Consider the following 56,806-nt stretch of genomic DNA (forward strand, 5'->3'; position numbering starts at 1 on the left):
AACCCGTTTGGAGGAACTCAGCACCCAGGATGAGGGCGCGGGCGTCCTCTTCAAGATCCGCGGCGACCCCCGTGTTACCAGGTGCGGCCGGTGGATGCGTAAGTACTCCCTCGATGAATTGCCCCAGTTCTGGAATGTCCTTGTAGGCAACATGAGCCTGGTAGGGCCGCGGCCGCCGTTGGCGCGGGAAGTCAGCGGATACGAACGCCATACGCATCGTCGGCTGCTCATCAAGCCCGGCATTACGGGCCTATGGCAAATCAACGGGCGATCGGACCTGCCATGGGACGAGGCAGTACGGCTGGACCTCTACTACGTGGAGAACTGGTCCATAGCCGGAGACCTGATGATCATGTGGCGGACGTTCAGGGCAATGATTCAACCTTCCGGGGCCTATTAGCCATCAACTGCAACAAACCAAGCGAATCGCGCTGTCAACACAGAAGCAGAGTGGGAAATGAGTATACGAACCATTCCATCAGGACAACTAAACGGCCACGGCCCACAGCCCAAGCTCCGCATTGCCGTAATCGGGGCAGGATACTGGGGCCCCAATCTTGCCCGGAACCTCAAAGCCAGCCCTGACTGGGATCTCGTTGCCATCTGCGACCTCGACGTAGAACGAGGGCTAAGGCTCGCGGAGACGGTGGGCGGAGTGGCCGTCGTCGAATCCTTGGACGAGCTGCTCGACACGTACAACCTGGACGCCGTTGCAGTTGCTACCCCGGCACATACCCACCACGGAGTGGTGATGACGGCCCTTCGCGCAGGTAAACATGTTTTGGTGGAGAAGCCGTTGGCTGACAGCCGCGCCAAGGGCCTGGAGATGGTGGAAGAAGCGAAGGCCAGGGGATTGGTCCTCATGGCAGACCACACCTACTGCTTCACACCAGCTGTCCTCAAGATTCAGGAACTGGTAGCCAGCGGCGCCCTGGGCGATATTTTGTATGTAGATTCCGTCCGCATCAATCTCGGACTCGTCCAACCTGACGTTAATGTCTTCTGGGACCTGGCGCCGCATGACCTTTCCATCTTGGACTTCGTCCTGCCCGGTGGCCTGCATCCCACGGAAATTTCCGCTCATGGTGCTGACCCCCTGGGAACCGGCAGGGACTGCGTCGGGCACCTCACCTTCGGCCTGCCCAACGACGCCATGGTCCATATCCACGTGAATTGGCTCAGCCCCACCAAGATCCGGCAAATGATCATCGGGGGGTCAAAGAGGACCTTGGTGTGGGACGACCTCAATCCCCAGCAGCGCCTCAGCGTGTACGACCGCGGGGTCAGCCTGGAACATCAGCCCAGATCTGCAGCTGACAAACGGGCCTCCGCCATCTCCTACCGTCTGGGCGACACGTGGTCCCCGGCACTGCAGGAACGCGAACCCCTGGGCCAAGTGGTGGGCGAACTTGCCTCTTCCATCCGCAACCGGACTATGCCACGGACCAGCGGCGAATCCGGGCTGCGCGTCTTGTCCGTTCTCGAAGCAGTCACGCAAAGCCTCAGCACTGACGGTCAATCAACAATCGTTGCCGGGAATGAAGTCTCTCTCCAGGTTGTGCGGTGAAGAAGCTGCTTGGGGCCAGTGTCCTGGTCACCGGAGGCGCCGGAACCATCGGTTCGACGCTGGTTGACCAACTGCTCGACGCCGGTGCGGCGCAAGTAGACGTGCTGGACAACCTCGTCCGCGGCCGCCGCGCAAACCTCGACGAAGCTCTCTCCACTGAGAGGGTACGGCTGATCGAAGGCGACCTACGTGATCGCGACCTCGTCAACGACCTCACCCAGGGAAAGGACCTGGTTTTCCACCAAGCCGCCATCCGCATCACCCAGTGCGCGGAAGAACCACGGCTGGCCCTCGAAGTATTGGTAGATGGGACCTTCAACGTTTACGAGGCAGCTGCGGCGCACAAAGTGGACCGACTCATCTCAGCCTCAAGTGCCTCCGTTTACGGCATGGCCGAGGAATTTCCCACTAAGGAAAGCCACCACCACCACAATAACGACACCTTTTACGGTGCGGCGAAGTCCTTCAACGAAGGAATGGCGAGGAGCTTTCGCGCAATGTCAGGCCTGGACTACGTCCTCCTAAGGTACTTCAACGTTTATGGACCCCGCATGGACGTGCATGGGCTATACACCGAAGTCCTGGTGCGTTGGATGGAGCGCATAGTGGATGGCCACCCCCCACTGATTTTTGGCAGCGGGCAGCAAACCATGGACTTCATCCACACCGCGGACGTCGCCCGGGCCAATGTCCTTGCTGCCATCAGCGATGTACGCGAGGGCATCTATAACGTGGCCAGCGGTACGGAGACCAGCCTGGCGGAACTGGCACAAACACTGCTTAAGGTCATGGGTTCACCCCTCCACCTGGAACATGGTCCGGAACGTGCCGTCAACGGAGTTGCCCGACGCCTTGCCGACGTCACGGCAGCGCGGGAAGACCTGGGCTTTGAGGCAGCAGTTGGACTGGAAGACGGCTTGCGTTCGCTGGTCTCATGGTGGCGTCCGCTTCGTGCGGAGATTGCTGCAGCCCGCACCGTAAATCGCCCCGCACCGACAGTCGGTGCGCGATGACCATCTCCGAAACCCGCTTGGGCCGCATTGACGTCATGAAGCCGTGGCTCGGCGAAGAAGAAGCCCAGGCTGTCGCAGAGGTCATTGCCTCCGGTTGGGTAGCCCAGGGTCCCAAGGTTCGGCAATTCGAGGACGCCTTCGCGGCCGTGCAACATGCTGGATTCGCGGTCGCAACGTCGAGCTGCACCTCTGCACTCCACTTGGCCCTCGCCGTGGCTGGCGTCGCAGCCGGTGATGACGTGGTGGTGCCATCGTTCTCCTTTATTGCTACTGCCAACGCCGCAACATACGTAGGCGCGCGGCCGGTGTTCGCCGACGTCGATATCTTCACGGGCTGCGTTACTGCAGAAACCATCAAAGCAGCCCTGACTCCCGCTACTACAGCGGTCATCGCCGTTGACCAAGGCGGAGTCCCGGTTGACCTGGAACCCATCCGGGCGCTGTGTGATCCCCTCGGAATCATCGTGGTGGAAGACGCCGCGTGTGCAATTGGGTCCGGATACCGCGGACAGCCCGTAGGTTCAAACGCCGAGTTGGCTGCTTGGTCCTTCCACCCGCGCAAGATCCTCACGACCGGTGAGGGCGGCATGATCACAACTTCGCGTCAGGACTTCGCCGACAGGGCTCGGCGCCTCCGCGAACATGCCATGAGCGTTTCGGCTGCTGAGCGGCACGCCAGTTTGCTCGCCCCCGCGGAGGAGTACCTCGAGGTCGGGTTCAACTACCGCATGACGGACCTTCAGGCCGCCGTCGGGCTCGTCCAACTTGGCCGCCTCAATGCCGTAGTCCAGCGGCGGCGCGAACTCGCCGCTGGCTACGCCCACGCCTTTGCCGGAGTGGAAGGCCTGCGCCTGGTAAGCGATCCGGGGTATGGCCTGAACAACTTCCAGTCATGTTGGTTGGAGGTCGGCCCGGCGTTCCCGTTGGGACGGGACGCTCTCATGGCACGTTTGGCAGCGGATGGCATTTCTGCCCGTCGCGGGATCATGGCAGCGCACCGGCAGCCGGCGTACGCAGGAGCGGACACAGGCTCTGCCGGGCTGGAGGCAACGGAGTGGTTGACGGATCACACGCTGATACTGCCCCTCTTCCACCAACTGGCACTGAGCGACCAAGTCCGCGTCATCGACTCCGTGTTACGAGCCGCGGGTCAGCCATGAGCGAGCTACTCCTCATCGCGGCAAGCGGCCTCGCCCGGGAGGTCCTTGCCATGGTCCGCAGCAGCGGGCCCTTCGACGTCATTGGGATCCTCGACGACGATGAAGACAAACTAGGTCGCGTGGTGGACGGAGCACATGTCCTCGGTCCCGTCCGGGAAGCTATGAACTACCCCCATGCCCTGCTGTTGATCTGCATTGGATCCGGCAGTGGCCGCGAAAGCGTGGTGATGCGACTCCGCGCCCTGGGACTAGCCGAAGACCGCTACGCTACTGCGATCGATCCTTCAGTGCGCGTTCCAGAGGGGTGCATGATTGGCCGCGGAAGTATCCTCCTCGCCCACGTGAGCATGACAGCTTCGGTGACCATCGGCGACCACGTGGTCGCAATGCCAGGGGTCACGTTCACACATGATGACGTCATCGGCGATTACGCCACCCTGGCCTCCGGGGTGTCCCTCGGCGGCAACGTCCACGTAGGCCGGGCCGCCTACATCGGCATGAATGCCAGTGTCCGCGAGCGCCTGACCATCGGTGCGAAAGCGATGATCGGCATGGGTGCCGCTGTCCTTGCCGATGTTCCCGAGGACGAAACCTGGGCCGGTGTACCGGCCAGGGTGATCCGGCGGGGAAATACTCCGGAGCTGGAGGGCGTCCTGTGACACTTCGGAGCCCGGTCACTCCCCGGCGGACACCAACGCCCACCAGGGCATTCGTGATCAGCGTGGTCAACGCTTTCATCACGAAGCTGGGCACGATCGGAATCGGCATCGCGCTGGCACGCCTGCTGGGTCCCGAAGAATTCGGAACCTACGCCGTAGCGTTTGTAGCTTTGGTTGCGGTCCTGAGCTTCAATGAATTGGGGGTCAGCCTCGCGATCGTTCGCTGGCCGGGTGACCCGAAGGCCATAGCGGCAACCGTTACCACTATTTCGGCAACATGCAGTGTCCTGCTCTTCGCCGTTTCCTATGCAGCTGCACCCTACTTCGCGGCCGCCATGGGAAATGAAGCAGCCACGGATGTGGTCCGTGTAATGGCGGTCTGCATCGTGCTGAACGGCTTGGTGGCCACCCCTGCAGCCCTGCTGCAACGGAACTTCCGTCAAGGCCAGCGCATGGTCATTGACCAAGTCAATGTATGGCTGGGGGCTGGCGCCTCGTTGATCATGGTGATCGCCGGAATGGGCGCCATGAGCCTTGCCGTTGGTCGGGTCCTGGCCAGCTTGGTAGCCGGCGTCTTGTTCCTCATCTATTCTCCCTTGCCCTACCGTTTCGGATTCTCGTCGAAGGTTGCCAGGCAATTGCTGGCCTTCGGGCTGCCCCTTGCCGGCGCCAGTATGGTGGTCTTTGCGGTTGGCTACGTTGATCAACTCGTTGCGGGAAAGATGCTGGGGCCTGTCGCGTTGGGCCTGTATGTCATGGCGTTCAATATGGCTGGTTGGCCTTCCAGTTTGTTGTCTCCGCCCCTTCGGAGCGTGGCACCTGCTACCTTTGCCAGGTTGCAGGACAGGCCGGGGGACATGCAGTCGGCGCTGTTGTCCCTGACAGGGGCGCTTGGAGCAGTACTGTTGCCGGTCTGCGCGGTAATGATGGGATGCGCTGTCCCACTGGTCATGCTGGTTTATGGCGATGCCTGGGCTCCGGCCGGCCTCGCCCTTTTTTGGTTGGCTCCGCTGACCGCCGTGCGAGTGCTTCACGAGCTTTTTTATGACTACCTGGTCATTCTTGGTTTGTCTGGTCCGATTTTCACGGTCCAACTGATGGCGCTCGCAGCTTTGGTCCCCGCCCTGATTGTTGGGGCCATTTATGGCGGCATGTTTGGACTGGCTGCAGCGCCGGTGGCCGTTGCTGTTGTGGTGACCTCACCGATGTACCTCAGGGCCATGAAGCGGGCGAACGTTTCACTGCGGGCGTTGGCCGGTCGACTTTTCCGGCCCTTCTTGGTGGCTGTTGCTGCCGGTATTGGTTGCGCGCTGCTGAGCCAATCTGTGCGGTCACCGATGGAGGCTGTTCTCTTTTCTGCTGGTGTGGGCGTTGTTGCGATGGGCCTCACGCTTGCGTTCGGCAGGCGGGACATTGCCGACGTCCGGCGTTGGGGCCGTGGTCGGGGCCCTGAGGAGGCCTGGACATGAGAATCCTCGTTTACCCACACGACCTCCGCCTGGGCGGCAGCCAGCTGAATGCAATTGAATTGGGCGCAGCCGTACAGCGCTTGGGGCACGATGTCCTGCTCTTTGGGCAACCTGGTCCACTGGCGCAAACGGCTGTCGAGTTGGGATTGGAGTACGTTCCCGCACCACTTCCCGGGAAGCGTCCTTCGCCAACTGTCATCAGCGCCTTGGTACGCACTGTTCGCGAGCGCGGTGTGGACGTTCTTCACGGATACGAGTGGCCGCCGGCCTTGGAGTGCTTGGCTGCTTCCAAAGTGGTCCGTGGGACTACGGCCGTTGCCACCGTCATGTCCATGGCCGTGGCTCCGTTCATTCCAAAGTCCATGCCGCTCATGGTGGGTACTGAGCAGATCCATCATTGGGAGTCCTCCCGGGGGAGGGGAGAAGTGCACGTCATGGAGCCGCCGGTGGACACGCACGCCAACCAGGCGTCCGCGACGGTGGGCTTGGACGCATTTACCCGGAAGTTTGCACTGGCTGATCGTTCCCTGACCGTTGTCTGTGTTTCACGCCTGGCGCAGGAATTGAAGCTTGAGGGCCTTATGAGCGCCATGGATGCTGTACGGCTGTTGTCCCTTGAACATCCGGTGAGGCTGATCATCACGGGAACAGGTCCGGCGTCGGATGCAGTCGCAAGCCGGGCTGCACTTATCAACGCAGCCACCGGGCGGGAGACGGTGACGCTCACTGGTGAGCTCGCGGATCCGCGGCCTGCCTACGCTGCTGCGGATGTGGTGTTGGGAATGGGTGGTTCAGCATTGCGCGGCCTGTCCTTCGGGAAGCCCCTTGTGGTGCAAGGTGAGCGCGGGTTTTGGGAACTTCTCACACCCGATTCCCTGCCTACTTTCCTGTGGCAAGGATGGTACGGATCCGGTCCGGGTTCAGGCGGCGAAGGACAAAACGCTTTACTCGCCATCCTGCGAGCGCTCATGAACGATGAGCAACTTCGCCGCGATTTGGGGGTCTTGGGTCGGCAGGTCGTCGAGCAGAGGTACTCATTGGACTCCGCTGCTCGACGTCAGGTGCGCCTTTACGAGGATTTTGCCGCTGCCCGCCCCGGCCTGGCTGCGACCATGGCGTCTGAAGTGGCAGCCATAGGCCGATACGCCGGCTATGTGGGGAAACGACGTTCTCAGCGCGTGCTGCGACGACTGCCACGGGACGACTTCAATGCACGCCCTGTTGCCAGCCACGCTGCAGGGCCGGGGCTACACGTCGCCAGGGGGGTCTGATGGAAACCATCATGTATATCTCCGGGGGGCGGTGGGATGGCCTGCCCGGCACTGACCGCCTTCTGGTGGAATCGCTCGCGGTAGCCGGTCCTGTGCTGTGGGTTGATCAGCCTGCGCCGGTTTTCCGTTTTGGGGATGTACGGAAGTACATGGTGAGAAGTCTCCGCGGCGTTCCGGAAATCCTGACCCCGCACCTCAAGCGTCTCCGGCTTCCAGCACCCCCGCTTTTCAGTTCCAGTGTTGGCCGACCCATCACTCATGCAATCTCAACACACTGCATGGAAAAAGCCATCCGATTCTCCGGCCGTCCGCCAGCGGCCGTCATCAACGCTTCACCCGTTGTGGCATTTCCCGCGAATGTTGCCGGGACACGGTTGCTCCATCTGACAGATGACTGGTTGGCCGCAGCTGACCTCATTGGGTTCCCGTCGAGCTACCTGCGTCGTTCACTTGAACGCAACTTAGCGGCGGCAGACGTTGTTACTGCTGTTTCGCCTGGACTGGCTGCGAAGATGTCCAGCTTCGCGGGGCGGCCCGTGGGCGTTCTTCCCAACGGCTGTCGGCCGCCCGTCAGGCGCACTACCGATAATCGCCGGCGGCCCATCACGGCCCTGGTTGGGCAGCTCAATGAGCGCCTGGACCTGGATGTGCTCGAGTCGTTGGCCGACTCCGAACTCGACATCCTGGTCCTTGGCCCACGGACTGCGTCCGACCCCGCAGCCAAGCTAAGACTCAATGCTTTCCTGAGCAGGGGAAATGTGGACTGGCGTGGATACGTTCGGCCCAGAGAGGTTCGCCGGCTCCTGGAGACAGCATCGGTAGGGATCACTCCGTATGCCAACACTGAATTCAACAGGTCCAGCTTCCCCCTTAAGACGCTGGAATATCTTTCTGCGGGACTGCCCGTCGTAGCAACGGACCTGCCATCAGTCAGCTTGCTGGAGTGCAGCGCTTTGTTCGTTGCCGGTGACCGCACAGAGTTCGTGGATTTGGTCAGGGGAGCCTTGGGCCATCATCCGGATCAACAGCAACGCGACGACATGCGGCGAGTCGCGGAGGCAAACTCCTGGGAAGTGCGGGCTTCAACCATCCGGGACCTCTGCGGACAACACATACCCCCGGACGCCGTTGCTGAGTCCGTTCGAGGAGGACACCATGATCGATGACAACCGGACAACCGCCGATTCGCTTGATCACGTCTTCCTGACGCGTTTCAACCTTCCCTCCCAAGGCTTCGAGAGCCTTGTAAGGGCCCAGGACGGGTGGCTGAGAGAACGAATGGTGCTTTTCGAGCGCTACTGCCTTCCCTCCGTGAAAGCCCAAACCAACCAGGACTTTCACTGGATCATCTACTTCGATCCGGAGAGTCCGGTATGGCTGCTGGATCGCATCCAGCAGCTGAACCGGGACCGGACCTTTTTACCCCTGTTCAGGACGGCTGTCAGCCCTTCCGAACTGCTCCAAGACATTCGGGCAGCAGTTCGAGGCGATCGCCAACTGCTCCTCACCACCAACCTGGATAACGACGACGGTTTGGCAGTGGATTTCGTTGAGCGACTACAAAAGGCTGCCGGCGGCGAGGGCAGCACAGCCATCTACCTTGCTTCCGGCCTTGTTAAGGGAAATGGCTCCGTTTTCCTCAGGCACGACCCCAACAACGCGTTTTGCTCCGTGAGCGCAAACTGGTCCACACCCGTGACATGTTGGGCCGCATGGCACAACATGCTGGGAAACTCCATGAACGTCAGGACGCTCCATGGCTCACCGGCATGGCTGCAGGTGGTACATGACCACAATGTGAGCAACCGGATTCGCGGTCGCCGTGTAGCCCCCGAGCCATACCGGCGCCTCTTTCACAGCCTTTTGGAGGATGTTCCCAACCCCGGCTTGCAGACGATCATCGCGGACCGCGTTTTTGAGTCGCCCCTGAGGGTTCTACGGGAGCTGATTCGAAGCACTGCCAAGGCAGTCACCATTGCACTGCTGGGACGCCAAGGGATTGATCGGATCAAAACGGCCGTCGCAAGTAGGAAAAGCACCATGCCAGGGCCGTGAGCCAAATGGCCGTCCAACCCTAAGTCATCGAATGAGAGGTAAGTGCGGGACATGCAGGTACAGAAGATATTGAAAAGCCTGGGACGCCGATGGTTCATTGTTGTGCTTGGGCTTGCCCTGACCGCGGGTACCTGTTTCGTCCTTCAACGGAGCACTCCCGACAACTACAAAGCCCAGGCAAGTTTGGTTCTGCTGCCCTCAACCCAAAGCGTTGGAGAGACAGGCAATCCATATTTGGGGCTAGGCGGCATGAGCGAGGCTCTTGACATCCTGACGCGAAAGATGTCCTCCGAAGAGTTCAAGGAGAACATCCGCGAGCAGAGCGGGGCAGCCACGTTCACAGCTGAAGCCGACCGTGGAACGAGCGGCGCCATCCTCCTTATCACGGCCACTTCACACGACGCCGACCAAGCACTCAAGGTCTTGGACACGGTCATGAATCAGGCCCCGGTGGCTCTAACCGAACTACAAGACGTGCTCAACGTTCCTAACGCATCCCGCATTTCCACAATGAACCTGTTGGAGGACAGCAAGGCTGTTCCAGAGGTCAAGGCGCGGACTCAGCTCATCCTCGTAACTGCTGCCGGAGGGACAGCCTTCACCGTCATCATCACTGTGCTGCTCGATGGCTTGCTTCTGACAAGGAAGAGTCGCAGGAGTACACAAGGACCCGCAAATCACACTGGACCAAAGCCGCCAAACCCGGCTCGCCGTCGGCAAAAGACCGTGTCGCGTGCCTCTGCCAGCGGCACAGTCAATCAACCTGCAGTCCCCATCCTGAACTCGCACCACGTCCACAAGCCATCATCCCTCGGTCGCCCTGCACGTAGTCGGCCCAAAGCCGACGATCCGGCTTACCTCGCAGGTGAAACAGTCACCGTCGTACCCAGCTCGTCCAGGCCGGGATAATCATGACCGCAGCCGTCCTCCTAGGCATCATGGCCAGGCGCTGGTACATCCTGGCCATCGGAATCGTCGTTGGTCTCGCGTCCCTGGGCGCCGTCCGGTCATCTGAACCTGTGTACTGGACAAAGGCTGAAGTCACCTTTGTGGCTCCGGACCGAAAGCCCGCATATTGGATCCCCGGCGATGACTACGCCTCGCTGGTCGATTTCGCAGCCATGGTGGAACGACGCGTGAACTACAACTCGGCTTCGGTGGACCTCACGCTGTCAAGCGGAACCCTCTATGGCGCCGGTGTACGGCATGGTTACTCGGTGAATCTACTGAACAGTGGTGGTCAGTGGGCCAAGAGCTTCCGATGGCCGGTCCTCTCCGTTCAAGTCGTTGACTCCAGTGCTCAAAAGGTGAAGGAAGTCCTAAACGGTGTCATTGACCAAATCAACGCTGCATCACTGGCCCTGCAAACTGAGGCCGGGGTCCAACAGGACCTGATAACTACGCTCACTTCACCGTCAAGCCCGGAGATTGTTTTCGGCGGAGGAACCCAAATCAACCGCGTCAAGGGCGCCGTCTTCTGGGTAGGAATAGCAGCCACGCTTTCAACATTAGCCGCCGTGATCATCGACGCACGGCCTCGTCGACGCAGGACCCCAAAGAAGCAAACTACGCGTGTGCAGCAAGCAGAGGAAAAGTCCCATGTACCGGGTTAATGGTTTGCTCCACAGCGAAGGTACCCAAGGAGCGGCCCGGAAATCCGATGCCCCCATGTTCCTCACCGTGTACTTGGTGCTGACCTTTGCACTGCCATCGAACCTGGTCATCGCATCCCTGGGTTCCGTCGGCCGACCGAACACGCTGTTTGCGCTCCTGGGATTGGCATGGTGGATTCTTCACCAATTACAACGCACCAAATCATTCACCAAGAGCTTCCACCCCTTACGCATTGCCATCTCAGCGTTCCTCATGGTCGCCCTGGCCAGCTATGCCTACGCAATGGTGAGAGGACTACCCGAAAGCGAAGCCAGCCCTGCAGACGCCGGTTTGCTGAGGTTGGCGGGCTGGGCCGGGATTCTGCTGATCGCAGCAGATGGCCTGACTACCCGTGAAGGAGTCAGGAAGGTGCTCCGCCGGATCGCCCTTGTAGGCGGATTGACAGCAACTCTGGGATTGCTCCAGTTTGCCACTGGATCGTCACTGATCGAATGGATCAGAATACCGGGCCTCAGCGTCAGTTCCGAGCTGGCAAACATCGACTCCCGCGGCGGATTTGTTCGGGCAGCAGGCATGTCCATGCACCCTCTCGAGTACGGAGTAGTACTGTCCGCCTCCCTACCTATCGCCATCACACTCGCCCTCAACGACGTCACGAAGCGCCGAGTCCTATGGTGGATCCCGGTGGGCCTGATTGCAGTGGCTGCCATGTTGTCAGTCTCAAGAGCCGCGCTGATCTGTATGGCTTTGGCCTTCCTCATTCTTTTGCCGGTGTGGCCCAAACAACTCCGACGACGGGCTGTGGTTGTTTCGGCGTTACTGGTCGCAGTCATATACGTAGTTACCCCCGGCATGATCGGGACGCTCTTTGGCCTTTTTACCGTAGGCACCAATGACCCCAGCATCAGCTCACGAACGAATGGATACTCCACTGCCTTCGGAATGGCAAGCCAACAACTGGTGTTGGGCCGCGGGTTCGGAACCTTCCTCCCGGCGTACGTCATCGTTGACAACCAATACCTTGGACTTTTGGTCGAGCTCGGCATAGCAGGTCTTGTCGCCTTCCTGCTATTGGTGTCTGCCGGAATGTTCTGCGCCTGGCGGGCACGCAGGCTGGCAAGCAATAATGAACAGCGTCAAATGAGTCAATCAGTACTGGCCTCCATCGCGGCGGCCGCCCTGGCCTTTGGATTCTTTGATGCTTTTGCCTTCCCCATGGCGGCCAGCCTTTTATTCCTCATGCTTGGAATTGCTGGAGCGCTGTGGCGGATTTCGCATCGTGAACTCGCTGACGCGCAGCTGAAAGAACACCTGAAGGAAGAGGCCGCCCCTGCCGGGAACGACTGAGCAAGGTCCAAGCCGGGCTGATCTGCTAGCGGCGACTTTCATCCCTTTCCCAAACGGGGGAAGACTTGGCGGACAACGACGCACCACGGCGACCCACAATCGCGAACGTGGCGTAGATGAAAGCGTCAAAAGCCGTCCACGGCCCCCGCACTGAAGCGATCAACTCCCGCAGCGTCCGTGTCAAGGACGCACCACCAGTCGCAACGTCCTGCTCGGTATTTCCACGATATGTACGCCGCAAGACGGCCAACAACGCAGCAGTGGTCCGGGGCGTTCGAACAATTACCGGCTCCGTAGGAAGTACAGCTTTCTCCCGTTCATCAAACAGCCTGTCCACAAAGTAGTCGTCGCCCGTAAGGGCAGGAAATTCACCCAAGCGATCATGCCCGCGCCGGCTCAACGCGTAAACACCTGCGCCCCACAGGCCCTGCGCGTTGCCTGGAATCCGGCTACGGGCCCGGTAGTAAGCGCGTACGGGCACAGAAGCACCCTGGGTGTCGTAACGAAATGCCGGGCGTGCTGCCAGAAGGGCGCCATCCTCCAACGCCGTGAAAACGGCCCTGAGCGCCTTCGTGTTCACTTCGATGTCTGCATCCAAGTAGAGACGCGGCCACAAGCAAGTGCACCGGTCGCCGGCATTCAGCGCAGCAGCCTTCGACGCCTCCGGCACATGAAGTACAGAAACACCCTCCCACCGGGACACGATCGCATCCGTGCCATCCGTGCACCCGTTGCAGGCCACGACCACCTCAACTGTTCCCCATCCAATGACTTCACTGAGGGACTGAAGTGTCCGTTCGATCACTGCGGCCTCATTATGCGCAGGGATAATGACAGCGCCCGAGGGAAAAGCCGCGGGCATTCAGTGGCCTCCATCCGCACTCCGCACAGCGTGGGGGAGGAGATCCCTCCGCCGCTTGCTGGCCAAAGCCCACACAGCGACCAGGTGACCAGGCTTATTCAGGCGAACGACCTCCGCAACGAGCACGGCACAGCGAAATGCCAGCACCCGGCTCCGATTGAAATACTTCTCCGCATAGCGGACCCTGTTCACAGACATAAGCGCTGCCAATTGGGGCGACGCCCCGGAACCACCACGCGTGTGCCACATCCTGGCCGCCGGCTCAAACCAGATCGAATAACCCGACGCCCTCAGACGATGACAATAATCCGTCTCTTCCGAATAGAGGAAGAACCTTTCGTCCCAAGCGCCCACCACCTTCGCTGCCTCGGCGCTTACCAAGAGCGCAGCACCCGTAGCCCAATCCACCTGGTGCCCGTGACGGTAGCTCTCTTCATCAAAGTCCATCTCGGACAACCAACCAGGGCGGGCTTTAAAATGACTGCCCAAGGCCGCGTCACCAAGCGCTCGCAGAATGCCTGGCTCGCGACGCAAGGAGGGATACACGCTGCCGTCATCGTCCAACAACATCGGCACCACCATTCCAGCGCCGGATTCATTCAAGCGCTTGAGCATTGCCCTGATCGCGCCTTTTTCGACACGGAGGTCCGGGTTCAGAATGAGATAGGCTCCAGCTTCTCCAGCTCGCGCAAGGGCGGCGTTGATACCGCCGGCATAGCCCAGGTTTCCTCCGGTTGAAACGACCGTGACATCGGGATGGCGTGCGAGTTCGGTCCGCGTGAGGTCGTTTGCGGAATTGTCGGCTACCACCACTTTGATGGACTGGTTTACTGCTTCTTTCCGGAGTCCCAAGATCAACGGTCCTACATCGTCTGCATTGTTGTAAGTGACAATGACAATGGCGAGATCAGCGGTGGCACTTGACGACACAAAGGTACCCGGAGCGCGGCTGGGCACACGCTCCGGGACGACGGAGGCAAGGCGGATGGACGGCGTCCACGGTGGGACGGACAAACTGCTGTCCCTGCGCAACCGGAAATATGCTTCGGGCCCGTCCACGAGGTATCGACGGGACAGCCGACGCGGTTCCATTGCCAGCCTCCACGCCCACTCCAGCCCATTGGAACTGATCCAGGACGGAGCCCGCCGGACGTGCCCGGCCAGAAAATCCACAACAGCACCGAAGGCCAGCAGTACTTTGGCGCCGGTCAAATGGCCGTACTCCGAAATCCAGAGTTCCTGCCGGGGCTTTCCCAATCCAACGACCAGAATGTCGGGAGCCGCCTCGGAAATCCCAAGGGCAAGTTGGCGGGACGCCGCATCGTCGTTCAGCGTGGTCCGCGCCGGAGCCCACCAACCGGCCACCGCAAGGTTCGGCCGGTCCACAGCGAAGTTCTCGCGAATCAGGTTGTGGGCTTCTGCTGACCCGCCAAGGAAACCAACGCTAAGCCCCCGCAGCCCCGCTTCATCCAGCAACGGTCCCACGAGGTCGCTGCCAGCCAGCCGCGGCCACGCCCTGCCCGTTAGACGCCGGGCCTCCGTCGCCAACGGCGCTCCATCTATGAGGGTTAGCCATTCAACGGTCCCCGCCTGGTCCAGGGTGTTGGACCAGCGTCCGCCCGCCCCGAAATGGCGAATGTGGTCGAGGTTTGCGGAGCAGACACCCAAAGGCGGTGCGCCCGCCTCGACTGCCCTGCCCAGGATATGTTCAACCGCGGCGTTGAACTCCATGAGTTTCACCGGTACGCCGCCCAGGCTTACAAGTGACGCGGCGGGGACAGCCTCACTCCGCTCAGGCGGATTCGTAGGACGGTGGAAAAGGAGACTGCCACCGGCGATGGCGTGTGTAGAGGAGGTTTGGGGGAGTACCCGATGAAGTGCGTTTCGGGTGGGCGTGGTCTTCGGTAGCAGCATTCTCGGCTCCAGGCTCGGGGCAAGCTCAAGGCATAACCATGTGGCCCACGATCCGTGGCTGCTGCACTGCCAGGATCGTGGGTGGCGGAATAGCTCCGCCACGTCGACATGTTTTCTTGAGTTGTCTCCCGGCCTCCTGCCAGAGGCTGCCGTAGGCCTACTGTAGGCCGATTTTTCGGTCTCCGCCAGAGTCTCGGATGCATCTACCCGGCAGGTTCCGCCCGGACTTCTCCTAAAGTGCTATGCGGTAAACATGATGAGAGTATTCGTTCGGGAATGCATCCGTGAACTGTCCGTCCTGGATGGGTATTGACCGGTTTTCGTGCACCACCTCAACCGTGGTTCCGGACAATCCGGCGGGAAGCGTAAACACTCTGGTGCCAACACCACCGTCATCGGTCATGGCGAATATGTAGGCATCAGCATCCTTGACCTTCAACATGGTGTCGGTGCCGGCACCGAAGTCCCAGGCATAAGACTGGGTATTGAGGATCGGCGCGTAAGACCTGATCGCATTGTTCACGGCACCAACGGCGGCCACTTGTTCTTTAAGGCAGTCGGCACTGTGGATTCTGGCGTCTTGGAAAGCATCCCCGCTGATGCAATCGTTGACGTTTTGCTGGTCCGGAGACTGGCTGAACCACACAATGCCACGTGCCTCGTGAATGATGGATGCCCATACCTGTGCCTGGACCTGTTCCGGGCTCAATTGCCGATACCCGCCCTTCGAACCACCGGTGCTGATAACGGTGGGAAGTGCCCACAATGGGGCTGACACACTACGGGCTGCATTGACCTCTTGCTGAAGGGACATGATCTTCCCATAGCTTGAAGCAGTGCGGCAGTTTGAAGGATTGATCGGGTTCTGCCCAATCGGAGTCCGCCACCTTAGCGCTCCCTCCCCCCAGTCGCACTGGGGTACGGCGTAGAAGTATTGATCAACCGAGTTCACATTCACGGTGTTGTAATAGTCCGTGGAGTACTGCATGGAGACGTCGTACGTGATGATGCCTGCAGTCCAGTTTGCGTAGGTAAACCTACCTGTCTTGGCAGGATCGTGCTGGGATGCAAGTTGCCTCATGCGAGCAAGCCCTGGGACGGGGTGGTACCTCCCGTCCACTTCATCGTCCAGCACAGTGCCCACTTGTCGGTCCCAGTCTGCCGGCGCGTCATCCGGAGCGAAGAGGGTAAACATGCCGTTGGCAGCGATTTCAGCGCTGGATGCATCGGGGTTACCTTGCACATACGTGTTGATGCCCAGAGACTTGTCGTACTTCAGTTGCGCGTCGCTACCCGGAGATCCATACCAAACTGCAATAGGAAAGAAGGAAGGGTCGTCCCATCCGGCTGCGGCTGCTTTGGCAAATTGATTCCAGTATGCCGGCCCGCCGTCCCAGGGAATCCTGGGAAGCTCAGAGAGGGTTGATGCGGCTTGCCCGGGCGTGTTCACCGTACCGGGCTGAGAAGGCATCGCCGTCACTCGTACAGTGCCTGGTATTGTGCTTGCCAATACCAGCGCACCAAGCGTCGCAGCCACAGTAGTGAAGTAGCGAACCCTCATAGCTTCATCTTCTTCCGCAACGCAATAACGAAGTACCTAAAGGATGGCACCAGCATCAGGAATTCGTAACCTGCCAAGTCCTTGGGCCATTGCGGCGGGTTTAGGAGGGCATCTGGGGATCCACATGTCGGAGGTACTCAACCAGGCGCTCTTTGGCATCGGGTGGGTCAAAACCGGTGGCGCGGATCCGGGCCAGGTCCAGGACACTGCTTGGCGGCCTCGGCGCAGTGTCGGGCTTCGCATAGTCCTCGGTGCTGATGGGTTTCACAAGAAGGGGATCGGCACCCTGTAAGCCGTAGATGTCGCGGGCAACCTCGTACCAGGACTTGGCTTCACCGCTGTTGCTGAGGTTGTACGTCCCGTAGGGTGCCGTGCTTCGGAGGAGGTGACGAATGCCCGCCGCGATGTCGGACGCGAAGCTCAATCGGCCCCGCTGGTCATCGACCACCGATGGCGAAGCCCCCTTGACGGCCAACGAAGCCATGGTTCGAACAAAGTTCCTTCCGTCGCCTACTACCCAACTTGTCCTCACGATGTAGTGCTTCGGTACGGTGCTCACAGCAAGATCACCGGCGGCCTTGCTTTGGCCATAGACACTTAGGGGAGTGGGAACCTCATCTTCGTGATGCACCTTTGTTGTGCCGTCGAAAACGTAGTCGCTGGATACATGGACCAGCGTCAGTGAATGCTCGACGGCGGTACGCGACAAGCGGGAAACGGCAGCTGAGTTGACGCGCCAGGCAGCTGCCCGGCCTTCCGGGGTCTCGGCGGCATCTACCGCGGTGAAAGCGGCTGCGTTGATAATCGTGGAGTAATCGCGCCACTTGAGTGCCTCATAGGAGGCCTCAATGGCGATGTCGAACTGCGCCCGACCCGCGAACTCCACCGTCGGATCGTGCGCGAAGGCATGCCGGAGGGCCGTACCCAGCTGGCCGTCCGCTCCAAGGACCAGCGTCCGCCGCCCGTGCATGGGAACAACGTCACCCAGCCGCGGATGCCTCCTGTCCTGTGCAGACACAATGGACTTCTCCAAGGGGATCGGCCACCGCACGGCTACTTCCTCATCGGCAAGGTTGAGGAACGTGTACTCCTTCTGTGCCTCCGCGCTCCAGTGATCGTTGACCAGGTATGTGTACGCCGTGTCGTCCTCCAGCGTTTGGAATGCATTGCCTACGCCACGGGGGACGAAGACGGCGTCCTGAGGCGTCAGCTCTGCGGTAAACAGTGTCCCGAAAGTCGGGCCCTCGCGCAGGTCAACCCACGCGCCGAAGATCCGACCGGAGGCCAAGGAAACAAACTTGTCCCAGGGTTCGGCATGGATGCCCCGCACCGTACCGCGCGCTGCGTTGAAGGAAATGTTGTTCTGCACCGGACCGAAATCAGGCAGCCCGGCATCCAGCATCTTGGTCCTGTGCCAGTTCTCTTTGAACCATCCCCGGTCATCCCCGTGAACAGGCAGCTCAAACAGCAACAGGCCAGGGATGGGAGTGGTCCTCGAACGCAGCTGCCGTCCCGGAACCATGTCTCAGTGCCCTTGTCCAGCGTATTTGGCCTCCGTTGCCGCTTTCTGCGGCCGCCACCAATGTTCGTTGTCCCTGTACCACTGCACTGTGTCAGCCAGCCCGGCGTCGAAGTCCGAATAACGGGGCGCCCACCCGAGTTCGCGTCGAAGTTTGCTTGAATCGATGGCGTAGCGGAGGTCGTGGCCGGGCCGGTCGGTCACCAGGTCATAAGCTTCGCGGGGCTGCCCCACGAGGGAAAGCAACATCTCCACTACCTCGCGGTTGGAGCGTTCGCCGTCGGCGCCGATTAAGTATGTTTCGCCCAGGCGGCCACCCTCCAATATCGCCAACACTGCGGACGAGTGGTCCTCCACATGGATCCAGTCCCGGACGTTCCGCCCGGTGCCGTAGAGGCGGGGACGGAGACCGTCAAGGATGTTGGTGATCTGCCGTGGAATGAACTTCTCCACGTGCTGGTAGGGGCCGTAGTTGTTGGAGCAATTACTGATGGTCGCCTTGAGGCCGAAGGAGCGAACCCAGGCGCGCACCAGCATGTCCGAGCCCGCTTTCGTAGCGGAATAGGGACTTGTGGGACGGTAAAGTGAATCTTCAGTGAAGCGCTGAGGATCGTCCAAAGCCAAATCTCCGTACACCTCGTCCGTGGAGATGTGATGGAACCGGGTACCGTGCTTTCGCGCCGCTTCGATGAGGGTGAACGTACCGAGCAAGTTAGTGTCCACGAAAGGCCGGGGCTCCTCCAACGAGTTATCGTTGTGCGACTCGGCTGCAAAGTGGACAACCGCATCCACTGAAGATGTCAATAAGTCCACCAAGGCAGCATCGCAAATGTCACCCTCGAAGAATTCAAAACGGTCTGTGGGTAGTCCCGACAAAGATTCAATGTTGCCCGCATAAGTCAGTTTGTCCAGGACAGTGACATGGAGACGGGTGTGCTCCATGATGAAGTGAACGAAATTGCATCCGATGAATCCGGCCCCGCCGGTGACAAGGATTCTCTGCATGGCCATAGCGTAACCGTCGAATACGGCGATGTGCAGCGGGAGAGGACAGGTAGATGCGTGGAATTATTCTGGCCGGTGGAACAGGATCCCGGCTCCATCCCATTACGCTCGGAATCAGCAAGCAGTTAGTACCCGTCTTCGACAAGCCAATGATTTACTATCCACTCTGCACCTTGATGCTTGCCGGCATCCGCGACATCCTCATCATCACGACACCCACGGACGGCCCTCAATTCGAAAACCTGTTGGGCAACGGTTCCCAATTCGGCATTAATTTGAGCTATGCCCGGCAGCCGACGCCGGACGGGCTTGCGCAGGCATTCGTCCTGGGGGAGCAGCATATCGGCAGCGGCAAAGTTGCGCTGATCCTGGGTGACAACATTTTCAACGGCCCCGGCATGGGCAACCAGCTACGGCACTATGCCGATGTGGACGGCGGAGCCATCTTCGGATACTGGGTCAAAGACCCGTCCGCCTACGGCGTGGTGGAGTTCGACGACCAAGGCATGGCAGTTTCCATCGAAGAAAAGCCCGCAGTCCCCAAAAGCAACTATGCAGTTCCTGGGCTCTATTTCTATGACAACAACGTGGTTGCCATGGCCAAGGACCTGCAACCATCGCCGCGGGGGGAACTGGAGATCACGGATATCAACAGAAAATACATGGAGCTTGGCCGGCTGCATGTACAGAAGTTTCCGCGGGGGACCGCCTGGCTGGACACCGGTACCTTCAGCGACCTGAATGACGCCTCCAACTATGTACGTACCACGGAAAACCGGCAGGGTTTGAAGATAGGTGCTCCAGAGGAGGTGGCTTGGCGAATGGGCTACCTGACGGACGACGAGCTCCGACAACAGGCTGCCAAGCTCGCCAAGAGCGGCTACGGCAGTTACCTTTTGGACATTCTGGACCGCCAATAAGCCCAACTAAGCTGCTGAAACATCCTCGAGAGCGCGCGCAATCTCAGCCGGCAGCGCCGTCAATTGAGCATCCAGTAGTTCTTTGAGTTGAACGGCGTTCCTGGGGCCAACAATTGCCGTCGCCACGCCCGGCCGGGAGAGCAACCAACTGAGGGACACGTCCATCGGTGTGCGGCCCAGTCCGCGGGCTGCCATGGCCACGGCCTCCACTACCCGGGATGGCCGCGAGTCGAGATAGGGCTCGACGTAACCGGCCAAGCGGCTCTGTGCTGCACGGGAATCGGCAGGAATCTGGCCACGGTATTTACCACTGAGTACTCCTCGACCCATAGGTGCCCACGCCACGAGCCCCAGTCCGGCGTCTTCCACAGCTGGAATGAGTTCTTCCTCGGCTTTGCGCTGAACCAGGGAGTATTCGGACTGGTTGGCCACGAGGGTGAAGCCGGCCACGGCGGCTGCCTTGGCGGTCTGCCAGCCGTTGTAATTGGAGATACCCACGTAGCGGGCACGTCCGCTCCGCTGGGCAAGGTCCAAAGCCGAAAGAGTCTCGTCCAAGGGCACATTCGGATCCCACTCGTGGGCGAACCAGATGTCAATGTAGTCGGTGCCGAGCCTGGCCAGGCTGGCATCAAGCGCTGAAAGCATCGCGCCCCGGGAAGCGTTGATGCTGCGCCTGGAGTCCGAGGACGACACGCCGGCTTTAGTGGAAATCACAATCTCGGAACGGGCCACGACGTCGCCCAGCATGGATCCCAGCATGGCTTCTGCCCGGCCTTGCGCATAGGACGCTGCCGTGTCCACAACAGTGCCGCCGGCGGCAACGAATTCGTGGAGCAGTTCAGCCGCGTCCTGCTCGTCGGTTTCCTGGGCCCAGGACATGGTGCCAAGCGATAAAGAGGACACGCGGAACCCACTGTTTCCGACATAACGCTGCTGCATAGCAGTTAGCTTACGGGGAGTTTGCCGACTTCATGACGTAGGGTCTATTCACGTGAACTGGATAGAAGCAGCCTTGCTGGGCCTGGTGCAGGGCCTCACCGAATTCCTCCCGATTTCCTCGAGCGCACACCTGCGCATTGTCGGCTCGTTCCTTCCGAATGCCGCAGATCCGGGTGCAGCCTTCACGGCCATTACGCAGTTGGGAACTGAAACCGCCGTGATCGTCTACTTCTGGCGGGACATCGTCCGGATCGTCGGGGCCTGGTTCGGTTCCCTCACGGGCAAAGTAGAGCGCAACAATCCGGATGCCCGCATGGGTTGGCTGGTCATCCTGGGCAGCTTGCCCATCATCGTCCTGGGCCTGCTGTTCCAGGACCAGATTGAGTCCGTGTTACGCAGTATGTGGATCGTTGCCACCATGCTGATCGTCTTCGGCATGATTCTCGCTGTTGCCGATGCCATCGGCCGGCAAGAGAGGGACCTCACGCAGCTGAGCTATAAGCACGGCATCCTCTATGGCTTCGCGCAGGCGATGGCGTTGATTCCAGGCGTTTCCCGCTCCGGCGGCACCATCACAGCCGGCCTCCTCATGGGCTATACCCGTGAAGCAGCTGCCCGGTACTCCTTCCTCCTGGCCATACCCGCGGTGTTCGGCAGTGGCCTTTACCAGCTTTATAAGACGGTGACGAACGAGGGCCTGGCTGGCCCCTACGGTCTCCCGGAGACTGCGTTGGCCACAGTGATCGCTTTTGTGGTGGGATACATCATCATTGGCTGGTTCCTGAAGTTTGTCTCCACCCGCAGTTACAGGCTCTTTGTTTGGTACCGCATCCTCCTGGGCCTGGCCTTGTATGTCCTGCTCGGTTTCAATGTCATCAGTGCCTAGCACTAAGGTTGAGTCGTGAAATCGTGGACCTCCCGCCCTGTTCCTGAGCTGCCCGGCAGCATGCCGCAACTACGGCTGTACGACACAGCCCTCGGCCGTGTGGTGGACGTCGAAAGACAGCCGGAACAGTCAATGTACGTCTGTGGCATCACGCCGTATGACGCCACCCACATGGGACACGCAGCCAGTTATGTGGCATTCGACCTCCTGAACCGTGCCTGGCGTGATGCCGGCATCCGGGTGTCCTACGTCCAGAACGTCACGGACATCGATGATCCCCTCCTGGAGCGCGCCACGGCAACAGGCGTGGACTGGCGTGACTTGGCCCAGAGCCAGATCGACCTGTTCCAGACGGACATGGATGCCCTGAATGTCCTCGCACCGAACCACTACATCGGCGCAGTCGAGGCGATTCCGGACATCGTGCCCGCCATCGAGCAGCTCATTGCCGACGGCGTCGCTTACCGCGTTGCCGGTTCCGGCGGAGAACCCGACGGCGATGTCTACTACGACGTCGAAACGGCGGGCAAGCGTTCGGACGCCACAGACGCCTGGACACTGGGTGACGTTTCCGGGCTCGGCGAAAAGGAAATGCTGGAGCTCTTCGCAGAGCGCGGTGGCGACCCAGCCAGGGCGGGTAAGCGCCATGCCCTCGATCCCTTGCTCTGGCGCGTTGCGCGGGACGGCGAGCCGAGCTGGCCCGGAGCTACCTTGGGCGACGGCCGGCCAGGTTGGCACATCGAATGTACGGTGATCGCTCAAAAGTACCTTCCCGCCCCCTTCACTGTTCAGGGCGGCGGCTCGGATCTGGTGTTCCCGCACCATGAAATGGGTGCGGGTCATGCCTACTCCTTGTCCGGCGTTCCGCTGGCGCGCCACTATTCACACGCCGGCATGGTGGGGTTGGACGGGGAGAAGATGAGCAAGTCCAAGGGCAACCTGGTTCTTGTTTCAAAGCTGCGCGCTGCAGGGGAGGAGCCGGCGGCCATCCGCCTCGCCATCCTTGCCCACCACTACCGCTCGGACTGGTCCTGGACCGAGGCAGAGTTTGCCGAAGCCAAGCACCGGCTCTCACAGTGGCGTGCCGCCCTGGATCATGCACCGGCGGGATCCGCTGCAGCACTGATATCTGCCATGCGCGATGAACTTGCCAACGACCTTAACGCTCCGGGCGCGATCGCCGCCGTCGACTCCTGGGCGGAGGAAGCGATTCGCACTGGCGCTGACAAGTCAGCGCAGGATACTGCCCTGGTTACCGACGCCATTGATGCTTTGCTCGGGGTTGAGCTCTAAGCTACCGGGAAAACAAGCAACGGCCCTGACATCGCGTCAGGGCCGTTGTTGGTTTTCCGGTCCCTTAGGGACGCTCCTTACCGCGTCGCTTCAAATACCGCTCGAACTCGCGGGCAATGGACTCACCGGACGCTTCCGGAAGATCAGCGGTGTCCTTCGCTTCCTCCAGTTGCCGCACATAAGCGGCAATCTCAGGGTCTTCCGTGGCGAGCTCGTCCACTCCACGCTCCCAGGCCTCCGATTCTTCAGCCAATGCATGGCTGTCCAAGGGAACCTGCAGCAGATCCTCGATCCTGTGCAGGATCGCGAGCTGCGCCTTGGGCGAGGGCGGCTGGGCAACGTAATGCGGAACTGCTGCCCACAGGGAGACAGTGGGCAGCCCTGCCAGCATCGCGAACTCTGCGAGCACACCCACGATGCCCACCGGCCCCTCGTATTGGGAGGCCTCCAGGTTGAGGCGCTCCCGCAGGGAACTGTCCTCGGTGGTAGTGCTCACCGGAATTGGACGGCTGTGGGGAACATCGGCAAGCAGCGCGCCCACCAAAATCACGGAATCCACCTTCAGCGCTTCGGCGTGGACCAGTAATTCGGTGGTGTAGGCGCGCCAGCGGTATGAAGGTTCGGTACCGAGCACAAGGACCACGTCAACGTTGCTGTCGGGAACTTCAGCCTTGTAAATCCGAGTCGACGGCCATTTCACCTTTCGGGCGCCTGAGGACGTGCGACGCACCGTGGGCCGCGTGAACTGGAAGTCGTAGTACTCCTCGGCGTCCACGGTGGCGACCTTCTTGCCGTCCCAGAGCTTGTTCAAATAGTGCAGCGCATCGCTAGCGGCCTCACCTGCGTCATTCCAGCCCTCAAACGCGGCGAGCATTACGGTGACACGCTGGCCGTCCGCGGGTTCCTTGAGGAAACGCTCGGGCTCCGCGGTGATGTCCTGTCCTTCGGGGGTCCCGTCCACACTGTTCATCCACTCACCCTACGTCCAAGACCCTCGTGGATGCATGGCATTTCGCACCGAAGCGTGTCCGGGATTCGCCCAGAGCGCAACGGACGAACAGCCGCCCGCCAGGTTCCACGTAGACTGGAAACCATGCATTCGTTACCCAGCCAGCCCCTCCTCAAAGCCGTGCTCTGGGATATGGATGGCACACTCGTGGACACGGAACCCTACTGGATCGCTGCGGAGCGCGCGCTGGTGGAATCCCACGGCGGCACATGGTCCCACCAGCAGGCCATGCAATTGGTGGGACAGTCCCTGCTTCACTCGGCAGCCGTTCTGCAGGCCGCAGGCGTCAGGCTCGAAGCCCGTGACATCGTGGACACGCTGAGCGCACAAGTCATCGAGCAGGTCCGCGAAGAAGTCCCATGGCGGCCCGGCGCACGCGAACTGCTGCATGAACTCCACTTGGCGGGCATCCGCTGTGCCCTGGTGACAATGTCGGAGGGCCCTTTGGCCGGCGTCGTGGTGGAAAGCCTTCCCGAGCCCTACTTCGAATTCATGGTGACAGGCGACACCGTCACCAACGGCAAGCCGCACCCTGAGGCCTACCTCACCGCCGTAGAACGGCTCAGGTTGGAAGACCCGTCCGTCACCATTGACCACTGTGTCGCCTTGGAGGATTCCATTCCAGGTGCCACAGCCGCCATCGCATCGGGTGTGGTCACGGTAGGAATTCCCCATCAGGTTCCCCTCCCGGAAGACCCCCGGATGATCATGTGGCCCACGTTGGTGGGCCGTACCGCGCCCGATCTACAGCAGCTCGTGGCTGACCGTTTCGCCGCAGCGAACCTGCTTGAAGGGGCTAACTAGGTGAGCAGCCCCTCCACACAGCATCACTCGCAAACCAAGAAGAGGGACGGCATCCCACTCGGACGAATCGCCGGCATTCCCGTCTATTTGGCGTACTCGTGGTTTGTCATAGCGGCCTTCACGGTGTTCGTTTACGGGCCGGTATTGATGGACTACATGCCCTATCTGAATAACTGGGCATACCTTGTGGCGCTGTGTATTGCCCTGTTGCTTGCCATTTCCGTCCTGATCCATGAACTCGCACATGCGCTCAGCGCAAAAGCCTTCAAATGGCCAACCGAGAAGATCGTGCTGAACCTTTGGGGTGGACACACTCAATTCGAGAACTTCACGGCTTCGCCGGGGAAGTCCGTCATCGTTGCCCTGGCTGGGCCTGTTTCCAACTTCGTCGTCGCCGCGGTCATGTGGGCAATAATGTCCGCCGATTTGCTCAGCGGAGTGTCGGCCACCCTGGGCGACATCCTGATGAGGGCGAACCTCCTCATCGGTATTTTCAACATACTTCCCGGAATGCCACTGGATGGCGGACGTTTGGTGGAGTCAGCCGTGTGGAAAGCCACCGGCAGCCAGGATAAAGGCACCATTGCCGCAGGATGGTCCGGCCGCATCATCGTTGTGGTGCTGGTCATTTGGTTTATTGGCCTTCCCTTGATCAGCGGCGCTTGGCCGGACCTCACCTTTATTGTGATCACCGTGCTGGTATGCGGTTTCCTCTGGATGGGCGCCTCGAGCTCCATCCATCACGCGAGGCTCCGCAGTCGTCTGTACTTGGTAAGCGCCGCCGGGTTGGCAGAGCCCGCAGTGGGCGTGCCGAACTCGGCCTCAGTGGCAGACGTCCTGGATATTTCGCCGGCCGGAAGTCCCGCCGTCGTGATTTGCGGTCCTGACGGCAAACCGCAGGGAGTCGTGGATTTCGGCGCAACGCTCGCCGTGCCAGCCGCAGCTGCCACGACGACGCCGGTCACCGCAGTGTCGCATGCCCTGGCCGCCGGGGCGTACGTCCCCGAATGGTCCAAGGGACAGGAATTGATCCAGTACTTGGCTCGCTTGGAGGGCGGCGAATACGCTGTGGTTGACCACAACGGCATCGTCACCGGCCTGCTGCGCCAGCAGGCCGTAGTGACGGCCATAACAGGTAAGGAAGCACGCAAGAGCGGGCGCGCCTGACTGCCTTGCCGGTAGAGTTACATGCCGGCGGTTATACGAACCAGACCCATTGATTTTTTGGCGCCCACCACCCGGTTACACACCGCGGCACAGCCGTACAGGAGCGAGGAACACCACATGAGCAGCGAAACCGCCGCCCCCGCAGCAACCACAGGCACTGACAAGCCCGGTACCGGCTCAACAGTCCAGCCGACGGGCGCTGCACGACGCCGCGGGCCTTTCCGTGTGGGCGAGCGGGTCCAGCTCACGGACGAGCGTGGGCGCATGAACACCATCACCTTGGAAGTGGGCGGCGCTTTCCATACGCACCGCGGCTTCTTGAACCACGATGAAATCATCGGCAAGGTCGATGGCTCGGTGGTTAGCAACAACGTCGGACAGCAGTATCAGACGTTGCGGCCGTTGCTCTCTGACTTCGTTCTGTCCATGCCCCGTGGGGCCGCCGTGGTTTATCCCAAAGATGCCGGCCAGATCGTCACCATGGCCGATATCTTCCCGGGCGCCCGTGTCGTGGAAGCCGGAGTGGGCTCCGGCGCACTCTCCATCTCCCTGCTGCGCGCAGTCGGCGACGGCGGATACCTCCACTCCTTCGAACGTCGCGAAGAGTTCGCGGACATCGCCCGGGGAAATGTTGAGACCATCTTCGGCGGACCGCACCCCGCGTGGCAGATCTCCCTGGGAGACTTCCAGGAAGAGGTAGTCAAGGCCGAGGCCCCGGGGTCCGTAGACCGGGTTGTGCTGGACATGCTTGCGCCCTGGGAGTGCTTGGACGCCGTTGCTACCGTCCTGGCTCCAGGCGGTGTATGGATCAACTACGTAGCAACTGTCACCCAGTTGTCCCGCACTGCCGAAGCCATCCGCGCTGACGGCCGCTTCACCGAGCCGGACGCCTGGGAATCGATGGTTCGTGGCTGGCACCTCGAAGGCCTTGCTGTCCGTCCGGACCACCGGATGGTCGCCCACACCGGATTCCTGCTGGTCACCCGCCGTCTTGCTGATGGCGTCACAGGAATTTCCGTGAAGCGCCGCCCTTCCAAGACTGAATTCAGCGAAGAGGACCTTAACGCCTGGACCCCTGCTGCAGTAGGGGAGCGCTCCGTTTCGGACAAGAAACTGCGCCGTGCAGCCCGAGATGCTATCGCCGGGACCAACGTCCAGGATGACCCCTCAGTCACAAACTGACAAAGGTCACAATAGGGTTCGCATTCCGGATGTCACCCAGCACCCTGAGCTTTTCGGGACTAAGGTCTTGTTAAGCGCAGGAAGGGGCTGATGAATCGTGGATACCTCAAACAACGACCTTGGACGGCCGACGCCGGAAGAAGCAAACGACGCGGCGGAGAATACGGCAAGCCGGGGGCTTGGCGCTGTTCAACCGCAAGAGACCTCGAGTGAGCTGACTGTTGCCGAACGGCAAATCAACATCCTCCGGGACAAGCTTCGCCACATCGACCGCCAGTTGGCAGCCGCGACCCAGAACAACAGCAAACTGGTCAGCATGCTGGAAACGGCCAAGGCTGAAATTCTACGTTTGAAGGGCGCCCTGGAGCAGGAGGGCCAGCCTCCTTACAGCTTCGGTACCGTGGTGCAGATCAACCCGCGGAAGCAACCGTCAGCAGGCAGTTCCGGGCAGGCGGCCACCGAAGAGTCCGTGGATATCTTCAACGCCGGCCGCAAGATGCGCGTGGGAGTCAGCCCGCTCGTCAACCTCAACCAGCTCGCTGTAGGACAGGAAGTCCTGCTGAACGAGGCACTCCTGGTAGTGGCCGGGCTCGGTTACGAACGCGCCGGCGAATTGGTCACCCTTAAGGAAATGCTGGGCAAGGACCGGGCACTGGTTGTCGGCCGAGCCGACGAAGAGCGTGTAGTCAGGCTGTCCGGGGCACTCCAAAGTGTTCATTTGAAAGTGGGCGACGCGTTGTCGCTCGATTCACGGACCGGCTATGCACTGGAAAAAGTCCCGCGCGCCGAGGTGGAGAACCTCGTCCTCGAAGAAGTTCCGGACATCACCTATCAGGACATCGGTGGCCTTGGACCGCAGATCGAGCAGATCCGCGATGCCGTGGAGCTGCCATTCCTCCATCCGGACCTCTACCGTGAGCATGGCCTGAAGGCCCCCAAGGGCATCTTGCTATACGGCCCTCCGGGCTGCGGCAAGACCCTGATTGCCAAGGCGGTAGCGAATTCGCTCGCTGCCCGGGCTGCGGAACGGGCGGGCAACACCGATCTCAAGAGTTACTTCCTGAACATCAAGGGTCCGGAGCTCCTTGACAAGTACGTGGGTGAGACCGAGCGCCACATCCGGCTGATCTTCTCCCGGGCCCGTGAAAAGGCCTCAGATGGCAGCCCCGTGGTGGTCTTCTTCGACGAAATGGATTCCTTGTTCCGCACCCGCGGGACCGGGGTATCGTCCGACGTCGAAACCACCATCGTGCCGCAGCTTCTCAGTGAGATCGACGGTGTGGAGCGCCTGGACAACGTGATCGTGATCGGGGCCTCAAACCGTGAGGACATGATCGATCCCGCAATCCTTCGTCCCGGTCGCCTTGACGTGAAGGTCAAGATCCAACGACCCGACGCCGAAGCCGCAGCCGACATCTTCGCCAAATACATCACCACCGACCTGCCATTCCACCCTCAGGATCTGGCTGAATATGGCGGCGACGTGCAGGCCACCGTCGATGCCATGGTCCAGCGCACCGTGGAGGCCATGTACTCCACGGAGAAGTCCAACGAGTACCTCGAGGTCACCTATGCCAACGGCGACACCGAAATGCTGTACTTCAAGGACTTCAACTCCGGCGCCGTGGTCCAGAACGTTGTGGATCGGGCCAAGAAGTACGCCATCAAGGACTTGCTGACCAGCCACCAGAAAGGTCTTCGGATCGATCACCTGCTTCGGGCCGTGGTGGATGAGTTCCGTGAGCATGAGGACATGCCCAACACCACCAACCCGGATGATTGGGCACGGATTTCGGGCAAGAAGGGTGAAAGGATCACCTACATCCGGACCATTGTCCAGGGGAAGGCAGGCCAGGAGCCCGGCAAGTCCATCGAAACCACCGCCAACACGGGTCAGTACCTGTGACAGCAAGGCCCGAGGGTTCACCCGCAGAAAAGCTTCCCGCAGGCGGCGCCATGCGCGTCATGGGCTCGGAAACTGAATATGGGATCCATGCACCGTCAGCGCCGGGAGCTAACGCCACCATGATGTCCGCAAGGATCATTCAGGCGTATGCGACCGTTACCCGTCAACGGGCGGCCGGCGGCGCGGAGACGCGGTGGGACTACACAGATGAGGAGCCGCTGCACGATGCCCGCGGTTGGACAGTGGATAGGGCAGCGGCGGATCCCAGCCAGCTGACGGACCAGCCGCCAGTGCTCGACGCCGAAGCGGTCGCCTTGGCCTACGGCCGCCAGGAGTTGGAACTGGACGGCGCTGACGAATCCGGTTCCCTGCTGATGAACATGGTCCTCGGCAATGGTGCCCGCCTTTACGTCGACCATGCGCATCCTGAGTACTCCAGCCCGGAGGTCACCAACCCCCGCGATGCCGTGGCTTGGGATGCGGCCGGTGACTTGGTTGCACTGGCCACAGTCCGGAAGGTCGCGTCCGATACCGCGCTTCCCCCCATCAACCTGTACAAGAACAACACCGATAACAAGTCCGTGTCCTATGGCTCGCATGAGAACTACCTCATGCCGCGCTCCGTGCCCTTCGGTGACATCATTCGTGGACTGACACCGTTCTTCATTTCCCGGCAGGTCATCTGTGGCGCAGGCAGGGTGGGGATAGGGCAGGACAGCTCAACCCCCGGCTACCAGATCAGCCAGCGGGCGGACTTCTTTGAAGCAGAGGTGGGGCTGGAAACAACCATCCGCCGGCCCATTATCAACACCAGGGACGAGCCACACGCCACAGCGGACAAGTATCGCCGCCTCCATGTGATCATTGGTGATGCCAACCTCAGCCAAGCTTCGAATTTCCTGAAGTTCGGTACCACCGCCATGGTCTTGAGCCTTATCGAGGCGGGACAGGCTCCCAGGATCGAGGTCCATGAGCCCGTCCAGGCGCTCCAAGCCGTTAGCCACGACACCACCTTGGCCGTCACCGTGAGGCTGCTCGACGGGAGACGCGTGACAGCACTCGATCTCCAATGGATGTATTTCGAGGCAGCCGCCAAGCTGGCCCAGGAAACAGGCGTAGCAGATTCAGTTACTGGAGACGGCCATACTCATGAGGTTTTGTCCCATTGGGAGTCCACATTGACGACCCTCGGTACAGATCCTGATGCTGCTGCCTCCTCAGTTGAGTGGGTGGCCAAAAAATCGTTGCTGGAAGGCTACCGAAACCGCGACGGACTGGCCTGGGACGACGCGCGTCTCGGCTTGGTGGATCTCCAATGGTCCGATATCCGGCCCGAAAAGGGCCTCTACTACAGGTTGCTTTCCAGGGACAGGATGCGGCGCATTGTCGACGACGGCGACATCACCCGGGCGGTCACCGAACCGCCGTCGGACACCCGGGCTTACTTCCGCGGCCGGTGCGTTTCCAGCTTCGGCAAGGACGTTGTCGGCGCGAGCTGGGACTCAGTGATCTTCGATGTTCCGGGGCTGGGGAAACTGCAGCGGGTACCCACGCGCGAGCCTTTGAGGGGCACACAGGCCCTGACCGGCGCGCTCTTTGAACGCCACACGGATGCTGCTTCATTCCTGGCCGAATTGCTGGGTCAGGCGCCACCGCCGGCGAGGAGCTGACGGATGCCCGCCACATGATTATTCGTGCCTGGCCAAAGCCGTCCGCAGCACCGGTCCGCGTGGCAATATGGCATTAGGAAGTCTCCGTCTTCAGGAGACTGACAGTAGGGAGAAAGAAAATGGCAGCACAGGAGCAGCAACAACCGCAGTCACGGGACACCGAGACCGAAGTGGACGTACCGGAGGCACCGCCGGCAGCACCCGAGGCACAGGCTTCGGAAGCGACGCAGGGCGTGGATGACCTTCTCGACGAAATCGACGGCGTTCTCGAATCGAACGCTGAAGAGTTCGTGAGGGCGTTTGTCCAAAAGGGCGGCCAGTAGGCGGAACCGCCAGAGGATGTACTGCCCGGCCGGCGTGAGGCCGCCGGGCATCGGAATGCAGAGTCGAAGGAGTGCAGCAATGCAGGACCCATCAACCGGCCCCCTGGCCACCCAGGCAACGTCTTCTTTCACGGAGCATCTTCAACGCTCGCGTCCCGAACTCCTTCCATTCACTCAATCGTTACCCGCCGGCATGGTCCCGTCCTCGCCGCACGCCACCACGATCGTGGCTTTGACGTACGCCGGCGGTGTGCTGATGGCCGGAGATCGCCGCGCCACCATGGGCAACATTATTGCCAGCCGGCACATCGAAAAGGTATTCCCGGCCGACCAGTATTCAGTCCTCGGCATTGCCGGAACTGCCGGCTTGGCAATCGATATCACACGGCTTTTCCAAGTGGAACTGGAGCACTACGAAAAGATTGAGGGCACGCTCCTCAGCCTCGTCGGCAAGGCCAACCGATTGGGTGCCATGATCCGCGGAAACCTGCCCATGGCAATGCAGGGTATGGCAGTCGTTCCACTGTTTGCAGGCTTCGACCACGTCTCCGGCGTCGGCCGCTTGTTCTCCTACGACGTCACAGGCGGCCGTTACGAAGAACAGGAGCATCACTCCGTTGGTTCCGGCTCCGTCTTCGCGCGGGGTGCCCTGAAGAAACTGTGGAAGCCGAATTTGTCGGAAGAGAACGCCGTGGCGGTGGCTGTTGAGGCCCTCTACGATGCCGCCGATGACGACTCCGCCACCGGTGGTCCTGACCCTGTCCGGAAACTATGGCCGGTGGTGTATACCGTCGACCGTTCCGGCAACCGCCGCGTCCCTGAACGGGACCTGGCCGCGATAGCCGGGGCCATTGTCGAATCGCGGGCCGCCGCAGGACGGGAGGCCTGACATGACACAGCAGTTCTATGTCTCTCCCGAACAGCTGATGAAGGACCGTGCGGACTTCGCACGGAAAGGCATCGCCCGCGGACGTTCTGTCGTGGTCATCAGCTGCGCCGACGGCATCGCGTTGATCGCCGAAAACCCTTCACCCTCGTTGCACAAAATCGGTGAAATATACGACAAAATCGCCTTCGCGGCGGTGGGAAAGTACAACGAATTCGAAAGCCTCAGGCAAGCCGGCGTCCGCTACGCCGATGTCCGTGGCTATTCCTATGATCGCGAGGACGTGACCGCGCGCGGCCTTGCCAGCGTTTATGCACAGAGCCTCGGAGCTGTGTTCACGGCCGAGCAGAAGCCGTTCGAAGTAGAGTTGGCGGTAGCCGAGGTTGGCGTTACCCGGGAACAGGACCACCTCTACCGGCTCACCTTCGATGGATCAATCGCGGATGAGAACGGCTTCGTCGTCATGGGCGGGCTCGCCGAGCAAATTTCCGACGTCGTCAACGGGGCTTGGGAGCCGGAGCTCAGCTTGGCGGGGGCCATGCGATTGGCATTGCGCGCCTTGGCCACGAACAAGGAAGTGGAAGAATTGCCCGCTACTGCCGTCGAAGCCGCCGTGCTCTACCGTGCTTCGGAAAGCAACCGCGGATCCCGCAGGGCGTTCCGGCGGCTGCTGCCTGATGACATGACCCGGTTGCTCACAGAGGAGAGCTGAGATGGATAAACGGATTTTTGGCATCGAAACGGAATTCGGAATTTCCTATTCCAGTCCGGATTCACGCCCGCTGGCTCCTGAGGAAGTTGCACGGTACCTGTTCCGGAAGGTGGTCAGTTGGGGGAGGTCCTCCAACGTATTCCTCACCAACGGTTCACGGCTGTACCTCGATGTGGGCTCCCACCCTGAGTACGCCACGGCCGAGTGCGACGACCTCGCCCAGCTCATCGCCCATGACCGGGCGGGCGAACTTATTCTGGATGACCTCGTGGATGAGGCCCAGGCCAGGCTCGCAGCGGAGGGCTTCAATGGCACGGTCTACCTCTTCAAGAACAACACTGATTCAGCCGGAAACTCCTACGGCAGCCACGAGAACTACCTCATACCGAGGCGCGGTGAATTCTCCCGCCTGGCCGAGATCCTGATTCCCTTCCTTGTCACCCGGCAACTGATCGCCGGCGCCGGCAAGGTCCTGAAGACCCCGCATGGTGCCACGTTCGCTTTCTCCCAGCGCGCCGACCACATCTGGGAAGGCGTGTCCTCGGCCACCACCCGGTCCCGGCCCATCATCAACACACGCGATGAGCCGCATGCGGACGCGGAGTTCTACCGCCGCCTCCACGTGATCGTGGGCGACTCAAACATGTCTGAGACGTCCGCTCTGCTCAAGGTAGGCACTGTGGACCTCATCCTCCGGATGATCGAGGCGGGCGTCATCATGCGGGACATGCGCATGGAGAACCCCATCCGCAGCATCCGCGAAATTTCCCACGACCTGACGGGCAGCGCTTTGGTTCGGTTGGCCAATGGCCGGCAACTCACTGCCCTTGATATTCAGCGGGAGTACCTCAACAAGGTGACGGACTTCGTGGCCACGAACGGCGCCCACAACGCCCACGTACCGCTCATCCTGGATTTGTGGGAGCGGACGTTGAATGCCATCGAGAGCGGCGACACCAGCACCATCGACACCGAAGTGGATTGGGCCATCAAGAAGAAGCTCATGGACGGTTACATGCGCCGCCATGACCTCAGCCTGGATTCACCCCGCATCGCCCAATTGGACCTCACCTACCACGACATTTCCCGGCAACGCGGCATCTTTTTCCTCCTGCAGGCGCGCGGCGCAGCACGCAGGCTGGTAACGGAAACCGACGTCAAAGATGCCGTAGACGCGCCACCCCAGACGACCCGTGCGAAGCTCCGGGGAGACTTTGTGCGGAGAGCACAGGAGCTTGGCCGCGATTACACAGTGGACTGGGTGCACCTGAAACTCAACGACCGCGCGCACCAAACGATCCTGTGCAAGGATCCCTTCCGCAGCGTGGACGAACGAGTGGATGCGCTCCTGGACTCAATGGGCTGACGAGCCCTTTTAAGCTGGCTCCCAGCTTCACGGGCTATTCTGGATAGTGGTCTCTTCCCGAGATACACCTTGCTTGGATGCGCCACGCGTCTTTCCGAGTGTCCCTTTGCCCCGACGAAAGTGTCTTTTTGTGCGCCGACTCCTAGCAATACTTCTTCCCGCCCTCCTGCTCATTACCGCCTGCGGTGGGGAAAGCACTCCGGCCGCTGAGCCCACCAGCAAGTCAGTAGGTGACGTTTCCAAGCTCGACTCCCTAAAGGTGACGGACAACGGCAACGACAAAGCGCCCGCACTTGAATTCTCCAAGCCCCTGGCCGTGACGGGACCCACCGTCAAGGTGGTCAGCGAAGGCAACGGCGAGCCCGTCAAGATGGGTCAAATCGCCGACCTCGTTTTCGTCGCTGTGGATGGCACTGACGGCAAGACGCTTGAGGACGGTTACACCAAGGGCCCCCAGCCGATTGAGCTCTCCGAGCAGATGAAAACCGGCAATGAGCTGATCTTCGACGCCATCATCGGCGCCAAAGTAGGCAGCCACGTAGCAATCGCCGCTCCGGGCAACTCCTCGGCAACGGCACCTGCGTCCACACAACTGGTGGTATTCAAGATCGCCTCCGCCAAGGACGCACCCGGTCTGTTGAGCAAGGAAGAGACTGAGCAGCTGGACAAAGACGGCAAGCTTCCCAAGGTGACCTTTGACGACAAGGGCGTACCTTCCGTGGAGATCCCCAAGACTGATGCGCCTGCCGGTCTTTCAGTCAAGGTCCTGTCCGAAGGCACCGGCGAGGAGCTCACAAGCTCTGACACGATCGATGCCAACTACAGTGGCTGGCGCTGGGAAGACAGCACCAAGTTCGATTCCAGCTATGACCGTGGAGAGGCCGCTACCTTTGGCCTGAACCAGGTCATCAAGGGCTGGACACTTGGCCTCACGGGCCAAAAGGTGGGCTCCAAGGTTCTCCTGACGATCCCGACGGATCTCGCCTATGGAGCAAACGCCGCTGCGCAGGGCAAACCTGCCGGCCCGCTGGTCTTCGTCGTTGAGATCACCGGCAAAAAGTAGATCCCAGCCAGGTTCTGGCTAAGCTGGTTCCTGAAACCCCTTCGTCCCTTTCACTAAGGAGCAACCATGTCATTTGGTCAGCGTGACTTCGACCGCACCAAGCCCGAAATCGACTTCCCCGAAGGCGACGTCCCCACGGACCTCGTCATCACGGACCTCATTGAGGGCACGGGCCCCGAGGCCAAGGCCGGCGACACTGTGTCCACCCACTACGTCGGCGTTGCCTGGTCCACCGGCGAAGAATTTGATGCTTCCTGGGGCCGTGGCGCTCCGCTCGACTTCCGCGTCGGCGTCGGCCAGGTCATCCAGGGTTGGGATCAGGGCCTGCTGGGCATGAAGGTGGGCGGCCGCCGCCGTCTGGAGATCCCCTCGGAGCTCGCCTACGGCTCACGTGGCGCTGGTGGAGCAATCAAGCCCAACGAGGCCTTGATCTTCGTCGTCGACCTCGTGGCTGTCCGCTAGGACTCTGGCTTTTCGCAAGGCGCGTTACCTTCCGGTTTTGCCGGCCGGTGACGCGCCTTGCTGCTTTCCCGCTGGTTTTTAGTAACGTAGCAACCGTGTCCGCATCCCGCACCGAACGTCTCCTGAACCTGCTCTTGGCTTTACTCAATACCAAGGTGGGCCTTCCACGTGCCGTGCTGCGCGAAAAGGTTTACCACGACTCAGCCGACAATGATGTCGCTTTTGGACGTATGTTCGAGCGCGACAAAGTGGATCTGAAGCAGTTCGGCTTCGAGATCGAGACCCTCACGGACCCGCGCAACTTCGGTGCGGACGACCCCGCCTCGACTCGCTACCGGATCGGCAAGGACTCCAACCGGCTTCCTGATGTGAGCCTGACGGCTGCGGAGAGCACCGTGCTTCTGCTGGCGGCTCAGCTGTGGGAACGCGCTGCTCTGGGAACGGCAGCCGCTAACGCCGTCCGCAAGCTGCAGGCAGCAGGAGGCTTCACGGACGTGGACCTCCCTGCAGGCGTCCAACCAAGGATTAAACCCGCCGGACAAGCCTTCGACGACGTCGTTGCGGCCATGCACGGCAAGCATCCCGTCCGCTTCGGCTACCTCGCGGTCAGTACCGGCCGGGAAGAAGTCCGCGAAGTCGAGCCATGGGGGCTGGGCAGCCGCTTTGGTCAGTGGTACCTGGCGGGCCTGGACCGGGGGAGAGGGGCCAAAAGGCTCTTCAGGCTCTCACGGATGACCACGGCAGTGAGCGTTGTAACCGCGAGCAGCTTCCAACCACCGGAGGGCTTCAGTGCCCGGGCGGAGTTGGACGCACTCAATGAGCTGCCCGTCCAACAAGCAACTCTGGACATCGATAAGGACAGATTGCTTGCCTTGCGCAAAAGGTCCGTGTCCGTCGAGCCAGCTCCGGATGCAAGCAGTCGTGACCGCATCACTGTGGATTTCCGGGATCCCGAGCAGCTGGCCGAAGAGTTGGCATCCTACGGCCCCCACGTCAAGGTGGCGGGGCCCGCGGAGTTGCGCACCGCCGTCGTACGCCGCCTTACGGCTGCCGCAGACTTTGATGACTCTCTGCCCATACCCCTTGAATTTCCGGAAGCCGGACGTGCGCCCCGGACACGCAAGCGCACCTCAGAAGACCAACTTGCCAGGATGCTTCAGTTGGTACCCTTCCTGGTTCACCATCAAGGCCTGCACATCCAGCAGGTGGCCGATCACTTTGGCATCAGCCGCAAGGCGCTGATCGATGACCTGAAGATCCTTATCTGCTCGGGGCTGCCCGAGGGGTACCCGGACGATCTGCTGGATATTCAATGGGAGAACGATCACGTGTACATCTCCGAACACCTCGATTTGAACCGTCCAGTGCGCTTCAGTGAAGACGAAGCGGCTGCGTTGCTGACCGGCCTGGCCATGCTGGGCGATCTACCGGCACTGGCGGGAATGCTCGCGGACGAGTCGGGGAGCGCCTTGGAATCGGTCACCATCAAGCTGACTGGCGCCGCCGGGCAGGCTGCACGATTGGCCGGCTCAGTCTCCGGGCAGTCGGTGGCGCCGGAACAGTCACACGCTTTCGCCGCCATAACCCGGGCAATCCGTGAGGGCCGGCAGTTGCGACTCAGGTACTTCTCACTGCAACGCGACGAAGTGACCGAGCGTGACGTGGACCCGCTGCGGCTCTACTCGCTGGACAACACCTGGTACTTCGAGGCGTATTGCCACAGCAAGGCCGGTATCAGGAACTTCCGCCTGGACAGGGTAGAAGCGTTGGAGGCCAACGGCCGGGCCGTGTCCACGCCGCCAACAGCCGGGCAGAATTTTCCGGCCCGGCTGTTCACGCCCAGCGATGATGACGTGCTGGTGGTCCTCCAGCTGACTCGCCAGGGGGCCGGGCTGGCTGACGACTACTACGCCGAGCGCACCGCTCAACTGCCCGACGGCGGCCTGCTCGCCGAAGTTCGGTTTGGCAACGCCGCATGGCTTCCGATGTTCGTTTCGCAGCATGGAGGCACCGTTCGGATCCTCGATCCCGAGCACCTTCGGCAGGAAAGCCGCGCGTGGGTCGACGCGGCCTTGGCGCAGTACAACTCACCTTCAAGCACGAAGGCTGGCTAGACTACTCAGATGCCTTGGTGGTTCTGGATCCTGTTGTGGATCGCGCTTATTGCCCTGTCGTTGCTCTTTCACCTGACTCTGGGCTATCGCCTGTACAAGAAATTCATGTCAACTGTTCATGATCTGGGTGCCGCGGGTAAACGTTTCAGCAACCTTCCTGCTTCCCAGGAAACCTCCGACGTTGAAACCGCCGAGCCACGGCCCGCGCCGGGGTCCGCAATTTTTGCCTCACCGGAACAGATGCGTCATGATTACCTGACGGCCAAAGCCTTCCGTCAGGAAGATCGTCGTCAACGACGCGTCAAGCGCAAAGCCGAGCGGGGTCAACCCCAATCCCTGCACGACATTGAATTCAGATAGACGTAGGATGTATCCAAAAGGAAAGGACCTCCCCACATGAGGCTCGAAGGCTGGCATCTCATCATCATCATCGTCCTGGCTCTGGTGCTCTTTGCAGCGCCGAAGTTGCCGTCCATGGCGCGCAGCATCGGGCAGTCGATGCGCATTTTCAAGTCTGAGGTCCGCGAAATGAAGAAGGATGGTTCTTCCGAAGCCAAGGACTCCCAGGACGCTTCCGACGCCGTGGAAGGCAAAGTAGTGGGCCACCCGGACGTCAAGGCCAAGAACAACGGCGAGACTGACGTACCGCCCTCCAACCGCGTCTAAAGAGAAGTGGTAGAGACGAAGGGGCGCAAGGCCAACCCCGAAGCCCGGATGGCGCTCCTGGATCACCTCAAGGAGCTGCGAAACCGGCTCTTCAAGGCTGCAATCGGCGTCATCCTGGGAACAGTGGTGGGCTTCATCGTCTACCAGCCTCTCCTGGAAGCACTGATCAAACCGATCAAGGACCTCAACGAAAAAGAGGGACGCGCTGCCACGCTGAACTTTGACGGCGTCGCCAGTTCATTTGACCTCATGGTCCAGGTGTCGGTTTTTCTTGGCGTGATCCTGTCAAGTCCGGTCTGGATTTACCAGCTGTGGGCCTTCATCGTTCCGGGTCTCCACAAGAAAGAACGGCGCTTGGCATTGTCCTTCGTGGCAGCAGCCGTACCGCTCTTCATCGGCGGTGTCCTGCTTGCTTGGCTTGTGTTGCCCAACGCGGTTCGCGTCCTGACCGACTTCACTCCGGTGGGCGGTTCAAACTTCATCAGCGCCGAAATTTATCTGGCCTTCGTCCTCCGGCTCCTCTTGGCCTTCGGAATCGCCTTCCTTGTTCCCGTGGTGCTGGTGGGACTGAACCTCGCCGGAATCATCAAGGGCAAGCAGCTCATCAAAAGTTGGCGAATCACTATCTTCCTGGTGTGCCTGTTCGCTGCGATGGCCGCTCCCGGCGCCGACGCCATGAGCATGTTCTACCTCGCAGCACCCATGCTGCTCCTGTTCTTCGCGGCGATCGGTATCTGTGTCCTGAATGACCGCCGCCGTGAGCGCCGTGCCATCAAGCGGGCGGCTGAGACTGAAGCCACTGCAGACATCGCAACCCCGGCCACGGATCTGGAGAATCTCTAGACCGTGGGCCACTAGGCTTGATGCATGTCCTCCATTTCCGGGTCTTCCTCTCCATCAGACCGTTACCAGGCGGCAGCCCAGCGGGCGGCTGAGTCGAAAACTTATCTAGGTGCCTTCGCACGTTCCTTGGACTTTGAACTGGACGACTTCCAACGTGAGGCGTGCAGGTCGCTCCAGGAGGGCCGCGGTGTTCTGGTTGCGGCCCCCACGGGTGCCGGTAAGACGATCGTTGGCGAGTTCGCCATCTACCTGGCTTTGGAACGTGGACTCAAGGCGTTCTACACCACGCCCATCAAGGCTTTGAGCAACCAGAAGTACTCGGAACTGGCGGCAAAATACGGTTCGGCGAACGTGGGGTTGCTGACAGGTGACACCACCATCAACGGCGAAGCTCCCGTGGTGGTCATGACCACCGAAGTCCTGAGGAACATGCTGTACGCCGATTCCGAAACCCTCGGCGATCTTGGGTTTGTAGTGATGGACGAGGTTCATTACCTGGCCGACCGCTTCCGTGGTGCCGTGTGGGAAGAAGTCATCATCCACTTGCCCAGCGAAGTGCAGGTTGCCTCGCTGAGTGCCACGGTTTCCAACGCGGAAGAATTCGGCGCGTGGCTGGATACGGTGAGGGGGGATACCGACGTCATCGTCTCCGAACACCGTCCCGTACCGCTTTGGCAGCACGTCATGGTGGGCCGTGAAATCGTGGATCTCTTTGCCGGCGACACAACGTTCGACGAAATTGCGCCCCAAGCTCCAGGAATGCAGGAGACCGAGGCGCCGGACCTTTCCGAAGCCCATGAGGTGGTGGCCGAGCCTGTCACCACTGACCACCGGCGCGCCTCTGCCAAGCGCTCGTCCGCAGACACAGTCCGCCAGGCAGTCACCGGCCCCGAGTTCGAGGTCAATCCGGACCTGTTGGCCATGGCCCGCTCCGAGAGCCGGATGAACATGAACGGCCGGTTCGGCCACGGTGGCCGGAGTCGGCGTCGCCAGGACCGTTATCGCGATGAGCGGCAGCAGCCCGAGCAGCGCAGTCCCGTGCGGAAAGCCAGCCGTCCCCAAGTCATTGAGAGCCTCAGGCGTCAGGATCTCCTGCCTGCCATCACCTTCATCTTCTCCAGGGCCGGCTGTGACGCTGCCGTCGCCCAGTGCGCAGCATCGGGACTTTGGCTGACAACCGAACGCGAACAGCAGATCATTGCCCAGCGGGTGGACGAGGCAAGCCACGAAATTCCAGCGGACGACCTCGACGTCCTCGGATTCTGGGGTTGGCGCGATGGCCTCATCAGGGGCTTTGCTGCCCACCATGCAGGCATGCTTCCCACGTTCAAGGAAGTAGTGGAAAAGCTCTTTGCCGACGGCCTCGTCAAGGCAGTCTTCGCCACCGAAACACTGGCCCTTGGCGTCAATATGCCCGCACGCTGCGTCGTGCTTGAAAAGCTGGAAAAGTTCAACGGTGAAGCGCACGTCAACATTACGGCGGGGGAGTACACCCAACTCACTGGTCGCGCCGGACGTCGTGGCATCGACGTCGAAGGCCATGCCGTGGTGCTGTGGCAGCCGGGAACGGATCCGGCTGCCGTAGCTGGCCTTGCCTCCCGACGCACCTACCCCCTGAACTCCAGTTTCAGGCCAACGTACAACATGAGCATCAACCTTATTGCCCAGTTCGGACGCGTCCGGGCCCGTGAAATCCTTGAATCCTCGTTTGCCCAATTCCAAGCCGACCGCTCCGTCGTAGGCCTTGCCCGGCAGGTGCGGGGGCGCGAAGAATCGCTGGCGGGCTACGCCAAGTCCATGCAGTGCCACCTGGGCGACTTCACCGAGTACGCAAAGCTCCGGCGTGAACTCAGCGACGCGGAGAATTTCGCCGCCCGCGACCATCAGCGGGCCCGGAAATCCCATGTAGCGGATTCCCTTGCACGCCTGATCCCCGGCGACGTCATCAGCATCTACAGCGGCCGGCTCACAGGGCATGCCGTGGTGCTGGAGGTGGACCGCAATGCCCGGGAACCAAGGCCCTCCGTCCTCACCTCTGATAACCAGTTGAGACGCATCGGTGTCCACGACCTCGACGGTCCGGTGTCGCCCGTGACGCGTATCCGTATTCCGAAGTCCTTCAATGCCAAGGTTCCCAAATCCCGCCGGGACCTCGCTTCGTCCATGCGGCATGCCATCAGTGAGGACGCACCCCACAGCCGTCGCAACAGCAGGCACGAAGACTTTGGCCTCGGGGCGCGCCAGCCGGATCAGGAGAAGAAGATCGCGGACCTTCGGCGGGCACTGCGGGCTCATCCGTGCCACGGCTGCAGCGAACGCGAAGACCATGCACGGTGGTCGGAGCGCTGGTGGAAGTTGCGTAGGGAGACCGATGGGTTGGTCAGGCAGATCCAAGGCAGGACGAACAGCATTGCCAAGACTTTCGACCGCGTTTGCGATGTCCTGTCGGTCTACGGTTACCTTGAAACCAACGACGCCGGACATGTCACCATCAGCACCGACGGGCAGCGGCTTCGTCGGATCTACGGTGAAAAGGACCTGCTCATTTCCCAGACTGTGCGGCGTGGTGCCATCAACGACCTCGACGCCGCCGAACTGGCCTCGCTTGCCAGCACCCTGGTTTACCAAGCCAAACGGGAAGACCGCGGCCTGCGGCCCAGGATGCCCAGCGTTGCCTTGGAATCAGCCATTGAGATAGTCATCCGCGAGTGGTCCCAGTTGGAGGACACCGAGGAGCGCAGCAGGCTGCCTCTCACCGGCGAACCGGAACTTGGACTGATGTGGCCCATGTACAAGTGGGCCAAGGGACGTCATCTTCAGGACGTGCTCAGCGGAACCGACCTCGCTGCCGGCGACTTTGTCCGCTGGGCCAAGCAAGTGGTGGACCTCCTTGACCAGCTGGCCAAGATCCCCCAACTCGACCCACGCTTGGCCCGCATTTGCCGCGAGTCCATCGACTTGGTGCGACGCGGCGTCGTGGCCTACTCCACAGTGGCTTAGCGCCTCTCCATTTCATTGAATGTTTTCAACGCTCGAGGAGCACAACGCATGAACCAGCCAGGCGTGCCCGCCGGCCAGGACCGCAGGGTCACCATGTACCGCAACGGGTCGATCTATACCGCCGCAGATCCTTTTGCCACTGCGCTGGTGGTGGACGGCGATACCGTGGCTTGGGTCGGCTCCGAACAGGCAGCTACTTCCATAGCTGACTCATCCATGGAGGTCATCGACCTCCGCGGAGCCCTCTTGGCGCCGGGATTCGTGGACTCCCATGCACACCTGACGGAGACAGGCCTTGCCCTGTCCGGCCTGCAGCTCTCCGGGGTGCGTTCAGCCACGGAACTGCTCGACGCCGTTGCCTCCGCCAGCGGCACGGGCACGGTCCTGGGCCACGGTTGGGATGAAACGACGTGGCACGATTCCACGCTCCCTGGCTTGGAGGAAATCGATAGGGCGGCCGCGGGGCGACCTGTCTACCTGTCACGCATAGACGTCCACTCCGCCTTGGTTTCGTCGTCGTTGGCCGCGGCCGCTGGCCTGGACGGCCTCGACGGTTTCTCCGGCACCGCCCGCGTCGTTCGTGCGGCACATACGGCCGCGCGGCTGACTGCCCGGAAGTTCCCGGAGCACGAACGTCGCGGATACCAGGAAGCGGCCCTTCAGGATGCGGCTTCCCACGGGTATGTAGCCTTGGCCGAGATGTCTGCGCCTCATATTTGCGGGTCCGAAGACCTGCGAATGGCCACGTCCTGGAACGAGGACTGGAACCGGCCTGAGGTGCTTCCCTACTGGGGCGAGCTGGCCACCTCTGAGGCGCACGCCCAGTCGATTCTGGACAGTCTGGGTACGCGGGTCCTGGGCCTTGCCGGTGACCTGAACATTGACGGTTCAATCGGCTCCCGTACGGCGGCCCTCGTGAACGACTATTCCGATGCACCGGGCCAACGCGGCAGTCTATACCTGTCAGTGGACGACGCCACCAAACATCTCGTGGCCACGTCGCTCCTGGGTGTTCAGGCTGGGTTTCATGTCATAGGTGACGCTGGTCTCGGGGCAGTGCTGGACGCATTGGACGCAGCCGCCGCAGAGGTGGGGGAGCAGCGCCTCCGGGCCGCCGGCCATCGGCTTGAACACGTGGAGATGGCTGACCAGTCCGCCATCGACCGGCTGGCCAAGTACTCGGTGTCGGTCAGCGTACAGCCCGGTTTCGATGCCGCGTGGGGTCAACCAGGTGGGCTCTACGAACAGCGGTTAGGTGGCCGCAGCCAAACGATGAACCCTTTCGCTTCCTTCTACGCCAGCGGTGTCCCTATCGCTTTCGGCAGTGACAGCCCGGTCACTCCTCTCCGCCCGTGGTCAAGCGTGCGGGCATGCCTGGAGCACAGCAACCCGGAGCAAAGGATCTCGGCCCGTGCCGCCTTCTTGGGCCATACCCGTGCGGGGTGGCGGGCTACCAAACACCGGAACCCGCTGATGGGCCAGTTGGTCCCGGGCGCGCCGGCCAGTTTCGCTGTGTGGGAAGTGGATGAACTGATGGTCCAGGTGGCTGATAGCCGTGTACAGTCGTGGAGCACTGATCCTCGGGCGCGGACCCCTCTGCTGCCTGCCTTGGACACCGGCGGCGACCCCCGATGCCTTCAGACAGTGCGCGAGGGCCACGAGTTGTTCGCCCACGAGTCGCTGAGGGTGTGAAGCCCGCCCTGATTGTCCGGACCATGTGTCCGGGGCCACACCCGCCAAATGAATCCTTGTCGTCGTCCTATAATGGAGAGTTGCGCCAGAACACCAGCCGCCAGGCTGCTCCGGCACACTGACCGCTCCATCAAGGAAAGGCCTCTACTTGCGTGTCCTGACGATCATTCCCACCTACAACGAGCTGGAATCGCTCCCCGTGACATTGGGACGGCTGCGCGCAGCAGTACCCGACTCCGACGTCCTTGTGGTCGACGACAACAGCCCTGACGGCACGGGAAAGCTTGCCGACGGCTTCGCGGCAGAGGACAGCCAGGTGCATGTCCTGCATCGCAAGGGCAAGGAAGGCCTTGGGGCCGCCTACATTGCCGGCTTCAAGTGGGGACTGGCTGCAGGCTACGACGTCCTGGTTGAAATGGACGCCGACGGTTCGCATAAGCCGGAGCAACTGCCGCTGCTCCTCGACGCCGTCAGCGAGGGAGCAGACCTTGCCATGGGCTCCCGGTGGGTTCCCGGTGGCAGCGTTGTTAACTGGCCGCTCTACCGCCAGGCGATCTCCCGCATCGGCAGCACCTATGCCCGCATCATGCTGGGCGTAAAGATCAAGGACGTTACCGGCGGCTACCGGGCATTCCGCCGCAGCACGCTCGAGGCCCTCAACCTCGACGAGGTCGAATCGGTTGGCTACGGCTTCCAGGTTGACCTCGCGTGGCGCGTGGCCAAGCTTGGCCTCCGCATTGAGGAGCGTCCCATTACCTTTGTCGAGCGTGAGCTCGGGGCATCCAAGATGAGCGGCAACATTGTTGTGGAAGCCATGATCAACGTCACCAAATGGGGACTGGCAGCACGTTGGGAAAAACTCACCCGAAAGTCGCCCGCAGTCGCCAAGTAACTCGGGACGTTTGCATGCAGAAAGGCCGGGTCCGGTTCCCCTAAGGAACCGGACCCGGCCTTTGTCTTTTAGTCAGTAACCGACTATGCGGAGCGGCGCTCTCCACGGCGCTCACGCAGGATGTTCAGACGATCCTCAAGGATCTGCTCCAGCTCGGGAAGGCTACGGCGCTCCAGGAGCATGTCCCAGTGGGTGCGGACGGCTTTCTCGTTGGCGTCCACAGGTCGCTCGCCATCAACCAGCAGTGCTTCCTTGCCGGTCTTGGAAACCCATACGGGGGGAATTTCGGCTTCGGAGGAGAAGGTTACGAAGACCTGCTCGCCATCCTCGCAACGGTACTCGACCCGCTGGCGCGGTGCCGGTTCAACGCCGGATTCTGTTTCCATGCTCTGGGCGCCAAGACGCATACCCCGCAGGCTGCGATCGCTCATGATTACTCCCTCTGTCTGTTCACGGAGCAGGAACTCCGCGCTAGCCGTAAGCCGTTTTCACGATCCTTACGGACTACTTCTGCACACCTTGCATCACTAATTGCAACGCCTGGCCAAGCTTTAATGTTCCATCCACGCTGAACCAGCCGGACAAATATCCCATTATACGCGGATCATCGCCCAGTACTCAAAAGGGCCATCAACAAGCGAGCGGCCAGCCTGAATGGCTGGCCGCTCGGTGACCCTTCGACAGTGAGTTATTCAGCTGGCCGGGCCTGCGGGGCCGCGGCTGCCGGCTCTGAAGTCCCGGACTGTTCATTGTTTCCGAAAAGGCCGATGGGGGAGTCCCCGTTATTGCCTCCAAGGGCGCCGCCGATACCCTTGAGCGCCTCGCCGACTTCACTCGGGATGATCCAGAGCTTGTTCGAGCTTCCCTCAGCGATCTTGGGAAGGGTCTGCAAGTACTGGTAGGCAAGGAGCTTTTGGTCCGGGTTGCCCTTGTGAATGGCGTCGAAGACCTTCTGGATGGCTTGGGCTTCACCGTCTGCCCTGAGGATGGCCGCCTTCGCGTCACCTTCAGCAGCAAGGATGGCCGCCTGCCGCTGGCCTTCGGCGGTAAGAATCTGCGACTGCTTGGTGCCTTCAGCGGTCAGGATGGCTGCACGGCGATCCCGTTCAGCACGCATCTGCTTCTCCATCGAGTCCTGAATGGAGTGGGGCGGATCAATCGCCTTCAGCTCGACGCGGGACACACGGATTCCCCAGCGGCCCGTAGCTTCGTCCAGGACACCACGCAGCTGGCCATTGATCTGGTCGCGGGATGTCAGGGCTTCTTCGAGGTTAAGCCCGCCCACCACGTTACGAAGCGTGGTGGTGGTCAACTGCTCCACGGCCTGGATGTAGTTGGCGATCTCGTAGGTTGCTGCCCTGGGATCGGTGACTTGGAAGTACACAACGGTGTCAATCGAGACCACCAGGTTGTCCTCGGTAATGACCGGCTGAGGCGGAAACGATACAACCTGTTCACGCAGGTCGAGCAACGGCAGCAGCCGGTCGACGAACGGGATCAGGATGGTTAGTCCCGGGTTAAGCGTCCGCTGGTACTTGCCGAGGCGTTCAACGACGCCGGCACGTGCCTGCGGGATGATCCTGACCGAACGGACCAACACGATGATGACAAAAATGACGAGAACAACCAGCACAATTGCCGCTGCTGTTCCTCCTAAGCCGTCCATACATCTCCTTCATTCCCCAATTGCGTGGTTTGATGCGACTGGACCCGGGCAGGCTGCCCGGATCGGCAACCGCAGAAATTCAAGGGCGCGCCTAGAGCGGGCCGTTCCCGGCAGGCGAGGCTACTACCGCCGTCGCGCCGTCGATCCTGGTGACCTGAACTGTCGAACCGGCGTCGAGAACACCGGCCGTGCTGCGGGCGCTCCATACGTCGCCGCCGATCTTGACCAGTCCACTGGTTCCACTCACGGCTTCGATGACGAGAGCGGACTGACCGATGAGCCGGTCGATATTGCTGCGCTGTTCGGCTGGTCCCTTATGCAGGTGCTTCATGGCGACAGGACGGACAAAGACGATCATTAGGAGGGAGACCACGGAGAAGATCACGATTTGGAGCCAGAAATCGGCCCCCGCGAAGTCGGCGATCAGTCCGGCAAGGGCACCGCCACCGAGCATGATGAAGAAGAGGTCGAGGGTAAGCATCTCCACCACCGCGAACGCGAGGAAGACCGTGAGCCAGAGGGCCCACCAATTCTCGCCGAGCCATTCAAACATCATTTCCCCCTTGGTCCCGGATCCCGCGAGCGGGATCACAGTCACTGTTCCTCCATCCTAGCCCGACGTCCCGTCCCACGTCAGGCCGCTGCGAATTCGCTGATCCGGAACTTCGCGGTGGTGGACACAGGGCCCTTAAATGTAGCCAGCTCCGCCAACTCTCCACGATGCAGGTGGTGCCCCGCCGGACCCATATAGGCTAGGTCAGCTACCTCCTGACCACTCAGCAACAGGGGAAGGTCCAGGATTTGGCTGACGCCTGGGTCAAAATAGCCCTTCATGGATTCGGCCAACCGTTCTTCCTTGCCCTCCTCAATGCCAAGCATCCCTGTCCGGGCTGCGATTTCAGCAAGATGGCCTGGCCTGGGTGTCACAACAATCAACGAGCCCCCTGGCCGCAGCACACGGGCAAACTCGGCGGGGTTTCGCGGGGCAAAGACTACCGTGACCACATCCACGGCGTTGTCCGCAACGGGCAGCGGACGCCAAATGTCCCAAACAAGGTTGGCCGCCTGCGCGTTGAGCCGGGCGGCGCGCCTCAGTGCGAACTTGGAAATATCCACACCAATCCCCGTGGCCCCCGACATCTGAAGGACTGCGTGCAGGTAGTGACCGGTGCCCGTGCCGGCGTCGAGAACCAGCGCGTCGGGATGGTGAAGTGGTCCGGCGGCCGCCGAGGCAAGGGCTTGGGAAAGTCCGGAGTAGTGACCGGCGTCCAGGAACCTGTGCCGGGCCGCCACCATGTCTGCAGAATCGGCTTCGAACACCGTGCCTTTGCCCGTCAGCAGGTTGAAATAGCCTTGTTTAGCGGCATCGAACAGATGCCCGGCCTCGCAAGCGAGAGTCCGTTGCTGGACTTCCCTGAGCTGTAACCTCCCTTGGCACACAGGACAGCGGAGGGCAGCAACAGCGTGGGACAACATGGCTTCAATCCTACGGCGGACGGAGTGTCTGGTGCCGGGCGTGGGACCGCCGGGCTAGGCTCACCAACGTGAAACCCGAGCAATTGCATCTGCTGAACACCGTGTCCGCCCCGGCAATCCACCCCGATGGCAGCAAGGCGGTGGTTTCCGTCGTGAGGCCGGACTTTGATGCTGACAGTTACGTCGGCCAGCTGTGGAGTATTCCTTTGGACACCACCAAGTATCCGCGACGCATCACGCGCGGCTTCCGGGACAGTTCCCCGGCATTCTCACCCGATGGCCTGGTTTTGGCGTTCCTCAGGAACGACCCGGATGGAAAGCCGCAACTGTTCGTCGTGGAGGCCGCGGGCGGCGAGCCGCAACGGATCACGGATCAGCAGGCCGGTGTAGGAGGGTTCGTGTGGGCGCCGGATTCCCACCGCATAGCGTTCGAGGCCCGCGTGCCCGAGCAAGGCCGGTACGGGACCGTTGACGGAGTCACCACCGGCGGTGAAGATGCCCGCCTGATCACCACCAACCAATACAGGATGAATGGCCTCGGATATACGGCAGACCAGCGTCAGCAGCTGTTTGTGGTTGAAGTCCCGGAGCTGGGCGGCGAACCGGTCGTTGTTCCGCGCGGGAGGGCCGCCCATGAACAGCCGACGCGGACGGTTACGGGGGTTCCTACTGCACAGCAGGTCACGTTCGGCGACTCGGACCACGAGTCGCCGTGCTTTTCAGCTGACGGCTCCCACCTGTACTTCGTTGCCGCCCTCCATGAAGGACACGACGACGACCTGGTCACCTCCGTCTATCGGATCGGCGCCGGCGGCGGCCGGCCGACCGTCGTCGAACCGTCCAACAAGACGTTGCAGACTGTCACTGCTGTCCGTGCCTCCACGGACGGCCGTTGGCTGTTTTACGTGGCCCAGAACTTAGGACACACCGGCAAGGACTTTGTGGCTCGGAATTCTGTTCTGTACGTCATGCCCGTCGCAGGGGGAGAGGCTGCCGCGCTGACCGACGAGGAACATTTGGACGTGTCTGGTCCGCTGGAACCCAGCGGACCAGCCAGTGTGCTGGTGCTGAACACAGCGTTGGGAAGTGTCGAACTGCTGGACGTCACGGCGGAAGGTGGGATCACACCCCTGGTCCACGGTGCCCGGGTAGTTATCGGGGCGACGGTGGCTGCCAACGGGGAAATTGCCGTAAGTTTCTCCGATTCCTCAACCGTGGGAGATGTCGCGTCACTTGAACGGGGAGAGATCCGCCTCCTCACGGACTTCTCCGCCATCCTGCGCAACAACTCCCGTGTAACGGAACCCCTGGACTTCGACGCCGAATCCACCGACGGACACCCCCTTCATGGTTGGGTCGTCCTGCCTGATGGCCCAGGCCCACACCCGGTCCTACTCACCATCCATGGCGGCCCCTTCTCCCAGTACACCGGCGCATTCTTCGATGAAGCGCAGGTTTACGCCGCTGCAGGGTACGCAGTTGTCATGTGCAATCCACGAGGGTCCGCCGGCTACGGCCAAGCCCATGGGCGCGCCATCAAGGAACGCATGGGGACGCTGGATATGCAGGACGTGCTTGCGTTCCTCGACTCAGCGTTGGTCTCCTTTGAGGGCTTGGATAAAGACCGGGTGGGGATCATGGGGGGTTCCTATGGTGGCTACCTGACCGCTTGGACCATCGCCCACGATCACAGGTTCAAGGGTGCGATTGTGGAGCGCGGCTTCCTGGACCCGGTCAGCTTTTCGGGTTCCGCTGACATCGGTTGGTTCTTCGGGGCCGAATACACCGGAGGGACACCGGAACAGATGACGGCCCAAAGTCCCATGGCCGTAGTTTCGCGTGTCGACACACCTACCCTGGTGATTCACAGCGAGAACGATCTCCGGTGCCCCATCGAACAGGGGCAGCGGTACTACGCACATTTGAAGGCCCAAGGCGTGGACACTTCCCTGCTGATCTTTCCTGGGGAAGACCACGAGTTGTCACGGTCCGGGACGCCACATCACCGGAGGCAGCGCTTTGACCACATTCTCCGTTGGTGGGCGCAGTACCTTCCAACGGATGCTAATCAACCGGAGGACCAGCTGTAGCCATACAGGCCGGGTTCAGCGTCAGCGAAGGAATCCAAGAGCCCGGCGGGCCTCGTCAATCTCCGGCGCGAACCACCGGGCCGAGTGTTCAGCATTGCTGGACAGGGAACGCAGTTCCGCCCGGTCCAGATACAGGATGCCGTGGAGATGGTCCGTTTCGTGTTGCACAATGCGGGCCTGCCAGCCCGAGAACCACTCTTCCACGGGTTCGCCCGCAGGACTGGTGTAGCGCAGCTCCACATTCCGGTGGCGTGTCACAACGGCCTGATACCCGCTCACGGAGAGGCACCCTTCATAAAACGAGGCTGTCTCAGTGCCCAGCGGACGGTACTCCGGGTTGATAATTGCGAAGAATTCCAGCTGTTCCCTGTGACGTACCGCGGCAGACTCCGGGTCCACCTCATATTTGTCCTCCAACACGGCCAGCTGCAGCGGGATGCCCAGCTGGGGGGCGGCCAGTCCAACGCCCGGGGCGTCATGCATGACGTCCCTCATTCGCTCGATGAAAGCGGCCAACTCGGCATCATCAACCTGGCCGTCATAGGGGGCGGCCAGCTGGCGCAATACGGGGTGCCCGGCCTGCACAATGGTCGGGAGCCCGTCTGCATCAAGCAAGCGACGGACGGCGTCACGTATCCGGGTGGGGTTGTAGTCCGTGGCGGGGCTCGTGGCCTCAGGATGAGGTTGGTGCGTCATACAGTGAGCCTAACGCGATGAAGGCATTTCGAGCGTGTGGGCTAGGCTCGACGAATGATCGATTCCACCCCTTTGGATTGTGTACTCGGCTTTGTTCGAACGGTTGAGGCCGGCGGCGGGGCTGCTGAATTGCGGCCTTTCCTGGCCGACGATTTCAAGCTCACGGAGTGGCCGCACGCCTTGTCCAAAACGGGTTCCACCCGGAACCTGGCCGAAACGTTGGCTGGCGCCGACCACAGCAAGGACATTGTCTCCGATCAGCGCTTTGAGGTAGTCCGCACAACAAGCCAGGACAACCGGGTGGTGCTGGAGATGAACTGGTCAGCCACGCTGCTCCTTGACCTGCCGCACTGGGACCGCGGCGACACCATCCGAGCAAGGAGCACTGCGGTCTTCGAGTTGCGGGACGGCCTGATCATCAGCCAGGACACGTACGACTGCTACTACACGACGCCGGAATAGCTGGCGCCCTGGGGTAACCAGCGCCTTGGAGTACCTAGCGCCCTGGGGTAACTAGCGCATAGTGAAGCGGCGCTGCACCAGTTCTGAAATTGCCGGTATGGCCAGGGCGTTTGCGAACAGCGTATTCCTTGCTGACATGGCGGGAGGCGGCAGTGGCCTGCCCAGTGCCATGTTGAGCCCGGCCTGACGTGAGGCGCGAAGCGCCGCTTTCCTGCGTGACTTCTCGAAATGTGCCACATCGCGCCCTACGTTGGCGCCCCGCAGGGATGCATCAATGATGGGGGCCAGAGCTGCAGCATCCAACCAACCTAGGTTCATTCCCTGCCCCCCGATGGGGCTGATTTCGTGCGCCGCATCCCCAAGAAACACCACCTTGCCGTGAACCATGCGCCGACTGAGCCGCGACCGTACTTCAAAGGCACTCAGCATCGAGTTGCCGGCTATGTCCAGCACCTCACCGGTCCTGGCCGTGATCAGTTCGGCGAGCACCGCCGGCGTCGGATTCCCGTGCGGTGCGCCCAGCCTGACGACCCATCTCCGGACGCCTCCTGGCAGGGGAAACGACTCGACGATTCCTTCGGGTTCCAAGTACAAGACGGCGTCGGTGTCATGCCCCGTGGTATCCGGGAAATCGCCCATGATGTAGCAGTCCGGATAGCTGCGGGAGGGGCCACCCGGCAGGTAGCGGCCACGGATGGTTGAATGCGCTCCGTCGGCGGCTATCACCAAGCGGGCTGCTACCTCCAAGCTGCCGGAAGGCGAAAATGATCGTACACGCAAGGTGCCGCCGGCGTCGTCGATCTCCTGGACGTCGGCATCCCGGACGACCGCGTCGGCATCCAGTTCCTTTACCGCCAACTCCAGGACTTCCTCGGTGATCGTCTGCGGAAGGGCAAGGATGAAGGGAAAGGCTGGGTCGCCGTCGAACGCAAGGCCGGCCACCCGTCGTCGCCGGCTGTAAGCCACACCACGCTTGATGTGGACCCCGGCAGTTACCAAAGGGTCGGCAACTCCCGCGCGAGCCAGCTCTGCCAAGGCCGGGGGGTGGATTCCGATGGCCCTCGAACTGTCACTCCTGTTGCTCCGGCGCTCCAGTATGCGGACCTGATGCCCCCGCTGAAGCAACAGAACCCCCATGAACAGCCCCACAGGGCCGGCACCAACGATCACAACGTCAGGCACGGTCCTCCAATCGGCGCCAAGCATCAGCTTGGGGAAGTTCACGTACCGGACCTTCGTGAAAAAGGAGATGGTGCCAGGGCCCGTTTGCTTCCACTGACCATGTGGAGGGAACAACGGCTTTTAGTTCCTCCGAGGTGTAGCTGCGCCTGATCGACGTCAAACCGTCCCCGCAAATGTAGGAGCCTACGCCCAACGGCCAAAACCCCGCCAGGAACAAAAGATACGCGATGTTGCTGCGATTGAGGTCGTTATGGAGGCAAAGTCCCCGGCTCAGCAACTCCGAATCATGGAGGACCGCCGCAAGCTCCCCCGGATCGAGGTGATGAAGGATGTGGTTGGAGATGACGACGTCGAACTTCCGGCCCTCAGCGACCAACTCGGAGCTATGTGCCCTACGGTAGCTGACGCCCTCCACGCGAGGCGCCCTGGAGGCAAAGGCGAAGGCTCGCTCATCCGGGTCAATCGCCGTCACGGTGAGCCTGAGGCCATCCCGCCGGGCCCACCGCGCTAGGCTCCGTGCCACATCACCGCTGCCGCTTCCAATGTCCAGCACAGACGCCGCACCGTTGGCTACCAACAGCGGACGGAGTCGTCGACGATACGTCCCGTGCCACCCCGATAACAGCCTGTTAACCACGGGGAAACGAGCGTAAGTCCTGGTGAGGCGCCTGGGATCGCAGTCAGCTTTGTCCATCTCCTCAACGGCGTGCAGGTCCCTCTCCTGGAGGGATCCCCAAGGCCTCACAGGGCAGGGGAGACCAGCGTAAAGAGTCCCGTCTCCACCGTCAGGCCGGGGCCGAACGCCATGGAACAAATACGCTCCTCACGTTCACTGACCGGCTGCTCCAGCATGTACTTCAGGACGAACAGGACAGTAGCGCTGCTCATATTCCCGTATTCCCTCAGTGTTTCCCGCGCCGGAATCAACTGCTCCTGGCTGAGTTCCAACTTGGACTCCACCTTGTCCAGGATGCTGCGACCGCCGGGATGGATGGCCCAGTGCGTGATGTCCCGGTAGGGGAGGCCCGCCAGGGAAGGCTCCTTGGCGAGCAACGGCTCCAGGGCACCGGTGATGTGTTCCTCGATGATGTGGGGGACATACGAGCCCAGGACCATTTCAAATCCTTCGTCGCCGATGTTCCAGGCCATGGCTTCCTCGCCTACAGGCGTCAGGACCGTCTCAAAGTGGTCCAGCCGGATGGCCGGCTCCGGTCCCTGCAGTTCCCGTGAACTTACGACGGCGGCCGCCGCGCCGTCACCGAATATCGCTGACCCCATGATCGTGTCGGGGTCGTTTGAGGTCCTCACATGCAAGGAGCAGAGTTCAACGCAGATCACCAGGACTACCGCGGCAGGGTCTGCAATGCAGAATTGCTTGGCTGCCTTGAGCGCGGGGAAAGCCGCATAGCAACCCATGAAGCCGAGGTGGTAGCGCTGGACGGCGGGGTTGAGCCCCAGAGCCCTGACCACCTTGTAGTCCGGACCGGGATTGAAGAATCCTGTACAGGACACTGTGATGACGTGCGTGATGTCATCCAGGTCGATCCCCGGGGCTTGAGCCACTGCGGCTTTGCCGGCTTCCACGAACAACTTAGTGGCTTCAGTTGCAAAGATTTCGTTCCGGATTTTAGTACTGGGGCTCAGGACGCGATTGGTTTCGGGGTCGAAAAACTGCGGATTCTCAGGATGTGCATCAAGGCTGAGCTCCGCTACGGCGGTGTACCGGGTATCTATGGCTGCTGAGTCGAAACAGGTGCTCACGAGCCGCGTTCCAAGCCTTGTAAGCCCGGGCTGTGAGGCGAAAACGTCACGGGCTTGCTGCTGGACGAGGATAGTTTGGGGAACGGCGGTTTCAAGGGACCTCATGTATACCGGCATGCTTCATTCTTAGCGAGTAAACCTAGGAAGACAATGGCAGAATCAAACGTACTGACCGTTGCCGGTCAGCGAGAGCCAGGCGACGCCGACGGGGGACTGTTGGGCAGCGCCGCCTAACAGATGGAGAAATCATGACTATTGCAACGAGCACGGACACGCAATCTCCCGGGTCCCATGTTGCGGACACCCACGATTTGATCCGTGTCCAGGGCGCACGTGAAAACAACCTTAAAGACATCACCATCGAAATCCCGAAGCGCCGGCTCACGGTATTCACGGGCGTCTCCGGCTCCGGGAAGAGTTCGCTGGTCTTCGCGACCATTGCCGCAGAGTCGCAGCGCATGATCAACGAAACCTACAGTGCTTTTGTACAGGGCTTCATGCCGTCCTTGGCGCGGCCCGACGTCGACGTGCTTGAAGGATTGACCACGGCGATCATCGTGGATCAGGAGCGAATGGGCTCCAACCCGCGCTCGACAGTGGGTACCGCCACAGACGCCAATGCCATGCTGCGGATCTTGTTCAGCCGCCTTGGCCAGCCCCACATTGGTTCGCCCAACGCCTACTCATTCAACGTGCCCACGGTAAAGGCCAGCGGCGCCATCACAGTGGAACGCGGCGAAGGCAAAACCAAGACAGAGAAGGCCACGTTCAATCGCTTGGGCGGCATGTGTTCCCGTTGCGAGGGAATGGGCTCGGTCAACGACTTTGACCTCACGGCTCTGTACGACGACACCAAATCCCTGAGCGAAGGCGCCCTCACCATCCCCGGCTACACCATGGATGGATGGTATGGACGGATCTTCAGCGGCTCAGGGTTCTTCAACATGGACAAGCCCATTGCCAAGTTCACCAAGAAGGAACTCCACGACCTCCTCTACCGTGAGCCCACCAAAATCAAGGTGGAGGGGATAAACCTCACGTACGAAGGCGTGATCCCCAAGATCCAGAAGTCGATGCTCAGTAAGGATGTCGACGCCTTGCAGCCGCACATTCGCGCCTTCGTGGAGCGGGCCATAACCTTCACCACATGTCCCGAATGCGAAGGCACCAGGTTGAGCCCCGAGGCAAGGTCCTCCAAAATCAAGGGCAAGAGCATCGCGGACGTGTGCACCATGCAAATCAGCGATCTCGCAGACTGGGTTCGCGAACTTGATGAGCCCTCCGTAGCTCCTCTGCTCAAGGGACTCCAGCACCTCCTTGATTCTTTCGCCGGGATCGGTTTGGGCTACCTATCCCTTGACCGTCCCGCAGGAACGTTGTCCGGGGGAGAGGCCCAGCGGACAAAAATGATCCGGCACCTGGGGTCGTCCCTCACGGACATCACCTACGTCTTTGACGAACCGACCATTGGCCTGCACCCACACGACATCGAGAGAATGAACCAGCTGCTGCTGCAGCTTCGCGATAAGGGCAACACGGTGCTGGTGGTGGAACACAAACCGGAAACCATCGCTATTGCCGACCATGTGGTTGACTTGGGGCCGGGCGCCGGTACCGGAGGCGGCACAGTATGCTTCGAGGGCGACTTGGAGGGTTTGCGGGGGAGCGACACCATCACCGGTCGCCACTTGGACGATCGGGCCTCCATTAAGGACAGCGTGCGTACCGCCGCGGCTCACTTGGAAATCCGGGGCGCCTCAACAAACAACCTCAAGAACGTCGACGTCGACATCCCCCTTGGCGTCCTCTGTGTCCTCACCGGTGTGGCTGGGTCGGGCAAGAGCTCGCTGATTCATGGCTCCGTAGCCAAGCGTGACGGTGTCCTGGTGATCGACCAGGGTGCCATTCGCGGATCCCGCAGGAGCAACCCTGCCACCTATACAGGCCTGCTGGAACCCATCCGTAAAGCATTTGCCAAGGCCAACGGCGTCAAGCCTGCGCTTTTCAGCTCAAACTCCGAGGGCGCGTGCCCAACGTGTAATGGAGCGGGTGTGATTTACACGGATCTGGGCGTGATGGCCACCGTTGAGTCGCCGTGCGAAGAGTGTGAAGGAAAGCGCTTCCAGGCATCTGTGTTGGAGTACCGGCTGGGTGGACGCAATATTGCAGAGGTGCTTGCAATGTCTGTGGATGAGGCTGAAGTCTTCTTCAGTGAGGGCGAAGCCCGGACCCCGGCTGCCCACAAGATTCTCGATCGCCTTGCTGATGTTGGCCTGGGCTACCTAACGCTGGGTCAGCCCCTCACTACGTTGTCCGGTGGTGAGCGCCAGCGACTCAAGCTGGCGACGCAGATGTCCGAAAAGGGCGAAATTTACATCCTGGACGAACCGACTACCGGCCTGCATCTGGCCGATGTCCAAAACCTGCTGGGCATGCTGGATCGCCTGGTCGAGTCCGGGAAATCTGTGATCGTCATCGAACACCACCAAGCTGTCATGGCACATGCTGACTGGATCATTGATCTTGGACCGGGCGCCGGACACGACGGCGGCAAGATCGTTTTCGCTGGAACGCCGGCTGAGCTTGTGGCGGAGAAACCAACGCTGACGGGCAAGCACTTGGCGGCTTACGTCGCGGGATAACGTTCCGCTGGCGTGGGCGC

Annotated in this window: 51 protein-coding genes (1 of these 51 running past the window's edge); 36 read left to right on the forward strand and 15 right to left on the reverse strand. The window is 61.1% G+C overall.

Annotated features, from left to right (window positions below; translation table 11 throughout):
- From A477_RS0121570 to A477_RS0121625, 12 genes are all read left to right on the forward strand, one after another.
- On the forward strand, positions 1 to 400 hold the 3' end of the coding sequence (locus A477_RS0121570) for a sugar transferase (protein WP_017200925.1). The gene continues 1,280 nt to the left of window position 1, outside the view; 400 of the gene's 1,680 nt are visible here — the last part of the coding sequence; the start codon falls outside the window, past its left edge; the stop codon is at positions 398 to 400.
- Positions 401 to 457: 57 nt separating this feature from the next.
- On the forward strand, positions 458 to 1,567 hold the full coding sequence (locus A477_RS0121575) for a Gfo/Idh/MocA family protein (protein ID WP_017200926.1): 1,110 nt from the start codon (positions 458 to 460) through the stop codon (positions 1,565 to 1,567).
- Positions 1,564 to 2,580, forward strand: coding sequence for an NAD-dependent epimerase/dehydratase family protein (locus tag A477_RS0121580; RefSeq protein WP_017200927.1), 1,017 nt, complete (start codon positions 1,564 to 1,566; stop codon positions 2,578 to 2,580). Before A477_RS0121575 ends, A477_RS0121580 begins: the two co-directional genes overlap by 4 nt.
- A complete protein-coding gene (locus tag A477_RS0121585; RefSeq protein ID WP_017200928.1) occupies positions 2,577 to 3,740 on the forward strand; it encodes a DegT/DnrJ/EryC1/StrS family aminotransferase in 1,164 nt (387 codons plus the stop codon). Before A477_RS0121580 ends, A477_RS0121585 begins: the two co-directional genes overlap by 4 nt.
- The gene (locus A477_RS0121590) at positions 3,737 to 4,399 is read left to right on the forward strand and encodes an acetyltransferase (protein ID WP_017200929.1); all 663 of its coding nucleotides are present in this window, start codon (positions 3,737 to 3,739) and stop codon (positions 4,397 to 4,399) included. The genes A477_RS0121585 and A477_RS0121590 overlap by 4 nt, the downstream gene beginning before the upstream one ends.
- On the forward strand, positions 4,396 to 5,868 hold the full coding sequence (locus A477_RS0121595) for an oligosaccharide flippase family protein (RefSeq protein ID WP_017200930.1): 1,473 nt from the start codon (positions 4,396 to 4,398) through the stop codon (positions 5,866 to 5,868). Before A477_RS0121590 ends, A477_RS0121595 begins: the two co-directional genes overlap by 4 nt.
- Positions 5,865 to 7,139 carry a glycosyltransferase gene (locus tag A477_RS0121600; RefSeq protein WP_017200931.1) on the forward strand — a complete coding sequence of 425 codons (1,275 nt, stop codon included), beginning with the start codon at positions 5,865 to 5,867 and terminating at the stop codon, positions 7,137 to 7,139. Before A477_RS0121595 ends, A477_RS0121600 begins: the two co-directional genes overlap by 4 nt.
- On the forward strand, positions 7,139 to 8,305 hold the full coding sequence (locus A477_RS0121605; protein ID WP_017200932.1) for a glycosyltransferase: 1,167 nt from the start codon (positions 7,139 to 7,141) through the stop codon (positions 8,303 to 8,305). The genes A477_RS0121600 and A477_RS0121605 overlap by 1 nt, the downstream gene beginning before the upstream one ends.
- On the forward strand, positions 8,295 to 9,194 hold the full coding sequence (locus tag A477_RS0121610) for a glycosyltransferase (protein WP_017200933.1): 900 nt from the start codon (positions 8,295 to 8,297) through the stop codon (positions 9,192 to 9,194). Before A477_RS0121605 ends, A477_RS0121610 begins: the two co-directional genes overlap by 11 nt.
- 249 nt (positions 9,195 to 9,443) lie before the next feature.
- Complete coding sequence (locus A477_RS0121615; protein WP_237715857.1) at positions 9,444 to 10,103, forward strand: hypothetical protein; 660 nt, start codon at positions 9,444 to 9,446, stop codon at positions 10,101 to 10,103.
- 2 nt (positions 10,104 to 10,105) lie between these two features.
- Complete coding sequence (locus A477_RS0121620; RefSeq protein ID WP_017200935.1) at positions 10,106 to 10,807, forward strand: hypothetical protein; 702 nt, start codon at positions 10,106 to 10,108, stop codon at positions 10,805 to 10,807.
- On the forward strand, positions 10,794 to 12,155 hold the full coding sequence (locus tag A477_RS0121625) for an O-antigen ligase family protein (RefSeq protein WP_017200936.1): 1,362 nt from the start codon (positions 10,794 to 10,796) through the stop codon (positions 12,153 to 12,155). Before A477_RS0121620 ends, A477_RS0121625 begins: the two co-directional genes overlap by 14 nt.
- A gap of 25 nt (positions 12,156 to 12,180) precedes the next feature.
- Here A477_RS0121625 and A477_RS0121630 read toward each other — a convergent pair whose 3' ends face one another.
- The 5 genes from A477_RS0121630 to rfbB form a co-directional block, all read right to left on the reverse strand.
- A complete protein-coding gene (locus tag A477_RS0121630) occupies positions 12,181 to 13,017 on the reverse strand; it encodes a glycosyltransferase (protein WP_017200937.1) in 837 nt (278 codons plus the stop codon).
- Positions 13,018 to 14,931: a WecB/TagA/CpsF family glycosyltransferase gene (locus A477_RS0121635; RefSeq protein ID WP_017200938.1), complete on the reverse strand. Its 1,914-nt coding sequence runs from the start codon at positions 14,929 to 14,931 to the stop codon at positions 13,018 to 13,020.
- Positions 14,932 to 15,163: 232 nt separating this feature from the next.
- Positions 15,164 to 16,402, reverse strand: coding sequence for a hypothetical protein (locus A477_RS0121640; RefSeq protein WP_017200939.1), 1,239 nt, complete (start codon positions 16,400 to 16,402; stop codon positions 15,164 to 15,166).
- Positions 16,403 to 16,592: 190 nt separating this feature from the next.
- On the reverse strand, positions 16,593 to 18,014 hold the full coding sequence (locus A477_RS0121645; RefSeq protein ID WP_017200940.1) for a sugar nucleotide-binding protein: 1,422 nt from the start codon (positions 18,012 to 18,014) through the stop codon (positions 16,593 to 16,595).
- Between the two features lie 3 nt (positions 18,015 to 18,017).
- Positions 18,018 to 19,016, reverse strand: coding sequence for a dTDP-glucose 4,6-dehydratase (gene rfbB, locus A477_RS0121650; RefSeq protein ID WP_026005837.1), 999 nt, complete (start codon positions 19,014 to 19,016; stop codon positions 18,018 to 18,020).
- Between the two features lie 53 nt (positions 19,017 to 19,069).
- On the opposite strand from rfbB, the gene rfbA reads away from it, so the two are divergent.
- The gene (gene rfbA, locus A477_RS0121655) at positions 19,070 to 19,936 is read left to right on the forward strand and encodes a glucose-1-phosphate thymidylyltransferase RfbA (RefSeq protein WP_017200942.1); all 867 of its coding nucleotides are present in this window, start codon (positions 19,070 to 19,072) and stop codon (positions 19,934 to 19,936) included.
- A 6-nt stretch (positions 19,937 to 19,942) separates the two neighbouring features.
- On the opposite strand, the gene A477_RS0121660 is transcribed toward rfbA, so the two are convergent.
- The gene (locus A477_RS0121660) at positions 19,943 to 20,875 is read right to left on the reverse strand and encodes an aldo/keto reductase (RefSeq protein ID WP_017200943.1); all 933 of its coding nucleotides are present in this window, start codon (positions 20,873 to 20,875) and stop codon (positions 19,943 to 19,945) included.
- A gap of 52 nt (positions 20,876 to 20,927) precedes the next feature.
- Between A477_RS0121660 and A477_RS0121665 the strand changes: the two genes are divergently transcribed.
- Together A477_RS0121665 and mshC are read left to right on the forward strand one after the other, a co-directional pair.
- The gene (locus tag A477_RS0121665; RefSeq protein ID WP_017200944.1) at positions 20,928 to 21,761 is read left to right on the forward strand and encodes an undecaprenyl-diphosphate phosphatase; all 834 of its coding nucleotides are present in this window, start codon (positions 20,928 to 20,930) and stop codon (positions 21,759 to 21,761) included.
- 15 nt (positions 21,762 to 21,776) lie between these two features.
- Positions 21,777 to 23,054: a cysteine--1-D-myo-inosityl 2-amino-2-deoxy-alpha-D-glucopyranoside ligase gene (mshC, locus tag A477_RS0121670; RefSeq protein WP_017200945.1), complete on the forward strand. Its 1,278-nt coding sequence runs from the start codon at positions 21,777 to 21,779 to the stop codon at positions 23,052 to 23,054.
- Positions 23,055 to 23,118: 64 nt separating this feature from the next.
- Here mshC and A477_RS0121675 read toward each other — a convergent pair whose 3' ends face one another.
- Positions 23,119 to 24,024 (reverse strand): PAC2 family protein, encoded by a 906-nt coding sequence (locus A477_RS0121675; RefSeq protein WP_017200946.1) that lies wholly within the window; start codon positions 24,022 to 24,024, stop codon positions 23,119 to 23,121.
- Between the two features lie 30 nt (positions 24,025 to 24,054).
- Between A477_RS0121675 and A477_RS0121680 the strand changes: the two genes are divergently transcribed.
- From A477_RS0121680 to A477_RS0121765, 18 genes are all read left to right on the forward strand, one after another.
- Positions 24,055 to 24,867 (forward strand): HAD family hydrolase, encoded by an 813-nt coding sequence (locus A477_RS0121680; RefSeq protein WP_017200947.1) that lies wholly within the window; start codon positions 24,055 to 24,057, stop codon positions 24,865 to 24,867.
- Positions 24,868 to 26,034: a site-2 protease family protein gene (locus A477_RS0121685; RefSeq protein WP_017200948.1), complete on the forward strand. Its 1,167-nt coding sequence runs from the start codon at positions 24,868 to 24,870 to the stop codon at positions 26,032 to 26,034.
- Between the two features lie 117 nt (positions 26,035 to 26,151).
- Positions 26,152 to 27,216: a tRNA (adenine-N1)-methyltransferase gene (locus A477_RS0121690; RefSeq protein ID WP_026005838.1), complete on the forward strand. Its 1,065-nt coding sequence runs from the start codon at positions 26,152 to 26,154 to the stop codon at positions 27,214 to 27,216.
- 97 nt (positions 27,217 to 27,313) lie between these two features.
- Positions 27,314 to 29,122: a proteasome ATPase gene (arc, locus tag A477_RS0121695; RefSeq protein WP_017200950.1), complete on the forward strand. Its 1,809-nt coding sequence runs from the start codon at positions 27,314 to 27,316 to the stop codon at positions 29,120 to 29,122.
- A gap of 50 nt (positions 29,123 to 29,172) precedes the next feature.
- Positions 29,173 to 30,792: a depupylase/deamidase Dop gene (dop, locus tag A477_RS0121700; protein WP_085939197.1), complete on the forward strand. Its 1,620-nt coding sequence runs from the start codon at positions 29,173 to 29,175 to the stop codon at positions 30,790 to 30,792.
- A gap of 119 nt (positions 30,793 to 30,911) precedes the next feature.
- The gene (locus A477_RS0121705; protein ID WP_017200952.1) at positions 30,912 to 31,115 is read left to right on the forward strand and encodes a ubiquitin-like protein Pup; all 204 of its coding nucleotides are present in this window, start codon (positions 30,912 to 30,914) and stop codon (positions 31,113 to 31,115) included.
- A 79-nt stretch (positions 31,116 to 31,194) separates the two neighbouring features.
- The gene (gene prcB, locus A477_RS0121710; protein ID WP_017200953.1) at positions 31,195 to 32,004 is read left to right on the forward strand and encodes a proteasome subunit beta; all 810 of its coding nucleotides are present in this window, start codon (positions 31,195 to 31,197) and stop codon (positions 32,002 to 32,004) included.
- Position 32,005: 1 nt separating this feature from the next.
- Positions 32,006 to 32,713, forward strand: coding sequence for a proteasome subunit alpha (gene prcA / locus A477_RS0121715; protein ID WP_017200954.1), 708 nt, complete (start codon positions 32,006 to 32,008; stop codon positions 32,711 to 32,713).
- A 1-nt stretch (position 32,714) separates the two neighbouring features.
- Positions 32,715 to 34,079 (forward strand): Pup--protein ligase, encoded by a 1,365-nt coding sequence (gene pafA / locus A477_RS0121720; protein WP_017200955.1) that lies wholly within the window; start codon positions 32,715 to 32,717, stop codon positions 34,077 to 34,079.
- Positions 34,080 to 34,209: 130 nt separating this feature from the next.
- Positions 34,210 to 35,142: an FKBP-type peptidyl-prolyl cis-trans isomerase gene (locus A477_RS0121725; protein WP_026005839.1), complete on the forward strand. Its 933-nt coding sequence runs from the start codon at positions 34,210 to 34,212 to the stop codon at positions 35,140 to 35,142.
- Positions 35,143 to 35,208: 66 nt separating this feature from the next.
- Positions 35,209 to 35,604, forward strand: coding sequence for an FKBP-type peptidyl-prolyl cis-trans isomerase (locus tag A477_RS0121730; RefSeq protein WP_017200957.1), 396 nt, complete (start codon positions 35,209 to 35,211; stop codon positions 35,602 to 35,604).
- A 95-nt stretch (positions 35,605 to 35,699) separates the two neighbouring features.
- Positions 35,700 to 37,718, forward strand: a complete 2,019-nt coding sequence (locus A477_RS0121735; RefSeq protein WP_026005840.1) for a helix-turn-helix transcriptional regulator — start codon at positions 35,700 to 35,702, stop codon at positions 37,716 to 37,718.
- Positions 37,719 to 37,727: 9 nt separating this feature from the next.
- Positions 37,728 to 38,078, forward strand: a complete 351-nt coding sequence (locus tag A477_RS0121740) for a hypothetical protein (RefSeq protein WP_017200959.1) — start codon at positions 37,728 to 37,730, stop codon at positions 38,076 to 38,078.
- 36 nt (positions 38,079 to 38,114) lie between these two features.
- Positions 38,115 to 38,384 (forward strand): Sec-independent protein translocase subunit TatA, encoded by a 270-nt coding sequence (tatA, locus tag A477_RS0121745; protein ID WP_017200960.1) that lies wholly within the window; start codon positions 38,115 to 38,117, stop codon positions 38,382 to 38,384.
- 6 nt (positions 38,385 to 38,390) lie between these two features.
- Positions 38,391 to 39,227 carry a twin-arginine translocase subunit TatC gene (gene tatC / locus A477_RS0121750; protein ID WP_017200961.1) on the forward strand — a complete coding sequence of 279 codons (837 nt, stop codon included), beginning with the start codon at positions 38,391 to 38,393 and terminating at the stop codon, positions 39,225 to 39,227.
- Between the two features lie 24 nt (positions 39,228 to 39,251).
- Complete coding sequence (locus tag A477_RS0121755; RefSeq protein WP_017200962.1) at positions 39,252 to 42,227, forward strand: DEAD/DEAH box helicase; 2,976 nt, start codon at positions 39,252 to 39,254, stop codon at positions 42,225 to 42,227.
- A 48-nt stretch (positions 42,228 to 42,275) separates the two neighbouring features.
- Positions 42,276 to 43,919, forward strand: coding sequence for an amidohydrolase (locus tag A477_RS0121760; protein WP_017200963.1), 1,644 nt, complete (start codon positions 42,276 to 42,278; stop codon positions 43,917 to 43,919).
- A 148-nt stretch (positions 43,920 to 44,067) separates the two neighbouring features.
- Entirely contained in the window at positions 44,068 to 44,811 is a 744-nt protein-coding gene (locus tag A477_RS0121765) for a polyprenol monophosphomannose synthase (RefSeq protein ID WP_017200964.1), read from the forward strand.
- Positions 44,812 to 44,894: 83 nt separating this feature from the next.
- Here the strand turns inward: A477_RS0121765 and A477_RS0121770 are convergent, their stop codons facing one another.
- From A477_RS0121770 to A477_RS0121785, 4 genes are all read right to left on the reverse strand, one after another.
- On the reverse strand, positions 44,895 to 45,242 hold the full coding sequence (locus A477_RS0121770) for an RNA polymerase-binding protein RbpA (protein WP_011774875.1): 348 nt from the start codon (positions 45,240 to 45,242) through the stop codon (positions 44,895 to 44,897).
- A gap of 257 nt (positions 45,243 to 45,499) precedes the next feature.
- Positions 45,500 to 46,477 (reverse strand): SPFH domain-containing protein, encoded by a 978-nt coding sequence (locus A477_RS0121775; protein ID WP_017200965.1) that lies wholly within the window; start codon positions 46,475 to 46,477, stop codon positions 45,500 to 45,502.
- A gap of 91 nt (positions 46,478 to 46,568) precedes the next feature.
- Positions 46,569 to 47,030, reverse strand: coding sequence for an NfeD family protein (locus A477_RS0121780; protein ID WP_026005842.1), 462 nt, complete (start codon positions 47,028 to 47,030; stop codon positions 46,569 to 46,571).
- A gap of 80 nt (positions 47,031 to 47,110) precedes the next feature.
- Positions 47,111 to 47,953: a putative RNA methyltransferase gene (locus A477_RS0121785; protein ID WP_017200967.1), complete on the reverse strand. Its 843-nt coding sequence runs from the start codon at positions 47,951 to 47,953 to the stop codon at positions 47,111 to 47,113.
- A 68-nt stretch (positions 47,954 to 48,021) separates the two neighbouring features.
- Here A477_RS0121785 and A477_RS0121790 point away from each other — a divergent pair, with 68 nt between their 5' ends.
- Positions 48,022 to 50,043, forward strand: coding sequence for a S9 family peptidase (locus A477_RS0121790; protein WP_017200968.1), 2,022 nt, complete (start codon positions 48,022 to 48,024; stop codon positions 50,041 to 50,043).
- 21 nt (positions 50,044 to 50,064) lie between these two features.
- Here A477_RS0121790 and A477_RS0121795 read toward each other — a convergent pair whose 3' ends face one another.
- Positions 50,065 to 50,739: a peptide deformylase gene (locus A477_RS0121795; RefSeq protein WP_017200969.1), complete on the reverse strand. Its 675-nt coding sequence runs from the start codon at positions 50,737 to 50,739 to the stop codon at positions 50,065 to 50,067.
- A gap of 54 nt (positions 50,740 to 50,793) precedes the next feature.
- Here A477_RS0121795 and A477_RS0121800 point away from each other — a divergent pair, with 54 nt between their 5' ends.
- Entirely contained in the window at positions 50,794 to 51,201 is a 408-nt protein-coding gene (locus A477_RS0121800; RefSeq protein WP_017200970.1) for a nuclear transport factor 2 family protein, read from the forward strand.
- 51 nt (positions 51,202 to 51,252) lie between these two features.
- Here A477_RS0121800 and A477_RS0121805 read toward each other — a convergent pair whose 3' ends face one another.
- Genes A477_RS0121805 through A477_RS0121815 form a run of 3 tightly spaced genes read right to left on the reverse strand, consistent with a single transcriptional unit; the run spans position 51,253 to position 54,261 of the window.
- Positions 51,253 to 52,383: an FAD-dependent oxidoreductase gene (locus A477_RS0121805; protein ID WP_017200971.1), complete on the reverse strand. Its 1,131-nt coding sequence runs from the start codon at positions 52,381 to 52,383 to the stop codon at positions 51,253 to 51,255.
- The gene (locus A477_RS0121810; RefSeq protein ID WP_017200972.1) at positions 52,376 to 53,128 is read right to left on the reverse strand and encodes a class I SAM-dependent methyltransferase; all 753 of its coding nucleotides are present in this window, start codon (positions 53,126 to 53,128) and stop codon (positions 52,376 to 52,378) included. The genes A477_RS0121805 and A477_RS0121810 overlap by 8 nt, the downstream gene beginning before the upstream one ends.
- Positions 53,125 to 54,261 carry a type III polyketide synthase gene (locus tag A477_RS0121815; RefSeq protein ID WP_017200973.1) on the reverse strand — a complete coding sequence of 379 codons (1,137 nt, stop codon included), beginning with the start codon at positions 54,259 to 54,261 and terminating at the stop codon, positions 53,125 to 53,127. Before A477_RS0121815 ends, A477_RS0121810 begins: the two co-directional genes overlap by 4 nt.
- A gap of 131 nt (positions 54,262 to 54,392) precedes the next feature.
- On the opposite strand from A477_RS0121815, the gene A477_RS0121825 reads away from it, so the two are divergent.
- Positions 54,393 to 56,786: an ATP-binding cassette domain-containing protein gene (locus A477_RS0121825; protein ID WP_017200974.1), complete on the forward strand. Its 2,394-nt coding sequence runs from the start codon at positions 54,393 to 54,395 to the stop codon at positions 56,784 to 56,786.
- Positions 56,787 to 56,806 lie beyond the last annotated feature (20 nt).

The organism is Arthrobacter sp. M2012083, from assembly GCF_000281065.1.
Lineage (GTDB): Bacteria > Actinomycetota > Actinomycetes > Actinomycetales > Micrococcaceae > Arthrobacter.

Excerpts from the sequence above, each read along its gene's own strand:
- A477_RS0121605 (WP_017200932.1), top strand. The coding sequence starts at position 7,139 with ATGGAAACCATCATGTATATCTCCGGGGGGCGGTGGGATGGCCTGCCC.
- A477_RS0121760 (WP_017200963.1), top strand. The coding sequence starts at position 42,276 with ATGAACCAGCCAGGCGTGCCCGCCGGCCAGGACCGCAGGGTCACCATG.
- A477_RS0121785 (WP_017200967.1), bottom strand. The coding sequence starts at position 47,953 with ATGTTGTCCCACGCTGTTGCTGCCCTCCGCTGTCCTGTGTGCCAAGGG.
- A477_RS0121625 (WP_017200936.1), top strand. The coding sequence starts at position 10,794 with ATGTACCGGGTTAATGGTTTGCTCCACAGCGAAGGTACCCAAGGAGCG.
- A477_RS0121680 (WP_017200947.1), top strand. The coding sequence starts at position 24,055 with ATGCATGGCATTTCGCACCGAAGCGTGTCCGGGATTCGCCCAGAGCGC.
- A477_RS0121660 (WP_017200943.1), bottom strand. The coding sequence starts at position 20,875 with ATGCAGCAGCGTTATGTCGGAAACAGTGGGTTCCGCGTGTCCTCTTTA.
- A477_RS0121600 (WP_017200931.1), top strand. The coding sequence starts at position 5,865 with ATGAGAATCCTCGTTTACCCACACGACCTCCGCCTGGGCGGCAGCCAG.
- A477_RS0121575 (WP_017200926.1), top strand. The coding sequence starts at position 458 with ATGAGTATACGAACCATTCCATCAGGACAACTAAACGGCCACGGCCCA.
- A477_RS0121705 (WP_017200952.1), top strand. The coding sequence starts at position 30,912 with ATGGCAGCACAGGAGCAGCAACAACCGCAGTCACGGGACACCGAGACC.
- A477_RS0121755 (WP_017200962.1), top strand. The coding sequence starts at position 39,252 with ATGTCCTCCATTTCCGGGTCTTCCTCTCCATCAGACCGTTACCAGGCG.
- A477_RS0121610 (WP_017200933.1), top strand. The coding sequence starts at position 8,295 with ATGATCGATGACAACCGGACAACCGCCGATTCGCTTGATCACGTCTTC.
- A477_RS0121730 (WP_017200957.1), top strand. The coding sequence starts at position 35,209 with ATGTCATTTGGTCAGCGTGACTTCGACCGCACCAAGCCCGAAATCGAC.
- pafA (WP_017200955.1), top strand. The coding sequence starts at position 32,715 with ATGGATAAACGGATTTTTGGCATCGAAACGGAATTCGGAATTTCCTAT.
- dop (WP_085939197.1), top strand. The coding sequence starts at position 29,173 with ATGCGCGTCATGGGCTCGGAAACTGAATATGGGATCCATGCACCGTCA.
- A477_RS0121585 (WP_017200928.1), top strand. The coding sequence starts at position 2,577 with ATGACCATCTCCGAAACCCGCTTGGGCCGCATTGACGTCATGAAGCCG.
- A477_RS0121615 (WP_237715857.1), top strand. The coding sequence starts at position 9,444 with ATGAGCGAGGCTCTTGACATCCTGACGCGAAAGATGTCCTCCGAAGAG.
- A477_RS0121675 (WP_017200946.1), bottom strand. The coding sequence starts at position 24,024 with ATGAACAGTGTGGACGGGACCCCCGAAGGACAGGACATCACCGCGGAG.
- A477_RS0121645 (WP_017200940.1), bottom strand. The coding sequence starts at position 18,014 with ATGGTTCCGGGACGGCAGCTGCGTTCGAGGACCACTCCCATCCCTGGC.
- A477_RS0121690 (WP_026005838.1), top strand. The coding sequence starts at position 26,152 with ATGAGCAGCGAAACCGCCGCCCCCGCAGCAACCACAGGCACTGACAAG.
- A477_RS0121795 (WP_017200969.1), bottom strand. The coding sequence starts at position 50,739 with ATGACGCACCAACCTCATCCTGAGGCCACGAGCCCCGCCACGGACTAC.
- A477_RS0121640 (WP_017200939.1), bottom strand. The coding sequence starts at position 16,402 with ATGCCTTCTCAGCCCGGTACGGTGAACACGCCCGGGCAAGCCGCATCA.
- A477_RS0121825 (WP_017200974.1), top strand. The coding sequence starts at position 54,393 with ATGACTATTGCAACGAGCACGGACACGCAATCTCCCGGGTCCCATGTT.
- A477_RS0121815 (WP_017200973.1), bottom strand. The coding sequence starts at position 54,261 with ATGCCGGTATACATGAGGTCCCTTGAAACCGCCGTTCCCCAAACTATC.
- A477_RS0121630 (WP_017200937.1), bottom strand. The coding sequence starts at position 13,017 with ATGCCCGCGGCTTTTCCCTCGGGCGCTGTCATTATCCCTGCGCATAAT.
- prcB (WP_017200953.1), top strand. The coding sequence starts at position 31,195 with ATGCAGGACCCATCAACCGGCCCCCTGGCCACCCAGGCAACGTCTTCT.
- A477_RS0121635 (WP_017200938.1), bottom strand. The coding sequence starts at position 14,931 with ATGCTGCTACCGAAGACCACGCCCACCCGAAACGCACTTCATCGGGTA.
- tatA (WP_017200960.1), top strand. The coding sequence starts at position 38,115 with ATGAGGCTCGAAGGCTGGCATCTCATCATCATCATCGTCCTGGCTCTG.
- A477_RS0121770 (WP_011774875.1), bottom strand. The coding sequence starts at position 45,242 with ATGAGCGATCGCAGCCTGCGGGGTATGCGTCTTGGCGCCCAGAGCATG.
- rfbB (WP_026005837.1), bottom strand. The coding sequence starts at position 19,016 with ATGCAGAGAATCCTTGTCACCGGCGGGGCCGGATTCATCGGATGCAAT.
- A477_RS0121800 (WP_017200970.1), top strand. The coding sequence starts at position 50,794 with ATGATCGATTCCACCCCTTTGGATTGTGTACTCGGCTTTGTTCGAACG.
- A477_RS0121620 (WP_017200935.1), top strand. The coding sequence starts at position 10,106 with ATGACCGCAGCCGTCCTCCTAGGCATCATGGCCAGGCGCTGGTACATC.
- prcA (WP_017200954.1), top strand. The coding sequence starts at position 32,006 with ATGACACAGCAGTTCTATGTCTCTCCCGAACAGCTGATGAAGGACCGT.
- A477_RS0121590 (WP_017200929.1), top strand. The coding sequence starts at position 3,737 with ATGAGCGAGCTACTCCTCATCGCGGCAAGCGGCCTCGCCCGGGAGGTC.
- A477_RS0121780 (WP_026005842.1), bottom strand. The coding sequence starts at position 47,030 with ATGTTTGAATGGCTCGGCGAGAATTGGTGGGCCCTCTGGCTCACGGTC.
- A477_RS0121775 (WP_017200965.1), bottom strand. The coding sequence starts at position 46,477 with ATGGACGGCTTAGGAGGAACAGCAGCGGCAATTGTGCTGGTTGTTCTC.
- rfbA (WP_017200942.1), top strand. The coding sequence starts at position 19,070 with ATGCGTGGAATTATTCTGGCCGGTGGAACAGGATCCCGGCTCCATCCC.
- A477_RS0121740 (WP_017200959.1), top strand. The coding sequence starts at position 37,728 with ATGCCTTGGTGGTTCTGGATCCTGTTGTGGATCGCGCTTATTGCCCTG.